The 57,439-nt window shown below is 70.8% G+C and carries 49 protein-coding genes and 1 pseudogene (1 of these 50 only partly in view); 31 read left to right on the top strand and 19 right to left on the bottom strand.

Annotated elements, in window-relative coordinates:
- A partial coding sequence (locus TN53_RS15800) for a HelD family protein (protein ID WP_046259109.1) occupies nt 1-2,047 on the bottom strand: 2,047 nt, incomplete at its 3' end.
- A 278-nt stretch (nt 2,048-2,325) separates the two neighbouring features.
- On the opposite strand from TN53_RS15800, the gene TN53_RS15795 reads away from it, so the two are divergent.
- The gene (locus TN53_RS15795; RefSeq protein WP_199924580.1) at nt 2,326-2,508 is read left to right on the top strand and encodes a hypothetical protein; all 183 of its coding nucleotides are present in this window, start codon (nt 2,326-2,328) and stop codon (nt 2,506-2,508) included.
- 26 nt (nt 2,509-2,534) lie between these two features.
- Here TN53_RS15795 and TN53_RS15790 read toward each other — a convergent pair whose 3' ends face one another.
- The gene (locus TN53_RS15790) at nt 2,535-4,193 is read right to left on the bottom strand and encodes a DNA repair helicase XPB (RefSeq protein ID WP_046259107.1); all 1,659 of its coding nucleotides are present in this window, start codon (nt 4,191-4,193) and stop codon (nt 2,535-2,537) included.
- A 148-nt stretch (nt 4,194-4,341) separates the two neighbouring features.
- Here TN53_RS15790 and TN53_RS15785 point away from each other — a divergent pair, with 148 nt between their 5' ends.
- The gene (locus TN53_RS15785) at nt 4,342-4,893 is read left to right on the top strand and encodes a hypothetical protein (RefSeq protein ID WP_199924579.1); all 552 of its coding nucleotides are present in this window, start codon (nt 4,342-4,344) and stop codon (nt 4,891-4,893) included.
- Nucleotides 4,894-4,989: 96 nt separating this feature from the next.
- Here the strand turns inward: TN53_RS15785 and TN53_RS15780 are convergent, their stop codons facing one another.
- A complete protein-coding gene (locus TN53_RS15780; RefSeq protein WP_046259106.1) occupies nt 4,990-7,509 on the bottom strand; it encodes a helicase C-terminal domain-containing protein in 2,520 nt (839 codons plus the stop codon).
- Between the two features lie 153 nt (nt 7,510-7,662).
- On the opposite strand from TN53_RS15780, the gene TN53_RS15775 reads away from it, so the two are divergent.
- Both TN53_RS15775 and TN53_RS15770 read left to right on the top strand, forming a co-directional pair.
- On the top strand, nt 7,663-8,679 hold the full coding sequence (locus TN53_RS15775) for a hypothetical protein (RefSeq protein WP_046259105.1): 1,017 nt from the start codon (nt 7,663-7,665) through the stop codon (nt 8,677-8,679).
- A gap of 23 nt (nt 8,680-8,702) precedes the next feature.
- Complete coding sequence (locus TN53_RS15770) at nt 8,703-9,344, top strand: HAD family hydrolase (protein ID WP_046259104.1); 642 nt, start codon at nt 8,703-8,705, stop codon at nt 9,342-9,344.
- On the opposite strand, the gene TN53_RS15765 is transcribed toward TN53_RS15770, so the two are convergent.
- The gene (locus TN53_RS15765) at nt 9,323-9,571 is read right to left on the bottom strand and encodes a hypothetical protein (protein ID WP_046259103.1); all 249 of its coding nucleotides are present in this window, start codon (nt 9,569-9,571) and stop codon (nt 9,323-9,325) included. The genes TN53_RS15770 and TN53_RS15765 overlap by 22 nt on opposite strands.
- Nucleotides 9,572-9,737: 166 nt before the next feature.
- Here TN53_RS15765 and TN53_RS15760 point away from each other — a divergent pair, with 166 nt between their 5' ends.
- Together TN53_RS15760 and TN53_RS49315 are read left to right on the top strand one after the other, a co-directional pair.
- The gene (locus TN53_RS15760; protein ID WP_234441604.1) at nt 9,738-10,079 is read left to right on the top strand and encodes a hypothetical protein; all 342 of its coding nucleotides are present in this window, start codon (nt 9,738-9,740) and stop codon (nt 10,077-10,079) included.
- A gap of 362 nt (nt 10,080-10,441) precedes the next feature.
- On the top strand, nt 10,442-10,825 hold the full coding sequence (locus TN53_RS49315) for a cold-shock protein (RefSeq protein WP_046259101.1): 384 nt from the start codon (nt 10,442-10,444) through the stop codon (nt 10,823-10,825).
- A gap of 13 nt (nt 10,826-10,838) precedes the next feature.
- Here the strand turns inward: TN53_RS49315 and TN53_RS15750 are convergent, their stop codons facing one another.
- Genes TN53_RS15750 through TN53_RS15735 form a run of 4 tightly spaced genes read right to left on the bottom strand, consistent with a single transcriptional unit; the run spans nt 10,839 to nt 14,417 of the window.
- A complete protein-coding gene (locus TN53_RS15750; protein WP_046259100.1) occupies nt 10,839-11,684 on the bottom strand; it encodes a 1,4-dihydroxy-6-naphthoate synthase in 846 nt (281 codons plus the stop codon).
- Nucleotides 11,674-12,381: a futalosine hydrolase gene (locus tag TN53_RS15745; RefSeq protein ID WP_046259099.1), complete on the bottom strand. Its 708-nt coding sequence runs from the start codon at nt 12,379-12,381 to the stop codon at nt 11,674-11,676. Before TN53_RS15745 ends, TN53_RS15750 begins: the two co-directional genes overlap by 11 nt.
- 14 nt (nt 12,382-12,395) lie before the next feature.
- Complete coding sequence (locus TN53_RS15740) at nt 12,396-12,923, bottom strand: hypothetical protein (protein WP_199924578.1); 528 nt, start codon at nt 12,921-12,923, stop codon at nt 12,396-12,398.
- A 60-nt stretch (nt 12,924-12,983) separates the two neighbouring features.
- A complete protein-coding gene (locus TN53_RS15735) occupies nt 12,984-14,417 on the bottom strand; it encodes an MFS transporter (RefSeq protein WP_095046512.1) in 1,434 nt (477 codons plus the stop codon).
- A gap of 303 nt (nt 14,418-14,720) precedes the next feature.
- Between TN53_RS15735 and TN53_RS15730 the strand changes: the two genes are divergently transcribed.
- The 5 genes from TN53_RS15730 to TN53_RS15710 all read left to right on the top strand — a co-directional run bounded on the left by TN53_RS15730 (nt 14,721) and on the right by TN53_RS15710 (nt 21,963).
- Nucleotides 14,721-15,647 carry a DUF3027 domain-containing protein gene (locus TN53_RS15730; RefSeq protein ID WP_046259096.1) on the top strand — a complete coding sequence of 309 codons (927 nt, stop codon included), beginning with the start codon at nt 14,721-14,723 and terminating at the stop codon, nt 15,645-15,647.
- Nucleotides 15,648-15,833: 186 nt separating this feature from the next.
- The gene (locus TN53_RS15725; RefSeq protein ID WP_046259095.1) at nt 15,834-18,974 is read left to right on the top strand and encodes a sacsin N-terminal ATP-binding-like domain-containing protein; all 3,141 of its coding nucleotides are present in this window, start codon (nt 15,834-15,836) and stop codon (nt 18,972-18,974) included.
- A gap of 179 nt (nt 18,975-19,153) precedes the next feature.
- A complete protein-coding gene (locus TN53_RS15720; protein ID WP_046259094.1) occupies nt 19,154-19,921 on the top strand; it encodes a hypothetical protein in 768 nt (255 codons plus the stop codon).
- Between the two features lie 85 nt (nt 19,922-20,006).
- Nucleotides 20,007-20,930, top strand: a complete 924-nt coding sequence (locus TN53_RS15715) for a hypothetical protein (RefSeq protein WP_046259093.1) — start codon at nt 20,007-20,009, stop codon at nt 20,928-20,930.
- Nucleotides 20,931-21,153: 223 nt separating this feature from the next.
- Complete coding sequence (locus TN53_RS15710; protein WP_046259092.1) at nt 21,154-21,963, top strand: hypothetical protein; 810 nt, start codon at nt 21,154-21,156, stop codon at nt 21,961-21,963.
- A gap of 100 nt (nt 21,964-22,063) precedes the next feature.
- On the opposite strand, the gene TN53_RS15705 is transcribed toward TN53_RS15710, so the two are convergent.
- Nucleotides 22,064-24,460 (bottom strand): cation-translocating P-type ATPase, encoded by a 2,397-nt coding sequence (locus tag TN53_RS15705; protein ID WP_046259091.1) that lies wholly within the window; start codon nt 24,458-24,460, stop codon nt 22,064-22,066.
- A 113-nt stretch (nt 24,461-24,573) separates the two neighbouring features.
- Nucleotides 24,574-24,852 carry a DUF2530 domain-containing protein gene (locus TN53_RS15700; RefSeq protein ID WP_046259090.1) on the bottom strand — a complete coding sequence of 93 codons (279 nt, stop codon included), beginning with the start codon at nt 24,850-24,852 and terminating at the stop codon, nt 24,574-24,576.
- A gap of 117 nt (nt 24,853-24,969) precedes the next feature.
- Between TN53_RS15700 and TN53_RS15695 the strand changes: the two genes are divergently transcribed.
- A complete protein-coding gene (locus TN53_RS15695) occupies nt 24,970-26,421 on the top strand; it encodes an NCS2 family permease (RefSeq protein WP_046259089.1) in 1,452 nt (483 codons plus the stop codon).
- Here TN53_RS15695 and TN53_RS15690 read toward each other — a convergent pair.
- Nucleotides 26,414-26,602: a hypothetical protein gene (locus TN53_RS15690; protein WP_046259088.1), complete on the bottom strand. Its 189-nt coding sequence runs from the start codon at nt 26,600-26,602 to the stop codon at nt 26,414-26,416. The two genes, TN53_RS15695 and TN53_RS15690, sit on opposite strands and share 8 nt — an antisense overlap.
- Nucleotides 26,603-26,747: 145 nt before the next feature.
- Between TN53_RS15690 and TN53_RS15685 the strand changes: the two genes are divergently transcribed.
- Genes TN53_RS15685 through thpR form a run of 3 tightly spaced genes read left to right on the top strand, consistent with a single transcriptional unit; the run spans nt 26,748 to nt 29,168 of the window.
- The gene (locus TN53_RS15685) at nt 26,748-27,185 is read left to right on the top strand and encodes a MarR family winged helix-turn-helix transcriptional regulator (protein ID WP_046259087.1); all 438 of its coding nucleotides are present in this window, start codon (nt 26,748-26,750) and stop codon (nt 27,183-27,185) included.
- 24 nt (nt 27,186-27,209) lie between these two features.
- Nucleotides 27,210-28,565 (top strand): MFS transporter, encoded by a 1,356-nt coding sequence (locus TN53_RS15680; RefSeq protein WP_095046511.1) that lies wholly within the window; start codon nt 27,210-27,212, stop codon nt 28,563-28,565.
- 30 nt (nt 28,566-28,595) lie between these two features.
- Nucleotides 28,596-29,168 (top strand): RNA 2',3'-cyclic phosphodiesterase, encoded by a 573-nt coding sequence (gene thpR / locus TN53_RS15675; RefSeq protein ID WP_046259085.1) that lies wholly within the window; start codon nt 28,596-28,598, stop codon nt 29,166-29,168.
- A 221-nt stretch (nt 29,169-29,389) separates the two neighbouring features.
- Here thpR and TN53_RS15670 read toward each other — a convergent pair whose 3' ends face one another.
- Nucleotides 29,390-30,382, bottom strand: coding sequence for an aldo/keto reductase (locus tag TN53_RS15670; protein WP_046259084.1), 993 nt, complete (start codon nt 30,380-30,382; stop codon nt 29,390-29,392).
- Nucleotides 30,383-30,539: 157 nt separating this feature from the next.
- On the opposite strand from TN53_RS15670, the gene TN53_RS15665 reads away from it, so the two are divergent.
- On the top strand, nt 30,540-31,475 hold the full coding sequence (locus TN53_RS15665; protein WP_234441603.1) for a nuclear transport factor 2 family protein: 936 nt from the start codon (nt 30,540-30,542) through the stop codon (nt 31,473-31,475).
- Here TN53_RS15665 and TN53_RS44430 read toward each other — a convergent pair.
- Both TN53_RS44430 and TN53_RS15660 read right to left on the bottom strand, forming a co-directional pair.
- The gene (locus tag TN53_RS44430) at nt 31,472-31,645 is read right to left on the bottom strand and encodes a DUF397 domain-containing protein (protein ID WP_063776250.1); all 174 of its coding nucleotides are present in this window, start codon (nt 31,643-31,645) and stop codon (nt 31,472-31,474) included. The two genes, TN53_RS15665 and TN53_RS44430, sit on opposite strands and share 4 nt — an antisense overlap.
- Complete coding sequence (locus TN53_RS15660) at nt 31,642-32,451, bottom strand: helix-turn-helix domain-containing protein (RefSeq protein ID WP_046259082.1); 810 nt, start codon at nt 32,449-32,451, stop codon at nt 31,642-31,644. The genes TN53_RS44430 and TN53_RS15660 overlap by 4 nt, the downstream gene beginning before the upstream one ends.
- Before the next feature lie 83 nt (nt 32,452-32,534).
- Between TN53_RS15660 and TN53_RS15655 the strand changes: the two genes are divergently transcribed.
- Nucleotides 32,535-32,960 carry a hypothetical protein gene (locus TN53_RS15655; RefSeq protein WP_046259081.1) on the top strand — a complete coding sequence of 142 codons (426 nt, stop codon included), beginning with the start codon at nt 32,535-32,537 and terminating at the stop codon, nt 32,958-32,960.
- On the opposite strand, the gene TN53_RS15650 is transcribed toward TN53_RS15655, so the two are convergent.
- On the bottom strand, nt 32,932-33,519 hold the full coding sequence (locus tag TN53_RS15650) for a Uma2 family endonuclease (protein ID WP_046259080.1): 588 nt from the start codon (nt 33,517-33,519) through the stop codon (nt 32,932-32,934). The two genes, TN53_RS15655 and TN53_RS15650, sit on opposite strands and share 29 nt — an antisense overlap.
- Nucleotides 33,520-33,607: 88 nt before the next feature.
- A complete protein-coding gene (locus tag TN53_RS15645) occupies nt 33,608-34,291 on the bottom strand; it encodes a GDSL-type esterase/lipase family protein (protein ID WP_046259079.1) in 684 nt (227 codons plus the stop codon).
- A 107-nt stretch (nt 34,292-34,398) separates the two neighbouring features.
- Here TN53_RS15645 and TN53_RS15640 point away from each other — a divergent pair, with 107 nt between their 5' ends.
- Nucleotides 34,399-35,379, top strand: a complete 981-nt coding sequence (locus TN53_RS15640) for a hypothetical protein (RefSeq protein ID WP_046259078.1) — start codon at nt 34,399-34,401, stop codon at nt 35,377-35,379.
- 31 nt (nt 35,380-35,410) lie between these two features.
- On the opposite strand, the gene TN53_RS15635 is transcribed toward TN53_RS15640, so the two are convergent.
- Nucleotides 35,411-36,172, bottom strand: a complete 762-nt coding sequence (locus TN53_RS15635; protein WP_046259077.1) for a TetR/AcrR family transcriptional regulator — start codon at nt 36,170-36,172, stop codon at nt 35,411-35,413.
- 89 nt (nt 36,173-36,261) lie between these two features.
- On the opposite strand from TN53_RS15635, the gene TN53_RS15630 reads away from it, so the two are divergent.
- The 3 genes and pseudogenes from TN53_RS15630 (at nt 36,262) to TN53_RS15620 (ending at nt 39,682) form a co-directional block, all read left to right on the top strand.
- Complete coding sequence (locus tag TN53_RS15630) at nt 36,262-37,227, top strand: daunorubicin resistance protein DrrA family ABC transporter ATP-binding protein (protein ID WP_046259076.1); 966 nt, start codon at nt 36,262-36,264, stop codon at nt 37,225-37,227.
- Entirely contained in the window at nt 37,224-38,045 is an 822-nt protein-coding gene (locus tag TN53_RS15625) for an ABC transporter permease (RefSeq protein WP_046259075.1), read from the top strand. Before TN53_RS15630 ends, TN53_RS15625 begins: the two co-directional genes overlap by 4 nt.
- 114 nt (nt 38,046-38,159) lie before the next feature.
- A pseudogene (locus TN53_RS15620) lies at nt 38,160-39,682 on the top strand (cellulase family glycosylhydrolase).
- 33 nt (nt 39,683-39,715) lie between these two features.
- Here TN53_RS15620 and TN53_RS15615 read toward each other — a convergent pair.
- Complete coding sequence (locus tag TN53_RS15615) at nt 39,716-40,132, bottom strand: winged helix-turn-helix transcriptional regulator (protein ID WP_046259074.1); 417 nt, start codon at nt 40,130-40,132, stop codon at nt 39,716-39,718.
- A gap of 66 nt (nt 40,133-40,198) precedes the next feature.
- Here TN53_RS15615 and TN53_RS15610 point away from each other — a divergent pair, with 66 nt between their 5' ends.
- Nucleotides 40,199-41,134: an NADP-dependent oxidoreductase gene (locus TN53_RS15610; protein WP_046259073.1), complete on the top strand. Its 936-nt coding sequence runs from the start codon at nt 40,199-40,201 to the stop codon at nt 41,132-41,134.
- A 65-nt stretch (nt 41,135-41,199) separates the two neighbouring features.
- Here TN53_RS15610 and serC read toward each other — a convergent pair whose 3' ends face one another.
- Nucleotides 41,200-42,318 carry a phosphoserine transaminase gene (gene serC, locus TN53_RS15605; RefSeq protein WP_046259072.1) on the bottom strand — a complete coding sequence of 373 codons (1,119 nt, stop codon included), beginning with the start codon at nt 42,316-42,318 and terminating at the stop codon, nt 41,200-41,202.
- 241 nt (nt 42,319-42,559) lie between these two features.
- Here serC and TN53_RS15600 point away from each other — a divergent pair, with 241 nt between their 5' ends.
- The 9 genes from TN53_RS15600 to TN53_RS15560 form a co-directional block, all read left to right on the top strand.
- The gene (locus TN53_RS15600) at nt 42,560-45,568 is read left to right on the top strand and encodes an FAD-binding and (Fe-S)-binding domain-containing protein (RefSeq protein WP_046259071.1); all 3,009 of its coding nucleotides are present in this window, start codon (nt 42,560-42,562) and stop codon (nt 45,566-45,568) included.
- Nucleotides 45,569-45,679: 111 nt separating this feature from the next.
- On the top strand, nt 45,680-46,615 hold the full coding sequence (locus TN53_RS15595) for an EamA family transporter (RefSeq protein WP_046259070.1): 936 nt from the start codon (nt 45,680-45,682) through the stop codon (nt 46,613-46,615).
- A gap of 95 nt (nt 46,616-46,710) precedes the next feature.
- Nucleotides 46,711-49,161 carry a hypothetical protein gene (locus tag TN53_RS15590; RefSeq protein ID WP_046259069.1) on the top strand — a complete coding sequence of 817 codons (2,451 nt, stop codon included), beginning with the start codon at nt 46,711-46,713 and terminating at the stop codon, nt 49,159-49,161.
- 269 nt (nt 49,162-49,430) lie between these two features.
- The gene (locus TN53_RS15585) at nt 49,431-50,225 is read left to right on the top strand and encodes a TIGR03084 family metal-binding protein (RefSeq protein WP_046259068.1); all 795 of its coding nucleotides are present in this window, start codon (nt 49,431-49,433) and stop codon (nt 50,223-50,225) included.
- Nucleotides 50,222-51,892: an acyclic terpene utilization AtuA family protein gene (locus tag TN53_RS15580; protein WP_046259067.1), complete on the top strand. Its 1,671-nt coding sequence runs from the start codon at nt 50,222-50,224 to the stop codon at nt 51,890-51,892. Before TN53_RS15585 ends, TN53_RS15580 begins: the two co-directional genes overlap by 4 nt.
- Nucleotides 51,889-53,487 (top strand): acyl-CoA carboxylase subunit beta, encoded by a 1,599-nt coding sequence (locus TN53_RS15575; RefSeq protein ID WP_046259066.1) that lies wholly within the window; start codon nt 51,889-51,891, stop codon nt 53,485-53,487. Before TN53_RS15580 ends, TN53_RS15575 begins: the two co-directional genes overlap by 4 nt.
- Nucleotides 53,488-53,583: 96 nt before the next feature.
- Nucleotides 53,584-55,434 (top strand): acetyl/propionyl/methylcrotonyl-CoA carboxylase subunit alpha, encoded by a 1,851-nt coding sequence (locus TN53_RS15570; protein WP_046259065.1) that lies wholly within the window; start codon nt 53,584-53,586, stop codon nt 55,432-55,434.
- Between the two features lie 57 nt (nt 55,435-55,491).
- Entirely contained in the window at nt 55,492-56,640 is a 1,149-nt protein-coding gene (locus tag TN53_RS15565; protein WP_046259064.1) for an acyl-CoA dehydrogenase family protein, read from the top strand.
- Between the two features lie 17 nt (nt 56,641-56,657).
- Nucleotides 56,658-57,439, top strand: the 5' portion of a protein-coding gene (locus tag TN53_RS15560) for a 4-coumarate--CoA ligase family protein (protein ID WP_046259063.1). 787 nt of this gene lie beyond the right edge of the window; only the first 782 of its 1,569 coding nucleotides appear in the window; the start codon lies at nt 56,658-56,660; its stop codon lies beyond the right edge, outside the window.

Raw genomic sequence — 57,439 nt, 5'->3', positions numbered from 1 at the left:
GCTCGCGCGGCAGCGGCGCCGCGTGCGTCACGATCAGCCCCGAGACCGCTCGGGTGAGAGCCACGTACAGGCGTCGCAGACCCGTGCGCTCGTCGGGCTCACCGTCGACCACCGCCTGCGGCTCGTCCAGGACGACGTAGTCGTACTCCAGCCCCTTGGCGAGAGAGGCCGGAACCAGGGTCAGGCGGGTCGCCTCGGTCGTCTCCTCACCGGGATCGAGATAGCCGATGCCCGCCGCCGTCAGCGCTTGCGCCAGCGCCGCGATCCGGGCGTCCGCCACGATCAGACCGGTCGAGCCCTCGTTGGCCAGCAACTCCTCGCACGCGGCGACCACTTCGGCCGTCCCGCTGATCGGCCGGAGATCGAAGAACCCCGGGTTCTCACGCACCGACGCCACCGGCGTCAGCCCCGGCGCGATGTGCGGGAGCAGCCGGGAGGCGTATGTGATGACGTCCGTCGGCACCCGGAAGCCGGCCGTCAGCTCCTCGATGACCCCGTCCGCCTTCCCCAGATGCGCGAGCGCCTCGTCCCAACTCCGGGTCGCCCAGGGCGTGGTGCCCTGCGCGAGGTCGCCGAGGACGGTCGCGGAGCCGGTGGTGCAGCGGCGGCCGACCGCCCGGTACTGCATGGGGGAGAGGTCCTGCGCCTCGTCCAGCACCACATGGCCGAGCGAGTGCGTGCGCTCGACGACGTCCGTCGCCTCGTCGATCAACACCGCGTCGGCGGCCGACCACTTGGCCGACTTCACGGACCGGGCGGCCCTTTTACCCGATCCAGGCAGTGCCGTGAGGATCGTCTTCTGCTCGTCCTCGTCGAGGACACCGTCCGCGTGTACGGCGAGGAAGTCCGCGTCCGTCAGCAGCCGCAGCACCAGCCTGGCCGGGTCGACGGGCGGCCAGATCTCCTTCACGGCCGCCTTCACCGCGCTGTTGCGGGCCACCGCGTCCTGCACCCGGTCGTCCGGCGCCTCCCCCGAACGCTCCATCTGCACCAGCACGGCGTGCGCGATGCGCTGCGGAAGGGCGTCGCGGGCGGCGCCGTAACGGATGTCGCGGCCCAGCAACTCACGGACGATGCCCTCGAGTTCGTACGCCGGCACCCGCCACCGCCGCGACCCGCGCACGACGACGACCGGCTCGGTGGGCAGCGTGACATGCGAGTAGACGGCGCGCCGGAGCACCTCCGCCATCCGGGCGTCGCCCTTGATGACCGCCGCGGCCGCCTCGTCGGTGCCCCGCACCTCGACCTTTCCGGCGACCAGGTCGTCGACGGTGGCCTGCTTGACCGCCAGCTCACCCAGCGCCGGCAGGACCTGCTCGATGTAGTGCAGGAAGGACCGGTTCGGCCCGATCACGAGGGTGCCGGTACGGGCGAGCCGCTCGCGATGGGCGTAGAGGAGATACGCGACCCGGTGCAGTCCGACGGCGGTCTTCCCGGTCCCCGGACCCCCCTGCACACACACGGTCCCACCGAGCCCGGACCGCACGATCTCGTCCTGCTCGGGCTGGATGGTGGCGACGATGTCACGCATCGGGCCGACGCGGGGCCGCTCGATCTCCTGCTGGAGGAGCTTGCTGGTGGTGGCGGCCTCAGCCGGGTCGGAGAGGTGCTCGTCCTCGTACGCGGTGATGTCGCCGCGGGTGTACCCGAAGCGGCGGCGGAGCGCGATGTCCATCGGGTCCTTCTTGGACGCCCGGTAGAACGGCTGCGACACCGGCGCACGCCAGTCGATGACCATAGGGTCGCCACCCTGGTCGTGCACATGGCGGCGCCCGATGTAGAAACGTTCGCCGTCCGCGCCCTCGGCCAGGTCGACACCGGGGGCGTGCAGATAGTCGAGGCGGCCGAAGAACAGGGGGGTGTCGCTGAGGTCGGCCAGCGCCTTGATGCGCTCCCCGATCTGGCGCTCCAGGATCTGGGCGTTGACCCAGTTCGCGGTCACGTCGCTGATGTCGAGGGACTCGGCGTCCTCACGCATGGCGCGCAGGGCGGCCCGGGACTCGGCGAGGTGGGAGCGTTCGCGGCCGAGGGGGTCGTCGACGGGCATGGACAAGGGGGTGCCTCCGAAGGTGCTGCGGGCTGAGGTGCTGCGGCATGCCGGCCGGTTTCCGTCCGGTCGGCGGCACTCCGGGTGGGAGGCGGGCAAGAGCGGGGATTCTAGAGGGACGACCGGTGCGAGGGCCAACCGTTTTACGCGCCGCCCCCTAGGGGATCGCCCCTCGTTCCGCTGGGGGAGACTCCACCCCCAGGGTGTACCCAGGTAGCACAGGAAGTGGGGCCTTGGGGCCGATGCCCTCCTTATGCCCCGGGAGCCACCATGGAGACATGAGTGCAGCGACCTTCACCCCAGCCCCCGGTCGCCCGTCCGGAGCGACCTCCCTTTCCGGCGGCCACGCCACCCACCGCCTCGGCAACGCCCTGCGCGCGATCCGCGTCTTCGCGGGCGCCGCCTTCGACGTGGTCATACTCGGCGAGTACGCCGAGGACGCGGGCGTCCGCCGCAAGTAGGACGGAAGTAGGACGCCCGACATCCGTCAGGCCTCGGTCCCCTTGTCCCCCGCCAGCAGCTCGTCCGCGTCCACGATCCGGTAGGCGTACCCCTGCTCAGCCAGGAACCGCTGCCGATGCGCCGCGAAGTCCTGGTCGATCGTGTCCCGGGCGACGACGGAGTAGAAGTGCGCCTGGTGGCCGTCCGCCTTAGGCCGCAGCACCCGGCCCAGACGCTGTGCCTCCTCCTGCCGGGACCCGAAGGTGCCCGACACCTGAATGGCGACCGTCGCCTCCGGCAGGTCGATCGAGAAGTTCGCGACCTTCGACACCACCAGCACACTGATCTCGCCCTGCCGGAAGGCGTCGAAGAGCTTCTCGCGCTGGGCATTGGACGTCTCGCCCTTGATGACGGGCGCGTTCAGATGCTCCCCGAGCTCGTCGAGCTGGTCGATGTACTGGCCGATCACCAGGGTCTGCTGCCCGGCGAAGCGCTTGACCAGCGCCTCCGTGACCTTCCGCTTCGTCGCGGTCGTCGCACAGAAGCGGTACTTCTCCTCCTGCTCGGCGGTGGCGTACGCGAGCCGCTCGGAGTCGGTGAGATTGACCCGGACCTCGACACAGTCGGCGGGCGCGATGTAGCCCTGCGCCTCGATCTCCTTCCAGGGCGCGTCGAAGCGCTTGGGCCCGATGAGCGAGAAGACATCCGACTCCCGCCCGTCCTCCCGCACCAGCGTCGCGGTCAGCCCGAGCCGCCGCCGCGCCTGCAGATCCGCCGTGAACTTGAAGACGGGAGCCGGCAGCAGATGTACCTCGTCGTAGAGGATCAGCCCCCAGTCCCGGGAGTCGAAGAGCTCCAGGTGCGGATAGACCCCCTTCCGCCGGGTGGTGAGCACCTGGTACGTGGCGATGGTGACGGGCCGGATCTCCTTGCGCGTCCCGCTGTACTCGCCGATCTCCTCCTCGGTCAGCGAGGTCCGCTTCACCAGCTCGTGCTTCCACTGCCGGGCCGAGACGGTGTTGGTGACGAGGATGAGGGTGGTGGACTTCGCCTGCGCCATGGCCCCGGCACCGACGAGGGTCTTGCCCGCGCCACAGGGCAGGACGACGACCCCGCTGCCGCCGTGCCAGAAGTTCTCCACGGCCTGCTTCTGATAGGGCCGCAGCGCCCATCCGTCCTCGGCCAGCTCGATCGGGTGCGCCTCGCCGTCGACATATCCCGCGAGGTCCTCGGCCGGCCAGCCCAGCTTCAGCAGGGTCTGCTTGATCTGCCCGCGCTCGGAGGCGTGCACGACGACGGTGTCGGGGTCGAGCCGGGCACCGACGAGCGGGGCGATCCGCTTCGACCGCAGGATCTCCTCCAGCACCGGCCGGTCGGTGGTCGTGAGCACCAGCCCGTGCGCGGGGTGCTTGCTGAGCGTCAGCCGCCCGTAGCGGTCCATGGTCTCGGCGATGTCGACCAGCAGCGCGTGCGGCACCGGATACCGGCTGTACTGCACGAGGGCGTCGACGACCTGCTCGGCGTCATGCCCGGCGGCCCGGGCGTTCCACAGCCCCAGCGGCGTCACCCGGTAGGTGTGGATGTGCTCCGGCGCCCGCTCCAGCTCCGCGAACGGCGCGATGGCCCGACGGCACTCGTCGGCCTGCTCGTGGTCGACCTCCAGGAGCAGAGTTTTGTCGGACTGGACGATCAGCGGTCCGTTCACCTACGCACTTCCCTTCCGCACGGGCCAAACCTCCAGTGTGCCGTACCGCGCGCCGATGCGGCGGGCCCGTCCTGGGCAACCCTGGACCACCGTCGACCGTCTGACCGGGAGAGCAGCGCACCGGGCGCGATGTGCGGAGGGTGGGGGCATGACGGGGTTGTCGGTGCGCGGCTGGGCGACCGGGGTGGGGGCCGTGCTGGTGCTGGTGGGCACGGGTACCTGGGCCATGGTCCGGCCGGCCGACGTGGACGGCCGCCTGTGGGGTCAGGTGCGACCGGTGATAGAGGCACGGCTCGCCGCGGACTCGAAGGGGAGCGGCTACGGGGAGACCGTTCCCGGGTTCGGGGCCCGCTGGTTCTGCCGGGCGGAGGCCCTGGAACTCGCGGAGTACGAGGGACAGGTCAGGGCGGGAGTCAACACCCTGTGCATGGAGTACGGCGTGCAGGACCAGGCCCTGGTGGGGTGCGCGGGCGGACGGTATCCGCAGGTGGTGCGGCTGGAGCGGGTGGCCGGTGGCGGCTACCGGGTCGTGTCGCGCCAGGAGCCGCCGGACGGCGCGGGGCACGCGGAGTGGACGGAGACGAACTTCGGCGTCTTCGCCGCGTACGAGGCCGAGGACTCCATGTCCTCCGACGGCTTGGAGGCAGAGGCCCGCACGTACTTCGGCCTACCGCCGGACGCCCCGGTCAGCGACTGCTGAAGGGCGGCGCAGCCGCTCCTTCAGGGGCGCGGGGAACTGCGCGACCAGTCACGACGGCGCGGCAGACGAAAATCGACCCACGGCTTCCCCGACGGGCTAGTCGTCCGCCAGCTCCGCCACCCCCGTGATCCGGTGCAACGGATACGTCCGGACCTCGTCCGCCGTGTGGTCGTACGCCGTCACGAAGCCGCCCTCGACGCGGATCGGGGCGATGACGCGCTGGCTGGCGGAGCCCTCGGCGTTGACGTAGCCGATCCACAGGGCCTCGTTGGTGAGGACGGCGGCCTGCATGGTGGCGAGGGTCTCGGCGGAGCTGGTGCGGGGGAGTTCGCCGGTGGTGCCGTGGTCGGGGCTTTCCTTGCGCGGGGTCGTGGAGGCCAGGTCGCCCGCGCGGATCGCGCGGATCGCCGCCGACAGGAGTGTGGTGTCCGGCACCGGCGGACCGTCCGGGACCGGCTCCGGCGCTGTGCGCGGCGGGGTGCGGTGGGCGTGGGCGCGGGCGATCAGGACGTCGCCCTCGGCGGACTCGGCGGCCGGCGCGAAGCCCATCTGGCGCAGCCCCTCCAGGAGCACGGCCGGATCGGCCTGGGCCGCCAGGACCGTGGGGGCCAGCCGGCGCAGGCCCAGGCCGGCGGCGCGCTTGTCGGCGAGGATCTCGTTCAGCAGGGCGTCGTCGTCGCAGCGGACATAGGCGGAGGCGGCGCCGACGCGCAGGTGGCCGTGTCGGCGGGCGACGTCGTCGATGAGATACGCCAGCGGCTGCGGGACCGGGGTGCGGGAGTGCGTGGTGAGGAACGCGTGCAGGTCGGAGGCGGCCTGTCCGGCGTCCAGCGCCCGGCGTACCGAGCCCGGCGTGAACCGGTACACCGTCGCCCCGCCCTTCGACTCCACGTCCGCCAGTACGTCGAGCACGTCCGCCAGCGGGCGCTGCAGCGGGCCCGGGGCCACGGCGGTGAGGTCGGCCTGGAGCAGGACATGGTCCAGAGGTTCGGGGAGGAGGGGGGCGAGGAGACGGGCGGCCGCGGCGGAGGCGACGGCCTGCTCGGGCGGGGAGAGGGGCTCCACCGGGGGCGCGGTGTGGTGGTGGACGGGCAGCTTGTCGCCGGGGCCCGACGGCTCCTTGCGAGGAGTCCTCGCCGGTGCGGCCCCCCACAGCGCCCGTCCCTGGGCCGACAGCGCTCCGCGTCCGGTGACGCCCAGCAGTTCCGCCTCGCTCAGCGTCCACTCGGTGAGCCGTGACCGCAGGTCGTCGTCCCGCTGGGGGCCTCGCAGCGGCCGTTCCCAGCGCAGCCGCGCCTGTACGGACTCCGCGGACGGCGAGGCGCCCTCCGGGAGACCGGCCAGGAGGGTCAGCACCCGGTGCCGTACCTCCGGGGCGGCGCTGCGGTCCAGGCCCGGGCCCAGGGCGGACAGGGTGCGGTCCTTCATGTCCCGGCCGCCGACCAGGCCGGCCGTCCGCGTCGCCGTCAGCCAGGCCTCCACGAGCCGCACCCAGCGCTCGGCCGAGGGCCGCTCCAGCCACTCGTCGTAGGCCGGGGTCGCCGCGTACCGCTCGTCGGCCTCCCCGTCGGAGGCGAGCAGACCGGCCGCGTAGGCGAGCTCGACCCAGAACGCGGCGATCGGCTCGGACACGTCAAGGGCGACGGCGGTCCGCTTGAGGTCGCGGACGCTCAGACCGCCGGCCCGCAGCACCACAGGGCCGCCCTCGTCCCAGTCCTTCAGCAGCTCCTCCACCGTCGCCAGCGCGGTGTACGCCTGTCCGGCCGCCGTCGTGTCCACAACCTGTGGACGGTGCGTGGCGACCGGCTCGACGGCCGGCGGCAGCGGTTCGGTGACCCGGTGCGCCAGCCCGCCGCGCAGATGCAGGGCCACCTCCCGCGGCAGTACGACCGTCCCGGGCGCCGTCGGCAGCAGCAGCCCGACGTCGAGGAGCCGGCGCAGCCGGACCGCGGGGTCCGCCGTGACCTGCCCGTACGGCGGCCCCCACACCAGCCGCCGCAGTACCTCAAGGGACTCCTCCGGGAGGCCGGCGAGCAGCGCCGCCATCCGCTCGCGGTCGGTGAACAGCCCGGTCAGCGCGGCGACGGCGGTCACCGAGTCGTGCGTCGACGGCAGCCCGGCCGCGGTCACGATCTCCTGGATCCGGCCCGGCGACATCCCTGCCGCGGCCTCCTGCACCGTCGGCCCGAGCCCCGTCGGCGACGGATGCTGCGGCGAGGGCGCCAGCAGCTCCCGCGCGGTACGCACCAGCCGCAGCCGCTCGTTCTCGCCCCACACCAGCGCCTGCTCCCGCAGGGTCCCGAGGGCACGCGGCAGCGCTCCGGCGACGGCCGGCTCCCCGGCGTCCCCCGCCAGCAGCCTCAGCAACTCCGCGTACGACGCCGGATCCCCCGCCACGGCCAGCGCCTCCGCGGTCTGCAACGCGAACCGGTCAAGGCGCTCCAGAGCGCGCACGACCGAGGCACGGGTGCCGGCCCTCGTGGCGAGCTGGGTGAGGTCGGTGGGGACGGGGGTGATGAGATCGGGACGGGCCCGCAGGAGCGCGCCCAGGGAGGCGTCGTCCCGGACGCGGAGAGCCTCTGCGAGGGAGCGGGGCGGTGTGGCCGAGGTGCTCATCCGACCCACGTTAGCGGGTGGGTGTGACGGTGAGGTGCGGGTCTGTGGGCCGGGAGCCGGCCGACGGCACGACCGCGCGTGGCTGCATCGGTCGCATCACGCGCGATACGGTCATCCCCGGGGATTCAACGCGCCGCCCCCCGGAGGGACTTCGTGGGTATCGAGAGCGACCAGGTCGTCTACGAGTATCTGAGCCGCGTCGGTGACGTGGCCCAGCAGCGGCAGTTGCCGTCCGGCACCCGGATGCGCCTGGTCTCGGAGCTGCGCAACGAGATCGACCGGCGTCGGGCGAAGGTCCCGGTGGACAGTCCCGCGGCCGTGCGCCGGATCATCGACCGTCTCGGCAGCCCCGACGACGTCGTCACCGCGGCCGGCGGCACCTCCTCCGGGGGAGGCGCGACCGGCACCGGCGTCGTACCGCAGGCCCGGGCCACCCCGGCCCCCACCGCCGTACCCGTGCAGCGGGACCGGGACACCGGCGCCCCCCGCCCCAAGGGGCTGCGCCGTATCGTCCCCGTCCCGAAGCCGCGTCCCGCCGAGACGGTGGACGAGGCACCCGCGCCGCCCCACCTCGCGAGCGAGGCCGAGATCGGGAACAGCGCGCTCCAGCCGGACTGGTGGCGCACGGACAGCACCCCGTTCGGGGTCGGGGAGAGCCTCCCGGCGGGGTTCGTCGGCGGTGTGGAGATCCCGGAGCTGCTCAAGCCCCCGCCGCCCAAGGAGAAGCCGAAGCCGGTCGTCGAGAAGGCGCCGGAGGCCGAGCCCGAAGCCGGGGTCGAGGTCGGTGAGGTCCCCGTCACGCGACGCCGCCGGCTGCTCTCCCTCCCCAAGGGCAAGTGGAGCAACCCCCTCCTGCTGATCGCCGCGGGTCTCCTCGTCGTGGGCGCGGTCCTCGGCAACCTCGTCGTCCTGCTCCTCGGCTGGCTCATCGCCTACGCCTCGCGGCGGCTGACCGAGGCGGAGACCAAGTGGGCGGTGATGTTCCTGCCCGGCCTGGCGCTCACCGCCGGGATCGTGTGGCTGTGGGGCCGCACCGAGGGCCGCTGGGGCGAGCCCATCGTCAAGGGGCACATGAACGACGCGATCGCCGACACCTGGCCGTGGGTGATCCGGGGCGCGGCCGTCGCGTCGGCCCTGTTCCTCGTCTGGCGATCCCAGAGGCAGCGGTAGGACCGTCGTACCGGCTGGGCACAATGGCCCATATGGCCACTGCACCCATCTCCGCCCCCACCGTCGGCTTCGACCTCGACATGACCCTCATAGACTCCCGCCCCGGCATCCGCGCCTGCTACCTGGAGCTGTCCGAGCGGACGGGGGCGTACATCGACGCCGACCTCGCGGTCACCCGGCTCGGGCCCCCGCTGGCGGAGGAGCTGGCCCACTGGTTCCCGGCGGACGAGATCCCGGCCATGGCCGGTCTCTACCGGTCGCTGTACCCGGCCATCGCGATCGCCGCGTCGCCCGCCATGGACGGCGCCCGTGAGGCGATCGCCGCCGTGCGGGCGGCCGGTGGGCGGGCGATCGTCGTGACGGCGAAGTACGAGCCCAGCGCCAAGCTGCACGTGGAGCACCTCGGCCTCGGCCCCGACGCGGTGATCGGCGACCTGTGGGCCGAGCAGAAGGCGCAGGCGCTGCGCGAACACGGCGCGAGCGTCTACGTCGGCGACCACCTCGGGGACGTGCGCGGCGCCCGGACCGCGGGGGCGCTCTCGGTCGCCGTGGCCACCGGCCCGTGCAGCGCGGCGGAGTTGACCGCGGCCGGCGCGGACGTGGTCCTCGCAGACCTCACGGAGTTCCCGGACTGGCTCGCCGGCTACCGTCCGGCCCGCGCCTGACGCCGCCCCGCCGCGATCGACCGGAGCACGCCCGCGCCGGCGAGCAGGAAGCCGGCGCCCATCAGCATGCTCAGTCCGAACATGTAGGTCGGAAAGGGCGTCGTTCCGAGGAACAGCGGGGCCACGGTGACGAGTGTGGCCACCGTACCGATGAAGAACACGATGGCTCCGGCACGGATCAGTCGGTCACCGGGCGCGGCGGAATTCGTTTGGGTTTTGTCACGCACCGGACCAGGGTAGTTCCCTGCCCGAAGGAACAACCGGGCGACGTCTTGTCACCGGCCTGGTACCGGCGGGTCCCGACGACCATTACCTTCGTTGTAGAGCCCGGTTTGAGCTCGTGGCCTTCGGGGCCGGTATGACTCGTTGCCCCTGTCCTTGATGATCCGGGGGGTGCTGTCGCCGGTCCTGGCGGCGCCGGCTGTTCTGCTGGCCGAGCACTGGAACACCACCGATGTGGGTGTGCTGGCCGGTGGTGAGGACGCCGGGGGCAGGAAACTGCCGTCGAACGCGTGGATGGCCCTGCGCCGCCTGGGCTGGACCGTCGGCCCGGCCGAGGGTGTCAAGGTCAACGATCGCATCGTGCGGATGGCGCAGGAGCAGGCCGGGCGCGTGCTGCGGTCGGCGAAGTGGCGCGCCGACGTGACGGCCGGTGTGCTCAGGACGTGGCCCGCCGATCCGGCGAAGCGGACCGGACCCGGCTGCCCCGCGCAACCCACCGGCACCAGGGCGTGACAACGATCAGCACACCCACCCACGGCCGACACCGGCCACGAGGAGCAGCACTGGGCGCAGGCTTCCACCTGCACGCCCACGCCACCCCTCCACGATGGGAAATCCCGCTGTCAGACACCATGTCTGACATGGGATCACTAAGCTGATTAGAGACGCTCTTGGAGTCTCCCGCGCCACTCTCCACCGGCACCTCGGGTAGCCCCTCACACTTCCTGCACCACTTTGAGCCTCTGTCGACACAGGCAGGGGCTCAGTGCTGTTTTAAGGCGTGTTCGGCTGGAGAGACCCCCGGTAAGGTGGCATGACGGCTTGTTCAACGGCGTCCGGGTGTCAGTCCGGGAGTGATCGAGGGAGTGTGTGCTTTGCCGACTGGCAAGGTCAAGTGGTTCAACAGCGAGAAGGGCTTCGGCTTTCTCTCCCGCGACGACGGCGGTGACGTCTTCGTCCATTCCTCGGTCCTCCCCGCCGGAGTCGAGGCCCTGAAGCCGGGCCAGCGAGTGGAGTTCGGGGTCGTCGCCGGGCAGCGCGGTGACCAGGCCCTTTCCGTAGTCGTCCTCGATCCGACCCCGTCGGTCGCGGCCGCGACCCGTAAGAAGCCGGACGAGTTGGCCTCGATCGTCCAGGATCTGACGACCCTTCTGGAGAACATCACGCCGATGCTCGAAAGGGGCCGTTACCCCGACAAGGCCGCCGGCGGGAAGATCGCGGGCCTGCTGCGGGCGGTCGCCGACCAGCTCGACGTATAGAACTGCTGGATTTCTAAGGGAAAGCCAGTGCATTCGGGCCGAGGGGAGGCAGCAGCCCCTCGGCCGCCGCACGTGTGAGGAGCCCGCGCACCGCCGCATAGCCGTCGACGCCGAGATCATGCGTGAACTCGTTGACGTACAGCCCGATGTGCTGGTCGGCGACGGCGGGGTCCATCTCCTGGGCGTGTTCCATGACGTACGGGCGGGAGGTCTCGGGGTCGTCCCAGGCGGCGCGCACCGACGTGCGGATGGAATCGGCCAGGTTCGTCAGCGCCCGCTCGCCCAGCGACCGCTTGGCGATGATCGCGCCCAGCGGGATCGGCAGCCCGGTGGTGTTCTCCCAGTGCTCGCCCATGTCCGCGAGCTTGTGCAGCCCGTAGTTCTGGTACGTGAAGCGGGCCTCGTGGATGACGAGACCCGCGTCGACCTTCCCGTCCCGCACGGCGGGCATGATCTCGTGGAACGGCATGACGATGATCTCGCCGACACCGCCGGGGATCGTGTCCGCGGCCCAGAGCCGGAAGAGGAGATACGCCGTCGACCGCTCGCTGGGCACCGCGACGGTACGACCCGTCAGATCCCCTGGCCCACGGGTCAGCACCAGCGGCCCGCAGCCCCGCCCCAGCGCGCCGCCGCACGGCAGCAGCGCGTACTCGTCGAGAACGTACGGCAGCACGGCGTAGGACACCTTCAGCGCGTCGAACTCACCGCGCTCGGCCATGCCGTTGGTGATGTCGATGTCCGCGAACGTCACGTCGAGCGCGGGCGCGCCGGGGACGCGGCCGTGGGCGAGGGCGTCGAAGACGAAGGTGTCGTTGGGGCAGGGGGAGTACGCGATCTGCATCGGGTCACCGGTCATGTCGGTTCCAACTCTCCAGTACGGGCGCGAGCTTCCCGAAACCGTCGGTCAGTGTGGCGAGGGCGTCCGGAATCCGCCAGGCGGCACGGTCACGGGGCCCGACCGGATTGGACACGGCCCGCATCTCCAGCACCGGCACCCCGTGCAGGGCGGCGGCCTCGGCGACCCCGAAACCCTCCATGGCCTCGGCGAGGGCGGTGGGGTGCCGCTCGCGGAGCGCGGCCGCGCGGGCGGCGGTGCCGGTCACGGTGGAGACGGTGAGGATCGTGCCCCTGCGGGCTCCGGTCGCGGTCGCGGCTTCTCGTACGAGGGATGGGGGCGGTACGTGGCTGACGGTGCCGAAGCCGAGCTCGGTGACCGGCAGAAAACCGTCCGCGGTCTCCGCGCCGAGATCGGCGGCGGTGATCGCGTCGGCGAGGACCAGGGAGCCGACCGGCGCCTCGGGAAGGAACCCGCCGGCGATACCGGCCGAGACGACGAGACGGTACGGGGTGCCCTCACGGGCGGCCGCGGTCAGCACGGCGGAGACGAACGCGGCCGCGAGGGCCGGGCCCACACCGGCGGCGAGAAGGTCGTACCCGCCGCCCGACCGCAGCAGCGTCACGCCGGGCAGCGGCACCTCTCGCGCCGCCCCCGGGAACGCCCGAGCCACCGCGTCCCGTTCGACCGGGACCGCGGTGGCCACGAGGATGCGCATCGACGTCGTACGGCTTACGCGTTGTCGTTGACGAGCTTGAAGTTCCAGACGCCCTTGAGCTCCTTGCTGGCGCCTGTGGACCCGGGCTTGTCCTGCTGGACGACGCTGATGTACAGCTGCTTCGGCGCGGCCTGGCCCTGCTGGCTGGCGAAGAGGTCGACGCCCTGGAAGGAGTAGTACGTCGTCTTGTAGACGTCCGTGACCTGCTGGCCGTTGATCCACAGCGCCCAGCCGGTGTCCGCGATCTCCGGGTCGACACCGATACGCAGGGTCTCGCTCTGCGGCACGTCGATCGAGTCGGACGCCTTCTTCAAGGCGCACTTGGTGGCCTTTTCCTGGCCCAGGTTGTCGCCGTCCTCCCAGCACTCGGCCTCGGCGCTCACCGAGTTCTTGCCGACCGTGACGGTGGCGCGCGGCGTCGGCTTGTCGCACGCCGACAGGACGAGCAGTCCGGCGGAAACGGCGCCGGCGGCGGCGACGGCGCGGCGGCGTCGCACAGCGGCGCGGACAGTAGCGGCTCCGCCGCGTGGCATGGAGGTCATGGCCGAAGGCTATCGGGCAGTGCCGACCGTGCTGTTACGCGGGGTGCGGCGTGCCGTGCGTTAGGCCACGCGCGTGCGGGGAGCGCCGCCGTGGCGGGCCGAGCTCAGCAGACCCCTGACCGTCGTCAGCCAGCCCACGGCGACGATCGCGGCGGCCACCGACAGGCCCAGGGAGCCGTTGAGGGGCATCACGATGCCGACGGCGCCGCCGAACACCCAGGACACCTGGAGCAGGGTCTCCGAGCGCGCGAAGGCCGAGGTACGGACCTGCTCGGGCACGTCCCGCTGGATCAGCGCGTCCAGGGACAGCTTGGACAGCGCCTGCGCGAACCCGGCGACCGCGGCGAGGACCGCGACCAGGAACGCCCCGAAGAAGATCGCGGCGGTGATCGCGATCCCCAGGACGAACGCGACGACCGTCACGATGATGATCTCCGGAGCCCGCTGGCGCAGCGCCGCCCCCACCGCCGTGCCGAGCGCGTTGCCCACGCCGGCCGAGACGACCACGATGCCGAGGGACACCGCGGCGCTCTCCCCGGACAGCGGGTGCTCGCGCAGCAGGAACGCCAGGAAGAAGGTCAGGAACCCGGAGAGGAAGCGCAGACCGGCGTTGGCGCCCAGGGCGTGGGTGACCGCGATGCCGACCGTGCGCAGCCCGGGACGCTTGACCGGCCGCAGGTGCGGCCCGTGCAGGTGGTCCTCGTCCGCGGCGAGCAGGGCGATGTCCTCGCCCTTGGCCGAGTCGACCTTCGGCGGCAGGGTGAAGGACAGGAACATCCCCGCGATGAAGATCACGAAGGCGCCGTAGAGCGGCCAGCGCGGGCCCAGCGACTGGAGCCCCGCGGCGATCGGCGCGGCGATCGCGGTGGCGAGGAGTCCACCGAGGGTGACCCGGGAATTGGCCTTCACCAGGGAGAAGCCGGGTGGCAGGAGGCGGGGCACGACGGCGCTTCTGACCACGCCGTACGCCTTGGAGGAGACCAGGACGCCCAGCGCCGCCGGGTACATCTCGATGCTGCCGGTGGCCACTGCCCCGGCCAGCACCAGCGCGAGCAGGGCCCGGGCGAGCATCGCGCCCGCCATCGCGGCGCGGCGGCCGTGCGGCAGACGGTCCAGGAGCGGGCCGATCACCGGCGCGAGGACGGTGAAGGGCGCCATGGTGATCGCGAGGTAGAGGGCGACACGCCCGCGGGCCTCGTCCGTGGGAACCGAGAAGAAGACCGTGGAGGCGAGCGCGACCGTGATCATCACATCGCCCGCGCCGTTCACACCGTGCAGCTCGATCAGCTTGCCCAGACCGGACTCCCCGGCCCCGTGGGCGTGCGTGGCCTTGCGGATGCCCCTGGCGGGCCCGGTGACCGGGAAGTGCAGGGCGCGGCCGACCGAGCGGAAGGAACCGCGCACCCGGCCCGTGCCGTTGCGTCGGCTGCTCCCCTTGATCCCTTTGGCCCCACCGATGCCGGTGGCTCCTTGGGGTGTCTTCGCGGCTGCCACGACGTCATAGTGCCCCGACTGAGGCGTTCGTAGTGCGGTTACCGCGCGTATGGCCGCGCATTTACGGACTTGCCGTGGCCATACCGAGACCGGTGCGGGGGTGCCAAACGTCCCGTCGGTGTAGGCCGAGCGCACGCGAGCAGGTAGCGTGCGTATCTCAGCCATCTTGCACAATGGATGGCACAGGTGCGCCCGAGCGTGAGCGGGCGCGGACGTTGACGCGGTCCCCGGGTCCGCTCCGTCCGCCACCCTCGCCCCCGGCGTACGCACCTACAGTGACGGCGTAGGAGAGAAGCGATACCTGTGAGCGCAGCGACCACGCGAAGCCGCACCCCCGACCGCCTGTGCGCCGAGGCCGTCGACCTCGCACGCACCGCAGCCGAGGAGGAGGCGGCGCCCGGCGTCGTCGGCGAGCACGCGGGGCTGGAGTCCGAGGGCGACCGTGTCGTCACGCACTTCTTCGAGTGCAAGGAGCTCGGCTACCGGGGTTGGCGCTGGGCCGTCACCGTGGCGCGGGCATCTCGCGCGAAGCTGGTGACGCTCGACGAGGTCGTGCTGTTGCCGGGCCCGGACGCCCTGCTGGCCCCCGAGTGGGTGCCGTGGAGCGAGCGCCTGCGCCCCGGTGACATGGGCCCCGGCGATCTGCTCCCCACCGACGCCGAGGACCTCCGCCTGGAACCCGGCTACTCCGGCGAGGACGAGCCGGTACCGAGCTCCGCCGTATCCGAGGAGATGGCCGAGCTGGTGGAGGCGGAGGACGCGGAGGTCACGGCCGGCACGCCGTCGAACCTTCCGCTGGCTCCGACCCGGGGTTCGATCGCCTCGGTCGCCGAGGAACTGGGCATGCGCCGGGCCCGGGTGCTGTCCCGCTACGGCCTGCACACCGCCGCGGACCGCTGGGACGAGTCGTACGGCGCCAAGACCCCGATGGCCCAGGCGGCCCCCGCGACCTGCGTCAGCTGCGGCTTCCTCCAGCCGATCGGCGGCTCCCTCGGCCAGGCCTTCGGTGTCTGCGCCAACGAGTTCGCCCCGGCGGACGGCCGCGTGGTCTCCCTGTCGTACGGCTGCGGCGGCCACTCCGAGGCAGCGATCATGCCGAAGCCCCCGCGCCCGGCGGCCCCGGTGATCGACGAGACAAGGGTCGACCCCTTCCCCCTCCGCCCGGCACCGGACTCGGGCTCGGTCCCGGAAACCCCGGACGAGGCAACGGCGGAGCTGGGCCACTCGTAGCCTTTCTCGCCCCCGCCGCCCCTACCCGTCCCTCCCTGGGGGCTGCGCCCCCAGACCCCCGCTGTCGGCCCTGAACGGGCCTCGTCCTCAAACGCCGGACGGGCTGAGTTACTCAGCCCTCCCCGATCTACGATCCCCTCTCCTCGCGGTACCTTCGACCCCACGCCGACGAGGAGAGTGTTGAACGTGAGCAAGTTCGTGCGGCCCGCAGCCGAGGGAGCCGACCCGTTCGGGACCGCCCGTCTCAGGCGGGGGGTGCTCGACGCCTGGGCGACAAGCCCCGCCCGCTTCCGTGAGGACGCCAACGCCGAGGAGGACCTCGCCCTCGGCGGCTACCGGGACCGACTGGTCGTCGAGCTCGCCCAGAACGCCGCCGACGCCGCCTCCAGAGCCGGCGTGCCCGGACGGCTCCGGCTCACCCTCCGCGACGGCGTCCTCGTCGCCGCCAACACCGGCGCGCCCCTGGACGCGACCGGGGTCGAGTCCCTCTCCACCCTGCGGGCCTCCGCGAAACGCGACACCGCCGCCATCGGCCGCTTCGGCGTCGGCTTCGCCGCCGTCCTCGCCGTCACCGACGAGCCCGCGGTCGTCGGCCGCCACGGAGGGGTCCGCTGGTCCCTCGCCGAGGGCCGGGAGCGGGCCGCCGACGCCGCCCGCCACAGCCCGGGGCTGGACGACGAGATCCGTCGGCGCGACGGTCACATCCCGCTCCTGCGTCTCCCGTTCGCCGCCGAGGGCACCGCCCCCGACCCGTACGACACGGCCGTCATCCTGCCCCTGCGCGACCCGGCCGCCACCGACCTCGCCGAGCGCCTTCTGAACGCCGTCGACGACGCCCTGCTCCTCGCCCTCCCCGGGCTGGAGGAGGTCGTGATCGAGACGGACACCACCCGGACCCTGCGCCGCCGCACCGAGGACGCCTTCACCGTCGTGGAGGACTCGCGGGAGGGCGCGACCCGGTGGCGGGTCGCCGCCTCGCACGGGCCGCTGACCGGGGACCTCCTCGCCGACCGTCCCGTCGAGGAGCGGCTGCGGCCGCACTGGTCGGTCACCTGGGCCGTCCCCGCCGACGCCGACGGCACCCCGGCCCGCCCCCGCACCAACCCCGTCGTGCACGCCCCCACGCCCAGCGACGAGCCGCTCGGTGTGCCCGCGCTGCTCATCGCCTCCTTCCCGCTGGACCCCACCCGCCGGCACGCGGCGCCCGGTCCGCTGACCGACTTCGTGGTGCAGCGCGCGGCGGACGCCTACGTCGAACTGCTCGCCGCGTGGCGGCCGGTGACCGCCGGCATCATCGACCTCGTGCCCGGCCCGCTCGGCAAGGGCGAGCTGGACGGGGCCCTGCGGCAGGCGATCCTGGAGCGGCTGCCCCGGACCGCCTTCCTGCCGCCGGCCCTGACCCCCGGCCAGGACGACGACGACCTGCCCGAGGCCCTGCGCCCCAGGGACGCGGAGGTGGTGGAGGGCGCCGGCGCCGACACCGTGCGCGTCCTCGCCGAAGTCCTCCCCACACTCCTCCCCGCCGGACTCGAACGCCGTGTCGAATTGCGCACCCTCGGCGTCGCCCGCCTCCCGCTCACCGACGCCGTCGACCGGCTGGCCGGGCTGGAGAAGGAGCCGGGCTGGTGGCGCAGCCTGTACGACAGCCTCGCGGGGGTGGACCCGGACCGGCTGTCCGGCCTCCCCGTCCCGCTCGCTGGGGGCACCTCCCAGGCTTTCGGCTCTGGGGGAGGCCGGACGACCATCGGCCCCCGGCAGGTCCTCCTGCCCACCGCCGACAGCGCCGTCATCGACCCGGAGGTGCTCGCCCGGCTCGGCCTCAAGGTCGCCCACCCGGACGCCGCGCACCCCCTGCTGGAGAAGCTCGGCGCGCTCCCCGCCTCCCCGCGCGCGGTGCTGACCACCCCACAGGTGCGGGCCGCGGTCGCCGCGTCGCTGGACGACGACGGCGGGGCGTGGGAGGAGGACACCCTGGACGCGGAGGAGCTGGCCGACACGGTCCTCGCCCTCGTCCGCGACGCGGGCCTGGAGCCCGGCGACGAGCCCTGGCTCGGTGCGCTCGCCCTGCCCGACGAGGACGGCGAACCGGCGCCCGCCGGTGAACTCGTCCTCCCCGGCAGCCCGTTCGCGCAGATCATGCGCGAGGGGGAACTCGCCACCGTGGACGCCGAGCTGGCCGAGCGCTGGGGCGAACAGCCGCTGGCCGCCTGTGGCGTGCTCGCCACCTTCGCGCTGGTCCGCGCCACCGACGTGGTCCTGGACCCGGACGAACTGGAGCCGCGCGACGGGGACTTCGCCGAACCGGACGACGCGGGCCTGCTGGACGCCGTGGACGTGTGGAGCGAGGACATCCTCGACCGCTTCCCCGACTCGCCGGTCCCGCCGGTCGCCACGGAACTGATCGCCGTACGCGATCTGGACCTGGTGGACGAGGAGTGCTGGCCGCAGGCGCTCGCCCTGCTCGCCCGGCCGCCGCTGCGGGACGCGCTCACCCAGCCGGTGCGGATCCTGCTGCCGGACGGCACCCATGACGTCGTACGGCCCTACACCGCATGGTGGTTGCGGGGTCACCCGGTGCTCGACGGCCGACGCCCGGCCGGTCTGCTCGCGGCCGGCGGGGACCCGCTGCTGCGGGGCCTGTACGACGAGGCGGACGCGGCCGGATTCGACGACGAGCAGGTGCTGCGGGCGCTCGGCGTGCGGACGTCGGTGGCCGCGCTGCTGGACGAGCCGGGTGGGGCGGCGGAGCTGCTCGACCGCCTCGCCGATCCTTCGCGTGAGGTGACGGGGGCCCAGCTGCACGCCCTCTACGGCGCGTTGGCCGAGCTGGATCCCGAGCAGGTGACCCTGCCCGACGAGCTGCGGGCCGTCGTCGACGGGCGGGTCGAGGTGGTGGACGCGGCCGACGCCGTGGTCGTCGACTCACCCGACCTGCTGCCCTTCACCGGGGGCATGCCGCTGCTGCCGGTGCGGCCGGCGCGCGCCGCCGAGCTGGCGGAACTGTTCCAGGTGCGGCGGCTGAGCGAGTCGGTCACCGGGTCGGTGGACTCCGAGGGCGCCGAGCACGACGTACCGGAGTCGGTGCGGGTGCTGCTCGGGTCGCGGACGCCGACGACGTACGTCGAGCACGAGGAACTCGTCGTGGACGGAGTGGAGTTGGACTGGCGGCTGACCAACGACGGTGTCCTGCACGCCTCGACGCTCGAAGGTGTCGCCGCCGGACTCGCCTGGGCGGCCGGTCAGTGGCCGCGTCGTTTCGAGGTCGCGGCACTGATGGAAGACCCCTCACGGACGGCGGAGTTGGCCCGCGACCGGTGGTTCGACTGACTGTGCAGGTGATCTTTGAAAAGCTCGCACAAATTTCTCACCACCCGTACAACCATTCACTCGCGTCACGAATCTGATCACGTGAGTCAACAGACTCCTTGATCACTTGGGCCCCGACGTGTAGGCGATCGCCGTGGGGGACGACGACCGTCGGGGCCCTTTCTCCATACGGGGATCGCATGCGTATTCGAGCCATCGGGGCTGCCGTCACCGGCGCCCTGGCCCTTTCCGCCTTCGCTGTGCCTGCCGCGCAGGCGGACGGCAGCCAGGGTGACATCGAGATCACCAAGGTTGTCGTCGACGGTGACAACAAGGTGTCCATCGGCACCTCGGCCGCGAAGACCATCAAGGTCAGCGTCACGGCCACGGACGACTCCGGTATCGCAGGCGCCGATGGGTTCGACCTGATCGGCCCCGGCACCGGCTACCTGTCGACCGGAAAGCCGACCTGCACGGCCGCCAGCGCCACCACGTCGACCTGCACCGCGTCGGTGTTGGTGGACCCGCAGACGGACTACCTGAGCAACGCCAGCGCCGGCACGTGGTACGTCAACGCGTGGATCGACGCCAACGACGACGACTACGTATGGCAGGAGAAGGCCGGGTCCTTCAAGTTCCAGCGTGCCGCCAAGCTCACGGCGAACGCCTCGCCGGAGCCGGTGAAGAAGGGCAAGACCATCACGGTCACCGGCAAACTGACCCGCGCCGACTGGGAGGCCTACCCGCTTCCCAAGTACGTCAACTACGCCGGCCAGTCCGTGAAGCTGCAGTTCCGCAAGAAGAGCTCCAGCACGTACACCACGGTCAAGACCATCAAGTCGAACGCGTCGGGCAACCTGAGCACCACGGTCAAGGCGTCGGTCGACGGCTACTACCGCTACTCCTTCGCGGGCACCACGACCACCGTGGCGGTCAACGCCACCGGTGACCTCATCGACGTGAAGTAGGCGACAGCGGTCCCTGCACCACCTCACCAGGCCCCGGCGTGTCCGGGGCCCAGTACCTCCCACATTCTCTTCCTTGAGGAAACACATGCGTATTCGCGCCACCGTGGCCGCCGTCTCCGGCGCCCTGGCCCTGTCCGCCCTCGCCGTACCGGCCGCGCAGGCCGACACGTCGCGGACCCCCGACACCTCCGACGTCCACGCCGCCGCCCAGGCCGCCTCCGGCAAGGCCGCGTTCGCCACCGCCGTGGACGGCACCCCCTACGCCCTCGACGCCTCGTTCTCCAACGTGAAGGTCAACAAGGGCAAGAACATCGTGGTCGGCACCACCAGCGTGGTGAAGGTCCCGGTCTCCTTCACGCTGACCCACGGCGCGGACGTCGACATCCACGCCGTCGACTTCTTCGCCGGCGTCGAGCTGTACAAGGGCACGGACTTCTACACCTCCGAGTTCTGGTACGACAGCTCCAACGCGACCTGCACGGATGCGTCCGCGACCGTCGCCTCCTGCACGGCCACCATTGCCGTCGACCCGGCTCCGGGCGACGACGAGTGGGGCCTGCTGAACTCGGACGCGGGCTCCTGGAAGGCGGCCGGCTTCGCGGTCGCATTCAACAACGAGGACCCGGAGAACCCGAACCTGGACAACGTCGGTGTCGCCGTGACCGACAAGGCCGCCGCCCCCAAGGTGCAGCGCCTGTCCAAGCTCACGGTCAACGCCTCGCCGGAGCCGGTGAAGAAGGGCAAGACCATCACGGTCACCGGCAAGCTGTCCCGCGCGAACTGGGACACCGACAAGTACGCGGGCTACGCGACCCAGTCGGTGAAGCTGCAGTTCCGCAAGAAGAGCTCCAGCACCTACACCACCGTCAAGACCATCAAGTCGAACTCGACGGGCAACCTGAGCACCACCGTCAAGGCGTCGGTCGACGGCTACTTCCGCTACTCCTTCGCGGGCACCACGACCACCCCGGCGGTCAGCGCCACGGGTGACTTCGTCGACGTGAAGTAAGCAGAGCCCCTACGACACGCCGGTCCCGGAAGCCGTCCGGGGCCGGCGTTCGTGCTTGGTCATGCGGAGCCCAACGGATTCCCTCGGAATCTCTCCAAGATTCAAGCATTGTGCAGGCTAGGACAAAATCCGGACCCACCCGTACAACCCCTCCCAGGCGTCACGAATCTGATCGCGTGAGTCAACAGACTCCTAGATCACTTCTCCCCCTGGGGAAACGCACATGCGCAACAGAACCGCCCTTGCCGCCGTCTCCGCCGTGACCGGCGCCCTGGCCCTCACCGCCCTCGCCGTCCCGGCCGCACAGGCCGCCACCACGGCCGGGCCCGCCGTCACCTTCTCCGCGCTCAAGGTGAACAGCGGCAAGAACATCGTGGTCGGCACCACGACCACGGTCACCGTCACCGCGACGTACACCGTGACCAAGCCCGCGAGCCTGGCCGCGAGCTCCTTCCAGACCGGCCCCGTCCTCTACCGTGGCGACACTCTCGGAATGAACTCCGACGACCTCCTCCTCGGCGACAACCCCGGTACCTGCACGGCATCCTCCTCGACCGTCCTGAACTGCACGGCGAAGGTCCAGTTCCGCCCGGAGTCCTCCTCCGAGGACACCCTCACCAACTCCCAGGCGGGCACCTGGAAGCTGGGCGCGCTCGCGGCCGACGACAAGGGCGGGCTCACCTGGCAGGCGGGCTTCGGCACCACCAAGCTCCAGCGCAAGTCCACCCTCACCGCCAACGCCTCCCCCGAGCCGGTGAAGAAGGGCAAGACCATCACGGTCACCGGCAAGCTGTCCCGCGCGAACTGGGAGACCAACAAGTACGCGGGCTACGCGACCCAGCCCGTGAAGCTCCAGTTCCGCAAGAAGGGCTCGACCACCTACACCACGGTCAAGACCATCAAGTCGAACTCGACAGGCAACCTCAGCACGACGGTGACGGCCTCGACCGACGGCTACTACCGCTACAGCTTCGCCGGCACGACAACGACCCCGGCAGTGAGCGCAACGGGCGACTACATAGACGTCCAGTAAACCCACCTAAGGGGCGCGGGGAACTGCGCGACCAGCCCCAACGGTGCCGCACCCGGCACCCGACAGGACCCCTCACCCACCCCCCGGCTCCAGCCAAGCGCTAAGCGGGCACGCGGCGGTCGATCCACTTCCACGTCAGTTCCAGGACGGCCGCCGCCACCACCGAGATGCCCACCGCGATCCACGGCATCGTCACCCCCACCAGCTTCAGCGCGAAGAAGTCCTGGAGCCACGGCACCACCAGCACCAGCAGGAACCCCGCGCCCATCGACGCCACCAGCGCCACCCGCCACCAGGTGTAGGGCCGGGCGATGATGGCGAGCACCCACATCGAGATCAGGAACAGGGTCAGCGTGGCGACGCTGGTCTCCGCGTCCAACGCGCCCTCGCCCGTGTAGTGGTGACGGGCGATGAGATAGGTCACGAAGGTCGCGATCCCGGCCAGCAGCCCGCCGGGGATGGCGTACCGCATGACCCGCCGCACGAAGTGGGGCCTGGCCCGCTCCTTGTTGGGAGCGAGGGCGAGGAAGAAGGCCGGGACGCCGATCGTCAGGGTGGACAGCAGCGTCAGATGCCTCGGCAGGAAGGGGTACTCCACCTGCCAGCACACCACCAGCACCGCCAGCAGCACCGAGTACACCGTCTTCACCAGGAACAGCGTCGCCACCCGCGTGATGTTCCCGATGACCCGGCGCCCCTCCGCGACCACCGAGGGCAGCGTCGCGAAGCTGTTGTTGAGCAGCACGATCTGCGCCACCGCCCGGGTCGCCTCGGAGCCGGAGCCCATCGACACCCCGATGTCGGCGTCCTTCAACGCCAGGACGTCATTGACCCCGTCGCCCGTCATCGCGACCGTGTGCCCGTGGGACTGCAGCGCGCCCACCATGTCCCGCTTCTGCTGCGGGGTGACCCGCCCGAAGACCGTGCCCTCGTCGAGGGCCTTCGCCATGCCCTCCTTGTCGGTGGGCAGGGCGCGCGCGTCGACCGTCGCCCCGGTCAGCCCGAGCTTCCCGGCCACCGCGCCCACCGACACCGCGTTGTCGCCGGAGATGACCTTGGCCCGCACGTTCTGCTCGGCGAAGTACCGCAGGGTGTCGGCCGCGTCGGGCCGCAGCCGCTGCTCCAGGACGACGAGGGCGGTGGCCCGCGAGCCCTGGGCCACCTCCGGCTCGTCCAGGTCCCGCACGGTCCGCGTCAGCAGCAGCACCCGCAGGCCCTGCTCGTTGAGCCGCTCGGTCTCGGCGAGGGCGGGGTCGTCCGCCGCGAGCAGCACGTCGGGCGCCCCCAGCAGCCAGGTACTGGACTCCCCGTTGCCCTCGCTGAGGGTCGCCCCGCTGTACTTGCGGGCGGAGGAAAAGGGCAGCGACTCGGTGCAGCGCCAGTCCTCGGCGTCCGGGTAGGCGTCGATGATCGCCTTCAGGGACGCGTTCGGCCGCGGATCCGACTCGCCCAGGGCGCCCAGCACCTTGCGGACGTACGACTCGTCGCTGCCGTTCAGCGGCCGCAGCTCCGTGACGTCCATGCCGCCCTCGGTCAGCGTGCCCGTCTTGTCGAGGCAGACCGTGTCGACGCGGGCGAGACCCTCGATGGCCGGCAGCTCCTGGACGAGGCACTGTTTTCGGCCAAGTCGGATGACCCCTATCGCGAAGGCGACCGACGTCAGCAGGACGAGCCCCTCGGGCACCATCGGGACGATGCCGCCGACCGTGCGGGCGATGGAGTCCTTGAGATCGTTGCTCTTGACGACGAGTTGGGTGATGACCAGGCCGGTCGCGGCCGGGACCATCATCCAGGTCACGTACTTGAGGATCGTGGAGATACCGGAGCGCAGCTCGGAGTGGACGAGCGTGAACCGGGAGGCCTCCTCGGCCAGTTGGGCGGCGTACGCCTCACGCCCCACCTTGGTCGCCCGGAACGCCCCGCCGCCCGCGACGACGAAGCTGCCGGACATGACCTCGTCCCCGGGCTGCTTGACCACGGGGTCGGCCTCGCCGGTGAGCAGCGACTCGTCGATCTCGAGACCGTCGGCCTCGACGCACACCCCGTCCACGACGGCCTTGTCGCCGGGCCCGATCTCGATGAGGTCGTCCAGCACGATGTCGGACGTGCTGACCTCCAGGGCCACCCCGTCCCGCCGTACCGTCGGCCTGGCCTCGCCGATCACCGCGAGGGAGTCGAGGGTCTTCTTCGCCCGCCACTCCTGGATGATGCCGATACCGGTGTTGGCGATGATCACGTACCCGAACAGGCTGTCCTGGAACGGCGCGACGAACAGCATGATCAGCCAGAGCACACCGATGATCGCGTTGAACCGGGTGAAGACATTGGCGCGGACGATGTCGGCCATCGACCGGCTGCTGCGCACCGGGACGTCGTTGACCTGACCGTTAGCGATCCGTTCGGCCACCTCGGCCGCGGAGAGCCCGGTCGCCGCCGTGGCGGGGGCGGGAACGGGATGCACAGGATCGAGTTCGGCGCCCGCGTCGATGTGCGTCATGCGTTCGACGGTACGTGCGGATTTACGGCTTCACACGCCGAGTGGGCGGAAGATCCGACCTGGGGAGGACGGACCGGCGGGGGGAGTGGTGCCGTGGTTGTACGGGATACCCCTCACTCCGCGGCAGGAGCCTCGGTGTCCTCGGCCGCCGCCGCCGCCCGCTTGATGGCGGTGTCGCGCTTCTTGACGAAGTAGACGCCGTACAGCCCCAGCCCGGTGCCGGCCAGGCAGGTCCACACCCACCAGGCGTGTCCGCGGTCGTCGAACCAGCCGTAGAAGGGGAGCTGGACGAGGAAGAGGACGAACCAGAGGATCGTGCCGCCGATGATGGTCGGCACGATGGGCCCCTCCAGGGGCTCCGGTGCCTCGTGCTTGGGGGTCCACTTCGCCATGGGGCACAGCTTACGAGGCGATCAGTTCTACGCGCGGAGATGGTGGAGTGCCGCCTTATATGTTCATACTGAAACGGTTTGCCTCTGACCACTTCTCATCGTAGGAAACACCAAAACATGTCCACCTCGGCCCCCGCCAAGGTCCCCGCGCCCGATCAGCCGGGTGGTGCGCCCGCATACGGCGCCCTCGACCGTTACTTCAAGATCTCCGAGCGGGGCAGCACGCTCCCCCGCGAGGTCCGCGGCGGTTTCGCCACCTTCTTCGCGATGGCCTACATCATCGTGCTGAACCCGATCATCCTGGGCAGCGCGAAGGACATGTACGGCAACCAGCTCGACAACGGTCAGCTGGTGACGGCCACCTGTGTGACGGCGGCGTTCACCACGCTCCTCATGGGCGTCATCGGCAACGTCCCGATCGCGCTGGCCGCCGGCCTCGGTGTGAACTCGGTCGTCGCGCTCCAGCTCGCGCCCCGCATGTCCTGGCCGGACGCCATGGGCATGGTGGTGCTCGCCGGCTTCATCGTGATGCTGCTGGTCGCCACGGGTCTGCGCGAGCGCGTCATGAACGCGGTCCCCTTCGGTCTGCGCAAGGCCATCAGCATCGGTATCGGCCTGTTCATCATGCTGATCGGCCTCGTCGACTCCGGCTTCGTCTCCCGCATCCCGGACGTCGCCCAGACCACCGTCCCGCTCCAGCTCGGCGGTAACGGCCACCTCGACGGCTGGCCGGTCCTGGTCTTCATCCTGGGCGCCCTGCTCACCCTGGCGCTCATCGTCCGCAAGGTCTCCGGCGCGATCCTCATCTCGATCGTCGCCATGACCGTCGTAGCGATGATCATCGAGGCCGTCGCCAAGGTCCCGTCCTGGGGTCTGACGACGCCGAAGTGGCCCGGCAACCCGGTCGCGAGTCCCGATTTCGGTCTGATCGGCGACTTCAGCCTCTTCGGCGGCTTCGAGAAGGTCGGCGTGCTGACCGGCGTCCTCTTCGTCTTCACGGTCCTGCTGTCGTGCTTCTTCGACGCGATGGGCACGATCATGGGCGTCAGCGACGAGGCCAAGCTGACCGACGCCCAGGGCCAGATGCCGGGCATCAACAAGGTCCTCTTCGTGGACGGCCTGGCCGTCGCGGCGGGCGGTGCCAGCTCCTCGTCGGCCACCACCGCCTTCGTGGAGTCCACGGCGGGTGTCGGCGAGGGCGCGCGCACCGGTTTCGCGAACGTCATCACCGGCGGCCTCTTCGCCGTGGCGCTGTTCCTGACCCCCGTGGCCACGATGGTCCCGTCCCAGGCGGCGACCCCGGCGCTGCTCGCGGTGGGCTTCCTGATCCTGTCCAACTCGGTCAGGGAGATCGACTGGGCGGACTACACGATCGCCATCCCGGCGTTCGTGACCATGGTGATGATGCCGTTCACGTACTCGATCACCAACGGCATCGGCATGGGCTTCGTCACCTTCGTGGTGCTGCGGCTGGCGGCCGGGCGAGGCAAGGACGTCCCCGCCGCGATGTACGTGGTCGCCGCCGTCTTCGGCTTCTACTACCTGATGCCGGCGCTCGGTCTCACGTAACGCCGTAGAACTTCTCCGTCTCCTCGACGGCGGTCTGGAACCGCTCGTCGAAGTCGTCTCGAATGAGCGTCCGGACCACGTAGTCCTGGACGCTCATTCCCCTTTTCGCCGCATGGTCCCGGAGCCGTTCGAGCAGCTCCCCGTCTATCCGCAGGCTGAGCACGCTGGTCCCCATGAACACGAGGGTCGCGGGCGTCGACGGGCGGCGTTCACATTCCGCTGCCCTCTCACTCGTACGGGTGATGATCCTGTTTTAGTGGCCCGCCTCACGGGAATCCTCGCGCGCGCCAGCTTGTTTAGCGAGAGTAATGAGTTACTCTAAAGAGATGCCGGACCTTACGCATGGCGACGACGCTGCCGCCGTGAACTCCCTACGCTCCGCCGTGATGCGACTGTCCCGTCGGCTCAAGCACCAGCGGGTCGACGAGTCGCTGAGCCCCACCGAGATGTCGGTCCTGGGCACCCTCTCCATCTGCGGCAAGGCCACCCCGGGCGAGCTCGCCCGCAAGGAACATGTGCAGCCGCCCTCGATGACCCGCATCGTGGCGTTGCTCGAGGGCAAGGGACTGGTCCGTCTCGAGCCGCATCCCGAGGACCGACGCCAGAAGGTCGTCACGAAGACGGAACAGGCCGAGGCGATGCTCGCCGAGAGCCGCGCCAAGCGCAACGCCTTCCTGGCCACCCTGGTCGACGGACTGGACGAGGACGAGTGGGCCAAACTGCGCGCCGCCGCCCCCGTGCTGGAGAAGCTCGCACACCTGTAATCCGTCTTGAGGAGGCGAACCCTTTTGAGTACGGGATCCGGAGCAGACTCCGCCCCCGCACCGTCCACCTCTACCCCCGAGGATCCCGCCAGGTCCTCGAAGTCCTCGATGTTCAGCTCCCTGAAGAGCCGGAACTACCGGCTCTTCTTCGCCGGCCAGGTCGTCTCCAACACCGGCACCTGGATGCAGCGCATCGCCCAGGACTGGCTGGTCCTGAGCCTCACCGGCTCCTCGACCGCCGTCGGCGTCACGACCGCGCTCCAGTTCCTGCCGATGCTGCTCTTCGGGCTCTACGGCGGCGTACTCGTCGACCGTCTCCCCAAGCGCCCCACACTCCTGGTCACCCAGTCCGCGATGGCCGTCACCGGTCTCGCGCTCGCCTTCCTGACCCTGTCCGGGCATGTGGAGGTCTGGCACGTCTATCTGGCGGCCTTCGCCGTCGGACTCGCGACCGTCGTCGACAACCCGGCCCGTCAGACCTTCGTCTCCGAGATGGTCGGCCCCGACCAGCTGCAGAACGCGGTCAGCCTGAACTCCGCGAACTTCCAGTCCGCCCGTCTGATCGGCCCCGCCGTCGCGGGCCTCATGATCACCGGCGTCGGCACCGGCTGGGCGTTCCTCGCCAACGGGCTGTCGTTCGTCGCGCCCATCACGGGCCTGCTGCTGATGCGCGCCCGCGACCTGCATGTCGTCGAGCGGGCCCCGCGCGGCAAGGGCCAGCTGCGGGAGGGACTCCAGTACGTCGCGGGCCGCCCGGACCTGATCTGGACCATCGTCCTGGTCGGGTTCGTCAGCACCTTCGGCTTCAACTTCCCGGTGTACTTGTCGGCCTTCGCCGACGACGTCTTCCACGCCGGAGCCGGCTCCTACAGCCTCTTCAACACCCTGATGGCGGTCGGCTCCCTCGCCGGCGCCCTGCTCGCCGCCCGGCGCGGCACCGCCCGGATGCGGGTGCTGGTCGCGGGCGCGGTAGCCTTCGGCACGCTGGAGATCGTGGCCGCGCTCGCCCCGTCCCTGTGGCTCTTCGCCCTGCTCATGGTCCCGATCGGCATGTTCGGCATGACGGTCAACGTCACCGCCAACACCAGCGTCCAGCTGAGCACCGACCCGGCGATGCGGGGCCGGGTGATGTCCCTCTACATGATGGTGTTCATGGGCGGCGCCCCCCTGGGCGCCCCGATCGCCGGCTGGATCACCGACGCGTACGGCGTCCGGGCGGGCCTCGCGGTCGGCGGTGTGATCGCCGCCTCGGCAGCCGTGACGATCGGCCTGTTCCTGGCCCGCGTCGGCAACCTGCGCCTGTCGGTGGGCTGGCACCACGGGCATCCGCGGGTGGGCCTGGTCCCGCGCGAGCGGGAACGGCTGGCCACGGCCGCGTGACGCCGCCCGGCGGGCTGGCAGGCTGGGCGCATGAGACTCTTCGCCGCCGTACTGCCACCCGAGGGCGTCGCTCATGAACTCGCCACCGAAGTGGACCGGCTGAAGAAGCTCCCCGGCGCGGACGCTCTGCGCTGGACCGGCCGCCCGGGGTGGCACTTCACGCTGGCGTTCTACGGCGAGGTCGACGACGACGTCATACCGGAACTGTCGGCCCGGCTGGAGCGGGCGGCCGGACGCAGCGCCCCCTTTGCGCTGGCGGTGCGCGGCGGCGGGCAGTTCGGGCACGGGCGGGCCCTGTGGGCCGGGGCCGCCGGGGACGTGCCGGCGCTGCGGCTGCTCGCCGACCGTGCGGAGGCGGCGGCGCGGAAGGCGGGGGTGCCGATGGGGGAGCACCGGCGGTACAAGGCCCACCTGACGGTGGCGCGCAGCCGGTCGGACGTGGACGTACGGCCGTACGTCAGTGCGCTTGAGGAGTTCACGAGCCGTACGTGGACCGTGGGCGAGCTGGCGCTGGTGCGCAGCGACCTGCCGAGGTCGGGGGTGCCGGGGGAGCAGCCGCGGTACGAGGTGGTCGCCCGGTGGGCGCTCGGCGGGGCCGGTTAGGCTCGGGGGGTGGACCCGAAGACGCGGAACCGGATCATGGCCGTTGTGCTGGTGCTGATGTTCGTCGTGGTGGCGTTGGCGTCAGTGCTCGGCAGGTAGGGCCGGGGAACTGCGGTCGGCCGTCTGTTGGCCGCGGGCCGTGTGTGGCTGGTCGCGCCCCGGGGCGGAGCCCCATATCGACTCCGCCCCGCGCCCCTGAGGGGGCGCCTCGCTTCGGGGCGCTACCAGGCGAAGGCCTCCGGGGAAGGGCCCGGGCCCGGGAAGATCTCGTCCAGGGACGTCAGAAGCTCCTCGCTCAGTTCCAGCTCCACGGCCCGGATCGCCGACTCCAACTGCTCGGCCGTGCGCGGGCCGACGATCGGGCCGGTGACGCCGGGGCGGGTCAGGAGCCAGGCCAGGGCGGCCTCGCCGGGGGCGATCCCGTGCTTGTCGAGCAGATCCTCGTACGACTGGAGCCTGGCGCGTGCGGCCGGGTCGGCAAGCGTCTCAGCGGCCCGTCCGGAGGCCCGTCGGCCACCCTCGACCTCCTTCTTGACGATCCCGCCCAGCAGACCGCCGTGCAGCGGCGACCACGGGATGACGCCGAGCCCGTACTCCTCGGCGGCCGGGATGACCTCCATCTCGGCGCGCCGCTCGTAGAGGTTGTAGAGGCACTGCTCGCTGACCAGCCCGATGGTGCCGCCACGCCGGGCGGCGATCTCGTTGGCCTGGGCGATCTTGTACCCGGGGAAGTTGGAGGACCCGACGTAGAGGATCTTGCCCTGCTGGACGAGGACGTCGATGGCCTGCCAGATCTCCTCGAAGGGGGTGGCGCGGTCGACGTGGTGGAACTGGTAGACGTCGATGTAGTCCGTCTGGAGCCGCTTCAGGCTGGCGTCCACCGCCCGCCGGATGTTGAGGGCGGACAGCTTGTCGTGGTTGGGCCAGGCGGGCCCGTCCGCGCCCATGTTGCCGTAGACCTTGGTGGCGAGGACGGTCCTGTCGCGGTGCGCGGGGCTCTTCGCGAACCAGGTGCCGATGATCTCCTCGGTACGGCCCTTGTTCTCGCCCCAGCCATACACGTTGGCGGTATCGAAGTAGTTGATGCCCGCGTCGAGTGCCGAGTCCATGATCGCGTGGGAGTCGGCTTCGTCGGTCTGCGGGCCGAAGTTCATGGTGCCGAGGACGAGTCGGCTGACCTTGAGTCCGGTGCGTCCGAGCTGCGTGTACTTCATGACTCCTTAGCCAACGTCGTGGAGTGCGCTCTAGGCAAGGGAGTTCAGTCGATCCCGTGATCTTGCCCTTGACGCTATCTGCAAGTTAGTGCTTTCCTTCGGTGAGTGTCAGCTTGAACTTTCAATATCTATTGTGATGTCTCGGAGAGGAAGCCTCGTGACCCCCACCACGCCTGCCCGCAGGGCCTTCATCGCCCTCGCGGCCTCCACGGTTTTGCTGGGCGCGGCCGTCGTCCCGGCCGTCGCGTCACCGAGCGTCGCGTCCGCCGGCGCCGGGTACGCCGGCTACGGCGATGCCGCCCGCCTCGGCTACCAGAAGGCCGTCGCCTCGCGCGTCCTCAAGGGCGTCTTCGAGCGCGGTGACACGCGGGTCGTGGACCGTTTCGTACGACCGGACTACATCCAGCACAACCCGTTCGCGCCGGACGGGGCGGAGACGCTGAAGGGGCTGGCCGTCTCGGTCCACCAGCAGTTCCCGGACGCCAAGTACGACATCCAGCGGGTCATCTCCGAGGGCGACCTCGTCCTCGTCCACTCCAACGTCGTGACGACGCCGGGGACGCGCGGCTCCGCCGTGTTCGACATCTTCCGGTTCCAGGACGGGAAGATCGCCGAGCACTGGGATGTGGGACAGGCGGTGCCGGAGTCCTCCGTCAACGGCAACGACATGTTCTCCACGGTGAGTTGGCCGCAGACCTCGCAGCCGGGACCCGGGTTCCTCACCGCGTACAACAAGAAGCTGGTGACCGCCGCCTTCGACCAACTGCTCGTGAAGAAGGACCTGTCGGCGATCGACCGTTACTGGGGTACCGAGTACCACCAGCACAACCCCGGGATCGAGGACGGCGTGGCGGGCGTCAAGTCAGGCCTGGGCGCGTACTTCTCCGCTTTCCCCCAGCTGAAGGTGGAGCCCAAGCGGGTCATCGCCGAGGGGGACCTGGTCGCCGTCCACAGTCACTACATTCCGGCGCCGGGGGAACGGGGGCAGGCCATCGTGGACCTGTTCCGGGTGCGGGGCGGGAAGATCGTGGAGCACTGGGATGTGGTCCAGGACGTTCCGGAGAGCTCGGCGAATGAGAACGGGATGTTCTAGGGGAGGGTGTTGAGGAAGGCCGTCCAGGTGGTGGGGGTTACTTGGACGGTCGGGGTGGTGGGGGATTTGGAGTCACGGATGTGGATGGTGGTGGGGGTGAGGGCGATCTCCAGGCACTCGCCCTCACCGTCGCTGTAGCTGCTCTTGCTCCAGTGAAGGTCCGTGCTCATAGGTCCCGCGCCACCTCTTCGATCAACTTCGCGGACTCCTCGGGTGAGAGAGCCTGCGCTCGCAGAATGCCATATTTGCCGAACAGGTCTCCCACGTCGGGCTGTTCGCTCACGAAGTAGCCGCCTCGATGGCCCTCGACGTAAGCGAGCTGATGACGTTCGGCGGTCTCCAGGAGGCTCATGCGACCGGCGAGCCCGGCGTGGGTTTCCCGGCCATGTGGCATCACCTGAATCTCGACGTGGCGCAGTTCGCCGATGGCGAGGATGTGGTGCAACTGCTCCTTGAGCGTCGCCGCGCCGCCCAACGGGCGTGTCAGTACGGTCTCTTCGAGTACATAACTGACGGTCGGCGCGGGCTTGCGAGTGAAGAGCTGCTGGCGTTCCAGCCGGGCCGTGACTCGCTTGTCGATCTCCTCCTCGTCGAGGGTCGGGCATCGGTTGGAGGTGAACACCGCGCGAGCGTAGGCCTCGGTCTGGATCGAACCGGGGACCAGATGCGTCTGGTACACGTGCAGCGCGGCGGCCTTCTTCTCCTCCGCCAGGTAGTCCTCGGTCCACGGGCGCAGCCCGTTCCGCCCGAACTCCTTCTCCGCCAGGAGCACCAGTGCACCTTGTGCACCGAGCGTCTCGTCCGCGACCTCCACCAGCCGCCCCTTGGGCGAACGCTCCCCCCGCTCCACCATCGCCACCTGCGACTTGGAGTACCCGACATGCTTGCCCAGAGTTTCCTGCGTCATCCCGGCCCGCTCGCGGAAGAACCTCAACAGCGCCCCGAACGACTCCGACCCGCGATCACCGGAGTGCACAACCGCCTCCCCAAGTACACAACCCCGCACGGACGTTGCTTCACCCTGGTCACAGTATGTGAGGGTCCGCAACGCTTTGCGGCATGAACGAGAGAATCGCCGCCCCCTGGATCCCGAGCTGGATCCCCGCCTCCGGCCACGCCCTGCGTCACGCCGGTATCCACTTCGACGCCGTACGCATGAAGGAACCGCTGGCCGAACGCGTCGCCTCGGAGCTGATGCGTTGTACGGACTTCGAGGCCGGCCCGATCGTGGCCGAAGCGACGGGCGACCGGAACATGTACTTCCTGTTGCCCCCGCAAACCGCCGCGTCCTTCCAGTGGCCGTCCGGAGTGCGTGCGCTGACGCGGAGTGACCGGGGGCTGGCGTACGTGGGCGTACCCGCGCTGACCGGGATGACGTGGCCGCTGGGGTGGCGTTCGGTGCCGTCGGCGGGGACGCCGTTCGTGGCGGGGGAGTTGCTGTGGGAGGTGGTGGAGCTCAGTCGCGGGGGAACTCGTCGGTCTTGAGGGTGAGGTCGACGACGGTGCCGGTCAGGTCCAGGTCCTTGCCGAAGGGGACCCTGGTCTCGATCTCGTACTCGCTTCCCTTGGGCTCGGTGTAGATGTGGCAGCGTCCCTGGTAGGGGTCGGCGATGACGTAGACGGGCACCTCGGCGACCGCGTACGCGGCCTTCTTCGGGCCGTAGTCGTTCGCGGCCGTGCCCGCCGAGATGACCTCGGCGACGAACTCGACGTCCTGGTAGCGCCAGCGGCCTTCGGCGTCCTTGGTCGCCGAGTCGCTGATCAGGGCGATGTCCGGACAGAAGCCGTTCTCGTGTCCGGGGAAGTCGATGCGGACATCCGAGAACGCCTTGACGTCCATCCCGAACTTGTCCTCCAGCGCCCGCACGATTCGGCGGATGATTTCCCAGTGAGTGTCCAGCTGCGGCGTCATGTGAACGTTGCCCCCGACGATCTCGACCCTGAATCCTTCGGGGACGGGCATCCGCTCAAGGCGTTCGAACCAGTCGTCCAGACGCTCGGTGTTCGCGTCGGCCATCGCGATCCTGTCTTCAAGGACGGTCATCGTGGCGTTCCTCCCCGGCTGCCCCATGGACGAGCGCAGCCGCGCAGTACAACGATACGCACGGTGACCATGACACGCCGTGATTCGTTCAGGCTGTTCCGGCCGGGTACGGCTCGCCCACATCCCACCCCTGGTACATCGCCTCCGCGAAAGCCGCCGCGATCCTGTGCTCGCCGCTCGCGTTGGGATGCGTGCCGTCGTAGGTGTCGTGGTTGATGTCGTACGACACCGGCGGCGACGCCAGCAGCAGCGGCGAGCGCGGCTCGTCGAGGTCGGCCACCGCCTTCGCGAGGAGTTCGTTGAAGAGGGTGACCTGCGCGCCGAAGGGCGGGTCGTCCTGGGCGCGGACGTTGGGGATGACCGGGAGGACGACCATGCGGACGTGGGGATGCGCCGAGCGGGCCTCCGTGACGAAGGACCGTACGTTCTGCGCCGTCTGTTCCGCGTTCGTGTAGAAGCCCAGGTCGATCAGGCCGAGGGAGACCAGGAGGACGTCGGCGCGGCAGGTGCGGATCGCCTCGCCGATGAGCGGGGTCATGTGCAGCCAGCCCTCGCCCCAGCCGGCGAGGTGGGCGCGGGGGAAGTCCGGGTCGGCGTAGTCGTACGACGTGGGTGTGTCGGTCGCCTTGTCGTGGAGGGTCTCGCGTGGGCCGACGAGGGTGAATGGACTGCCGTAGGTGTCGCGCAGGTGCTGCCACATCCGGTAACGCCAAGTGTGTTCGCCCGTGCTTCCGATCGTCATGGAGTCGCCGACGGGCATGAACCTGAGCATCCGCTCATGATGAACGATCACCGGGAGTGGTGGGGTGTGAGGCTGGCCACGTGTGTGGCCGTCCGGTGCCCGGCCTGTGTGCCTTCCGGGATGGCAAGCTTGAGGCCATGCGTGCGCTACTCGGTGTCGTCGGAGTCACTGCCCTGCTCGTTCTCACGGGCGCGAGCCCCGCGGCCGCCGCCGACGGGGACGGTGACCAGGGGTTCACCATCGAGGACCCGCGCATCACCGAGTCCAGCGGGCTCGCCGCGTCCCGTCAGCACCCGGGCATCTACTGGACCCACAACGACCAGGACACCGGCACCTACCTCTACGCCGTCGACAGCTCCACCGGGAAGACCGTCGCGCGGATCACCCTGAAAGGGGTCGGCACACAGCGGGACGTCGAGGCGATCGCCATGGGGCCCGACAACCAGATCTATGTCGGGGACATCGGCGACAATGATGGTGTGACCTGGCCTTATGTCTGGATCTATCAGCTGCCCGAGCCCAAGGAGCTCAAGGACCAGACCATCCGGGCCAAGCAGTACGTCGTGAAGTACTCCGACGGCTCCCGTGACGCCGAGTCGATGATCGTCCACCCGAAGACCGGGCGCGTCTACATCATCGACAAGCAGGAGGACGGCGGGCATCTGTACGAGGGGCCCGCCAAGCTCTCCACCTCCGGCGCCAATGTCTTCAAGCCCACCAAGGCCGTCGACCTCTGGGCCACGGATGCCGCCTTCTCGCCCGACGGCCAACAGCTCGCCGTACGCGGCTACTTCGGTGGCATCTGGTACGACTGGAACGGCGGCGACCTCAAGCGCGGCGGCCGGATCAGCGTGCCCATCGGGCAGGGGGAGTCCGTCAGTTACTCCACCGACGGTACGAAGCTGATGCTCGGCAGCGAGGGTGCCGGCAGCGGGGTGGTGGCGGAGGACGCGCCCGGCGACCAGGGGTCCGACTCGCCGTCCGGAAGCGGGGGTTCGAGCCAGGCCGACGGCGGTGACGGCGGCTCCGACGACAAGAACGTCAAGGTCGGCGCCCTCGCCGTGGCTGCCGTCGCCGCCGTCGTGTTCGGGTTCCGGCGGGTGCTGCGCCGGAGGTGAGCCACCGGAGGTGAGGCGCCGGGCTGGGGGCTCAGTTGCCCGTCCGGCGCCGTGACACGGTCACTTCCAGGCCGTCCAGGATCCGCTGCAGGCCGAACTCGAAGTGGTCGAAGTCGGTGCCGAACGCGTCGTCCGAGAGGGCGGCGAGCACCGGGTAGCGGCCCGTCGCCATGGCCTTCTCCAGCGTCGGCACCTGTGCCTGCCAGAACTCCGCGTCCGTCAGGCCCGTGCGGCGCTCCACCTCCTGGGCGTAGAGCTGGGTGCGGGCGGCGCCGACGACGTAACCGTCGATCATGATGATCGCCGAGACCAGCTCGGGGTCGGTCAGGCCCATCGGCTTGATGAGGGTGAGGACCTTCTCCATGCCGTCCAGGGCGCTCGGGCCGAGGATCGGGCGGGACTGGTTGACCTGGAGCAGCCAGGGGTGACGGCGGTAGAGGGCGAGGGTCGCGCGGCCCAGGGCCTCCAGGGCCGAGCGCCAGTCCCCGGCGCCGAGGTCGGCCGGGTTCTCGGACGGTTTCTGCACCCGGTCCAGCATCAGGTCGAGCAGCTCGCCCTTGCCGGGGACGTACCGGTACAGCGACATCGCGCCGGTGCCGAGCTCGGCGGCGACGCGGCGCATCGACACCGCTTCCAGACCGTCGGCGTCCGCCACCTGGACGGCCGCTTCCACGATCCGGTCCAGGGTCAGTGCCGGCTTGGGCCCACGGCTGGGGCGTCGGCCCGTGTCCCACAGCAGCTCAAGGGTGCGGACGATGTCGCCGCTGCCGCTGGTCTCCGAACTGCTCGTCATGGGTGCAGCTTAGTTCCCCGGAAATTAATTGGGTACGGCGTACGCGTAATCGGGTACGGTGTACTCAGTTACCGAGTCAAGGGGGACCCATGACCGACGGATACGCCGTTCGCGCCGAAGCGCTGGAGAAGCGGTACGGCGAGAAGCGCGCCCTCGACGGCTTCGACCTGGCCGTCCGCGAGGGCACCGTGCACGGACTGCTCGGGCCGAACGGCGCCGGCAAGACCACGGCCGTCCGCATCCTGGCCACGCTGCTGCGGCTGGACGGCGGACATGCGACGGTGGCGGGTCTGGACGTGGCCCGGCAGGCGCGCGCGGTGCGTGCCCGCATCGGGCTGACCGGGCAGTACGCGGCCGTGGACGAGGTGCTCACCGGCCGGCAGAACCTGGAGATGTTCGGCCGGCTCTTCCACCTCGGCGGTCGGCGGGCCAGGGCGCGCGCCACCGAACTGCTGGAGCAGTTCGACCTCACCGACGCCGCGGACAAGGGCGTCGGCAAGTACAGCGGCGGCATGCGGCGCCGCCTCGACCTCGCCGCCTCGATGATCCTCGCCCCGGCCGTCCTCTTCCTGGACGAGCCGACCACGGGACTCGACCCCCGCAGCCGGGGCGAAGTCTGGGAGTCCGTGCGGGCGTTGGTGGCGAGCGGCACCACCGTGCTGCTGACCACGCAGTATCTGGAGGAGGCCGACAAGCTGGCCTCCCGCATCACCGTCATCGACCAGGGGCGCTCCATCGCCGACGACACCCCGGACGGGCTGAAGAGCCGGGTCGGCGGCGACCGTATCGAGGTCGTGGTCGCCGAGCGGTCCGACATCCCGCAGGTGGTGAAGGTCGTCGCCCGGGTCTCCGACGGCGAACCCGAGGCGGAGGAAGGTGAGTTGCGTGTCCACGCCCCGGTCCTCGACCGCGTCTCGGCGCTCACCGAGGTGGCCCGCACCCTCCAGGACGAGGGTGTCCGCGTCGAGGACATCGGGCTGCGCAGGCCCAGCCTCGACGACGTGTTCCTGCGCCTGACCGGACACCGCACGGAGAAGGAGGAGACAGCCGCATGAGCGCCGTAGACCTGACCGGCCCCGCCACCCACGGCCGTACGTACTGGATCCTCGCCGACGTCTGGAACATCGTCCGCCGCGGCCTCACCCACTACCAGCGCCAACCCATCAACATCGCCTGGCAGTTGGGCTTCCCGATCCTCTCCGTCCTGCTCTACGGCTATGTCTTCGGCAGCGCCATGCAGGTGCCGGGCGGCGGGGACTACAAGGACTTCCTGATGCCCGGGATGTTCGTGATGACGATGGCCTTCGGGTTCATCAACACCGCGACGCTCGTGGTGTACGACGCCACGAAGGGCGTGATCGACCGGTTCCGCTCGATGCCGATGGCGTCCTCGGCGGTCGTGGCCGGGCGCGGGGTCACCGATCTGCTGGTCGCCTGCGCCGAGTTGGCCATCATGATGCTGACCGCGATGACCATGGGCTGGCGGCCGGACGGGGGCCTGGGGTTCCTCGCCGCGTTCGGGCTGCTGCTGTGGCTGCGGTTCGCGCTGATCTGGATCGGTGTGTGGCTGGGGCTGATCGTGCCCAACCCGGAGGCGGCGGGCGGTCTGTTCGCGGTGGCCTTCCCCCTCACGATGATCTCCAGCATCTTCGTCGCACCCCAGCTGATGCCCGACTGGCTCGGCGCCGTGGCCGCCTGGAACCCGATCTCCTCCACCTCCGCCGCCACCCGCGAGCTCTTCGGCACCCCGGTCGGCGCCGGGGACTCCTGGATCGAGGAACACGCCCTGCTCATGGCATACGTGTGGCCCCTGATCCTGACGGCGATCTTCCTGCCGCTCGCGGTACGCAGGTTCCAGAAGCTGAGCCGGTAGCGTCCAGTGTCTTGACGTGTTCATGTGACCTGACTTCCATGGGGGGAGCGGGTGTGGGAGCGCTCCCACCCTTGTTCCGGACCCGCGCCCCCTCCCCCGAGAGGAAGCAGCTACATGTTCCGCAGCTTGCGAAGAGCGCTGTGCGCGGTGGCCGCGGCCCTGCTCCTGCCGCTGGGCGCACAGACGGCCCAGACCGCCCAGGCCGCCGAGGCCGCGGCCGGCGCCGGTTACTGGCACACCAGCGGCCGCCAGATCCTGGACGAGGCCGGGCAGTCGGTCCGTGTCGCCGGCATCAACTGGTTCGGCTTCGAGACCGGCAACTATGTCGTCCACGGCCTCTGGTCACGCGACTACAAGTCCATGATCGACCAGATGAAGTCGCTGGGCTACAACACGATCCGCATCCCGTTCAGCGACGACATCTTCAAGTCGGGGACCGTCCCCAACAGCATCGACTTCTCCAGCGGCAAGAACGCCGACCTGCAAGGACTCAACTCCCTCCAGATCCTGGACAAGATCGTCTCGTACGCCGGTCAGGACGGCCTCAAGGTCATCCTCGACCGGCACCGCCCGGACGCCGGCGGCCAGTCGGCGCTCTGGTACACCTCGGCGGTCCCGGAATCGACCTGGATCGCCAACCTCCGCGCACTGGCGACCCGTTACCTCGGCAAGAACACCGTCGTGGGCATCGACATCCACAACGAGCCCCACGATCCCGCCTGTTGGGGCTGCGGTGACACGACGAGGGACTGGCGCCTGGCCGCCCAACGGGCCGGCAACGCGATCCTCGCCGTCAACCCCGAGCTGCTGATCTTCGTCGAGGGAGTCCAGACGTACAACGGCGTCTCCGGCTGGTGGGGCGGCAACCTGATGGGCGTGGCCGACTACCCGGTCCAGCTGAACGTGGCGAACCGGGTCGTCTACTCGGCGCACGACTACGCCACGTCCGTGGCCCAGCAGAGCTGGTTCAGCGATCCCAGCTTCCCCGCCAACATGCCCGGCATCTGGGACAAGTACTGGGGCTACATCTTCAAGCAGAACATCGCGCCCGTGTGGGTGGGCGAGTTCGGTACGACCCTCCAGGCGAGCGTGGACCAGCGGTGGCTGGCCGCGCTGGTGGACTATCTGCGGCCGACGTCGACGTACGGCTCGGACTCCTTCCACTGGACCTTCTGGTCCTGGAACCCCAACTCCGGTGACACCGGCGGGATCCTCAAGGACGACTGGCAGACCGTGGACACCGTGAAGGACGGCTACCTGGCGAGCGTGAAGGCGCCGGGCTTCCCGGCCGGCGGCGGCAGCGACCCCGGTGATCCCGGCGACCCCGGTGGCGGCACGGCGGCCTGCACCGCCGCCTACACCGTCAGCAGCGACTGGGGCGGCGGCTTCAACGCCGAGGTGAAGGTGACCAACACCGGCACGACCGCGATCAGTTCGTGGAAGGTGACCTGGACCTTCAGCGGGTCGCAGAAGGTGACAAGCATGTGGAACGCGTCGTACACGCAGAGCGGGTCGACGTGACGGCGACCAACGCCGCGCACAACGGCTCGATCGCGGCGGGCGGTTCGGCGAGTCTCGGGTTCGGGGGCGCGCCCGGGGGCGGAGGTGTGCCGAGTGTGAGCTGTACGGCGGCATGAGCGCGGGGCGCCCGGTGCTCGTGCCGGGCGCTCTCATCGTCGTACGGGATCGCTCTCGCTCGCGGCCCGGTCCTCGAAGTCCCGGCGGGCGGACCGGATGGCCGTGATGTTCGTCTGCGACCAGTCGGTGATGGTCTGCAGAAGGCCGCCCAACTCCAGACCGAGGGCGGTCAGTCGGTACTCCACGCGCGGTGGCACCGTCGGATACACGCTGCGGGTGAGCAGGCCCTCGCGTTCCAGGGCGCGCAGTGTCTGGGTCAGGACCTTCTGGGTGACTCCGTCGAGGCGGCGGCGGAGCTCGCCGAAGCGCATGGGGCGGCCGTCCTCCAGCGCCACCAGCACCAGCATGGTCCACTTGCTCGCGATCAGTTCCAGCACGGCACGGGTGGGGCAGTCGCGCAGGAAGACATCCACGCCGCCGTGTTCTCTGAGGTCGAAGCCGGTATCCATGAGGAACCTCGATATCAGATAAGTGCCTTCTTCCGCCCGGGTATCGGCGGCCGGAGGATGGAGCGCATGAGTCGTATGCGAGCCGTTGTCCAGTCGGCGTTCGGTGGTCCCGAGGTACTCGCCCACGTCGAGACCGACGTGCCGGAGCCCGGCCCCGGGGAGGTGCTGGTGCGGGTCGGCGGGGCCGGGGTGAATCCGGGGGACACGGTGTTGCGGGCCGGGCGGGTGCCGGAGCTGGTCGAGCTGCCCTGGACGCCGGGCAACGACGTGGCCGGCGTCGTGGAGCGGGTCGGGGCGGGGGTGACAGGGTTCGTGGCCGGGGACGAGGTGTACGGGCTGCTGCCGGTGTCCCGACGTGGTGCGTACGCCGAGTACACCGCCGTACCCGCCGCTGTGCTGGCGCCGAAGCCCAAGAACCTCGACCTGCCGCATGCCGCCGCCGTTCCGCTGGTCGCGGTCACCGCCTGGACGGCGCTGGCCGTGTCGGCCCGGGTCCGGCCCGGCGACCGGGTGCTGATCCACGCGGCGGCAGGCGGGGTCGGGCATGTCGCGGTGCAGCTGGCAAAGGAGCTGGGCGCGTTTGTCATCGGCACCGCGCGGGAGGCCAAGCACGAGTGGCTGCGGGGGCTGGGCGCCGACGAGGTGGTCGACTACACGGCCGTGGACTTCCGGGACGCCGTGGCACCGGTGGACGTGGTGCTGGATCTGGTCGGGGGCTCCTATGGAGCGCGGTCCCTCGATGTACTGCGACCGGGCGGGCTGTTGGTCGGTGCGGCCATCGATCCGGGGGTGGACGAGCGGCAGGCCGCCGAGCGGGGGCTGCGCTATGTGTGGGTGACGGCCGAGCCCTCGGGTGAGCTGATGTCGGCGATCACCGAGCGGATCGAGGCGGGGCGGCTGCGGGTCGCCGTCGAGCGGACCTATCCGCTGGCCGAGGCTGCCGCGGCCCATCGGGCGATCGAGGAGAAGCGGACGACCGGAAAGCTCGTGCTGGTGCCGTGACCGTTCCTACGACAAAGGGCGCCCGGCTCTTCGCCGGGCGCCCTTTGTCGTCGTATCCCGTACGACTACAGCTTCTCGATCACGTAGTCGATGCACTTCGTCAGCGCCTCGACGTCCGCCGGGTCGATCGCCGGGAACATCGCGACGCGGAGCTGGTTGCGGCCCAGCTTGCGGTAGGGCTCGGTGTCGACGATGCCGTTGGCGCGCAGGACCTTGGCGATCGCGGCGGCGTCGATCTCGTCGGAGAAGTCGATCGTGCCGATGACCTGGGAGCGCTTGGCGGCGTCGGTGACGAACGGGGTCGCGTGCTTCGACTCCTCCGCCCAGCTGTACAGACGCGTCGAGGAGTCCTTGGTGCGGGCCGTGGACCAGGCGAGACCGCCCTGGCCGTTGAACCACTCCAGCTGCTCCTTGAGCAGGAAGAGGGTGGCGAGGGCCGGGGTGTTGTACGTCTGGTTCTTGCGGGAGTTGTCGATCGCTGTGGGGAGCGAGAAGAACTCCGGCACGTGGCGGCCGCTCGCGTGGATGCGTTCGGCGCGCTCGATCGCGGCGGGGGAGAAGACGGCGATCCACAGGCCGCCGTCGGAGGCGAAGGATTTCTGCGGTGCGAAGTAGTAGACGTCCGTCTCGGCGATGTCGACGGGCAGACCGCCGGCGCCGCTCGTCGCGTCCACGAGGACCAGGGCGCCCTCGTCGGCACCGGCCACGCGCTTGACGGGGGCGGCGACACCGGTGGAGGTCTCGTTGTGCGTGAGGGCGTACACGTCGACGCCCGCCTCGGCCTGCGGCTCCGGGTGGGTGCCGGGGTCGGAGGCGATGACGGTCGGGTCGGCCAGCCAGGGAGCCAGCTTGGCGGCCTTGGCGAACTTCGAGCTGAACTCACCGAAGTTCAGGTGCTGCGACTTGTTCTCGATCAGGCCGTGGGTCGCGACGTCCCAGAACGCGGTGGAGCCGCCGTTGCCGAGGACGACCTCGTACCCCTCGGGCAGGGAGAACAGCTCACTGATGCCCTCGCGCACCTGGCCGACCAGGTTCTTGACCGGGGCCTGGCGGTGGGAGGTGCCGAGGAGGGAGGTACCGGTTGCGGCCAGCGCGTCCAGCGCTTCCGTCCGCACCTTGGAGGGGCCCGCGCCGAATCGACCGTCGGCGGGCTTGATGTCAGCGGGAATCTGGATCTCAGCCACGCAGTGAGGTTAGCCGGTGCGGGAAACCTGGTCGAAACGCAGTCCGTCGGCTGAGACGGGCCGGGGTCTCGGGTCGGGGCAGGGAGGGAGTGGCGGATCTGTACCACTGGATGCGTTGGGCACCTGGGGTTTTGCTGATCAGAGGTGGGACGGATCTGCCAATCGGCCAGACTTGCTCCGGCCGGCGGCCCTGGATGCCGCCCGCCACTTCAGTGTCAGTGGGCGCGTGCATTCTGGAGGCATGACGGATCTAGAGGCCGATCTGCGCAGGGGCGTGCGAGGTGACGTCCGCTTCGACGTCACCTCCCGCGCGCTGACCACCATGGACGCGTCCAACTACCGGCGGGTCCCGCTCGGTGTCGTGGCCCCACGCGACGCCGATGACGTCGCCGCCGTCCTCGCCGTGTGCCGGGAACACTCGGTACCGGTCGTCGCGCGGGGCGGCGGTACCTCCATCGCCGGGCAGGCGACCGGCGCCGGAGTGGTGCTGGACTTCACCCGGCACATGAACCGGCTGCTCTCCCTCGACCCTTCGTCGCGCACCGCCGTGGTCCAGCCCGGGCTCGTCCTCGACCGCCTCCAGGACGCCGCCGCCCCGCACGGGCTCCGCTTCGGGCCCGACCCCTCCACCCACAGCCGCTGCACGCTCGGCGGGATGATCGGCAACAACTCGTGCGGGTCGCACTCGGTGGCGTGGGGGACGACCGCGGACAGCGTGGCCGAACTGGACGTCGTCACCGCGCGTGGGGAGCGGCCGCGGCTCGGGCAGGGGTGGACCGGGGCGCCCGAGGGACTGCGGGCGTTGGTGGAGGGGGACCTGGCGCGGCTGCGGACCGGTTTCCCGGAGCTGCCCCGCCGGATCTCCGGGTACGCGCTGGACGCGCTGCTGCCGGAGCGGGGTGCGGATGTCGCCCGTTCCTTCTGCGGGAGCGAGGGCACTCTGGGGATCCTCACCGAAGCCGTCGTACGACTCGTCGAGTCACCACGCGCGCGTGCCCTCGCGGTGCTGGGATACCCGGACGAAGGCGCGGCCGCCGAGGCCGCGGCCGGACTGCTGCCGTACGGCCCGCTGACGGTGGAGGGCATGGCGGCCGACCTGGTGCCCGCGGCGGTCGCGCTGCCCCGTGGCGGGGCGTGGCTGTTCGTGGAGACGGGCGGCGACACACCGGCCGAGGCACGCGCGCGTGCGGAGACGATCGTGCGGGCCGCCGATGTCATGGACGCGGTGGTCGTGACGGACCCGGCCGGTCAGCGCGTCCTGTGGCGCATCCGCGAGGACGCCAGCGGTACGGCGACCCGGATGCCGGACGGCTCCGAGGCCTGGCCCGGCTGGGAGGACTGCGCGGTGCCGCCGGCCCGGCTGGGCGCGTATCTGCGGGACTTCAGGGGGCTGCTGGGCGAGCACGGGCTGCGCGGGACGCCGTACGGCCATTTCGGGGACGGCTGCATCCACGTCCGTATCGACTTCGATCTGCTGACGGACGCGGGGGTCGGCCGCTTCCGGCGCTTCTCGGAGGAGCTCGCCGACCTGGTCGCGGCGCACGGCGGCTCGCTGTCCGGCGAGCACGGGGACGGGCAGGCGCGGGCGGAGCTGCTGCCCCGGATGTACGGCGCGGAGCTGGTGGGCCTCTTCGAGCGGGCGAAGGGTGTCTGGGACCCGGACGACCTGCTGAACCCCGGGATGCTGGTGCGCCCGGCGCCGCTGGACTCGAACCTCCGCTTCTCCGTCCTGCCCCGTGAGCCGGTCGACGTGGCCTTCGGCTACCCCGCCGACGGCGGCGACTTCTCGGCGGCGGTACGCAGGTGCGTGGGCGTGGCGAAATGCCGTACGACGTCCGCGCCCTGGTCCTCCGTCATGTGCCCGTCCTTCCGCGCGACCGGCGAGGAGGAGCACTCCACGCGCGGGCGGGCCCGGCTGCTGCACGAGATGCTCGCCGGGGAACTGGTGACCGACGGGTGGCGCTCGGAGGAGGTGCGGGACGCGCTGGATCTGTGCCTGTCCTGCAAGGGGTGCCGGTCCGACTGCCCGGTCGGGGTCGACATGGCCACGTACAAGGCGGAGTTCCTGCACCACCACTACGAGGGGCGGCGCCGTCCGGCCGCGCACTACGCGATGGGGTGGCTGCCGGTGTGGCTGCGGGCGGTGGCCCGTACGCGCGCGGCGCGGATGGTCAACGCGCTCGCTGCGGTGCGGCCGCTGGCGGCGGTCGCGAAGAGGCTCGGGGGAGTCGCTCCCGAGCGCGCGATCCCGCGGGTGGCGGTGGAGACGTTCAGCCGGTGGTGGGGGCGGCGGTCGGCGGGCGTCGAGGGCGCGCACGGGGCGGTGGGCGGCGGGTCGCGCGGGCCGGGCGGCAAAGGGTCGCGCGGGGCGGCGGGTGGTGGGCTGCGTGGGGCGGGTTCCGAGGGATCGCGCGGGATGGCGGGTGGCGGGGCGCGCGGGAGGGTTCGCGGCGGGGCCGGTTGGACGGCCGGCGATGGGCCGCGCGGGAAGGTCGTGCTGTGGCCGGACACCTTCACCGAGCATCTGTCGCCCGAGGTCGGGCAGGCGGCGGTACGGGTCCTGGAGGCGGCGGGGATCGGGACCGTGCTGCCGCCGACCCTGCGCACGGCGCCCGAGGGCTTCCATCCGCTCGCGGCGCGCCGCGGCCGGGTCTGCTGCGGTCTGACGTACGTCTCCACGGGCCAGCTCGACCGGGCCCGTACGGTCCTGCGCCGCACCCTCGACCTGATGGCACCGGTACTGGAGACGGACCTCCTGGTGGTGGTCCTGGAACCGAGCTGCGCGGCGGCGCTCCGCACGGACCTGCCGGAACTGCTTCACGACGACGAGCGGGCCGCGCGTCTCGCCTCGCGGGTGGTGACCTTCGCGGAGGCGCTGGAGCGCCTGGCGCCGGATTGGCGGCCGCCTCGCGTGGACCGTCCGGCGGTCGGCCAGACCCACTGCCACCAGCACGCGGTCCTCGGCGACGCGGCCGAGCGGCGGCTGCGGGAAGCCGCGGGCCTGACCGGTGATCTGGCGGGTGGCTGCTGCGGGCTCGCGGGCAACTTCGGCTTCGAGAAGGGCCACTTCGAGGTGTCGCGTGCCTGCGCCGAGGAGCAACTCCTGCCGGCGGTGCGGGGGGCGACCGACGGGACGGTGGTCCTGGCGGACGGTTTCTCCTGCCGGACGCAGTTGGGGCAGCTGGCGGGGGTGCGCGGGCGGCATCTGGCGGAGGTGCTGGCGGAGGGGCTGGACCGGGGCGTGAGCTGAGTCATCCAGAACAGTGGCAAAAGGGGTTCACGTGCCTGACGTAGTCCATTACTGTGGACTCGTAAGTCCATCAAGATGAACGAACTCGCTCCAAGTCCTCTGGAAGGCCCCGTGACCACGCCGACCCCGGTTTCCGAGACCCCTGTCACCCAGGCCGCCCCGGCCGGAGTCCCGCACCGCTGGGGTTCCCTCGGTTCCATCGGGCTGGTGCTGTCCGCGGGTATCTCGGTGCAGTTCGGCGGCGCCCTCGCGGCGAGCCTGATGCCGCGGGCCGGGGCGTCCGGTGTGGTGACCCTGCGGCTGGTGGCGGCCGCGCTGGTCCTGCTCGTGGTCTGCCGGCCGAGGCTGCGCGGGTACACGCGTGCGGACTGGGGCACGGTCGTCGTCTTCGGCATCACGATGGCCGGGATGAACGGGCTCTTCTACCAGTCCATCGACCGCATCCCGCTGGGCCCGGCGGTCGCCCTGGAGGTGCTCGGTCCCCTGGCGCTCTCCGTCGTCGCCTCCCGACGGGCGGTCAACCTCGTCTGGGCGGCTCTCGCCCTCGCAGGCGTCTTCCTCCTCAGCGGCGGTGGCTTCGGCGGCCTCGACCCCGTCGGCGTCCTGTTCGCCCTGGGCGCCGGTGCCATGTGGGCGGCGTACATCGTCTTCAGCGCCCGTACGGGCCGCCGCTTCCCGCAGGCCGACGGGCTCGCCCTCGCCATGGTGGTCGCGGCGCTGGTGTTCCTCCCGCTCGGCATCGCCGAATCCGGCTCGAAGCTCCTCGACCCCACGACGATCGCCCTCGGCTCGGCCGTGGCGGTCCTCTCCTCGGTCCTGCCCTACACCCTCGAACTCGTCGCCCTGCGCCGCCTCCCCGCCTCCACCTTCGCGATCATGATGAGCCTGGAACCGGCCATCGCCGCGACCGCCGGCTTCCTCATCCTGAACCAGGCCCTTTCCGTGACCGAGGCCGCCGCGATCGCCCTGGTCATCGCGGCGAGCATGGGGGCGGTGCGGACTCAGGTGGGGCGGGGGAAGGCCAAGGTTCAGGACGACGCTTCCTGAGGGTCGCGGGAAGCCCGGGCCGCCTCCCGGACAGTCGACTTCTCGTACATTCTGCGCATTGTCAGCAGCCGTCGGCAGCCTCACCCTGAGCTCTCATGGACAACGGAACACCGGGCGCGCTCGTCGGCGAACCATCCCCGCCGGGGCCGATCGAACTGGTCGAACTGGTCATACCCGGCACCGGCGTCGTGGACCGCGAGGAGGTTCTCCGGCCGCCCGGTGTACGCCAGGTGAGCGGGGACGACAGCGCGGGCTGGTACCGGCCCGCGGAGGAGGACACGGACGGGCCGCGCACTCTGCGGGAGGTGTACGACTGGCCCCGGCTGCTGATCGGCGGGGCCGGCCGGGCCGCCTGGCTCTTCCTCCTGCCGTTTCTCGTGATCAACCTGGTGACGTGGATGCAGCCACGCTTACCTGAGCGCTCATGGCAGGGCTCCCTGTACAGCTTCGGAGCGCGGCTGCTCGGACTCTCCCTGACGGTGATGCTGGTCGGTGTCTTCGGACAGGCGGCCATGGACCAGGTCGTCTGGCAGTGCGGAGCCGAGACCGCCGAGTGCGTCTCGGGCAACTTCGCGGTGACCGCGGCCCGCAAGCCGGACACCGGGGCGGGCCTGGCCCTCGCGTCCCTCGCGCCGCTGATCGTCGGCACCCTGATGGCGTTCAGCGCCCGGGACGCCAAACGTGAGTACCGCCCGGTGCTCAGGACCGCTTCGCGTGAGAACTACGAGCGGGCCGAGGAGGAGGACCGGCACCGGCGCAACGGACACCGCACCCGGCGGCCCCTGGAGGTCCGCGGCTTCTGGGAGCACAACACCCGGGCGAAGGGCCTCACCACACGGCACCTGTGCGCGGGACTACTCACGGTGGCCATGCTGCTCATCGTGCCGCCGCTCCAGTACGACCTGCGTGAGAGCGACGCCGGCCTGGCCCTGACCCTGTTCGTGCTGACCTTGGTGATGGCCCTCCTCGTGGTGATCGACGGCCCGTACTTCCGCGCCACCTACGTCCAGCGCGACGGAACCATGGGCCGTCCACGGCGCAGGCTCCGATGGCCCCTGCGGTACGCGAAGTCCGCTGTCGGCGCCTGCTCACTCGTGACGATCGCCGCCATGCTGTGCTGCGCGCTTCCGTCCCGGGACTGGGACGCCGCCCGCGCGCGCTCCACGATGCTGCCCGGCATGGGCGCGGAGGCGAACTACGTGGTGATCGCCCAGGGCATCGGCCTCGCGCTCATGGTCATCGCCTGTCTCGCCATGGTCCGCTCAGAGACCGGTTCGGCGTCGAGGACGACCCTGTACGGGCTGCTGGGACCCGTGGTGGGCGTGCTGGCCTGCTTCGTGGGCTGGCTGTACACCGCCGCGTTCTCCCTGTGGCTCCAGGGCTGGCTCACCCCCGACGGTGACCCGTACGCGGCCCTCATCCCGCGGGCCGTCCAGGTGGTCGCGGCGGCCTTCCCGCTGGTCGTGCTGATCGGCGTGGCGGTGGGCGCGATCGCCGCCGCCTGCACGGCCCTGCGCCACCCCTGGCGACGCGACCTCACGCCCCCCGGCCCCGAACCCGGCACGGACCGCGACGACCACCTCGACAACCAACGCCAGTGGAGAAGGCTGCGGTTCGCGGAGCACGCCGGAGGCCGCGCCCTGGTCTGGTACGACCGTGGCCTGGCCACCCTCGCGGTCCTGGTCGTCCTCCTGACCTGCGCCATGTACGGGGCTTACTGGGTCGGCGACGGTTCCTGGCTGGCGGGCGTACGGGACGTCATGGTCGACGTACTCCAGCAGTTGACGACACTCGGGGCCGTCATCCTCGTGGGTCTCGTCGCGGTGGCCGTGTTCGCCGTACGAGCCATCGTGCTGCGGCCGGAGATGCGCCGGAACGCGGGGCTGGCCTGGGCGTTCGGCGCGTTCTGGCCGCGTGCGGCGCACCCGTTCACCCCGGCGGCCTGGGCGGTGCGCACCGTCCCCGAACTCGTGCACCGGATCGAGTACCTGCTGGACGAGAACGACCGCCGCCGCCTGCTGATCCAGGCGCACTCCATGGGATCCGTCATCGCCGTGGCGGCCCTGTGGCAGGTACGGCCCGAACTGCGCCGGCGCATCGCCCTGCTGACCACGGGCAGTCCGGTCGGTGTGGTGTTCCGGCGCCACTACCCCGGCTACGCGCCCGCCGACTCGATCCACGCCCTGGAGACCCTGCACGCCTGGATCAACATCCACCGCACGACCGACGTACTGGCGGGACCCGTCGTCGGGGACGCGGTGGAGAACGGCGGAGTCGAGGACATCGAGTGGAAGGACGGGGTGGACCCGGCAACCGAGCCCGCCACGGCGGAACCAGGACGCACCGAGGGTCAACCCGTCTTCTGGCCACTGGAACGCCACCTCAACTACCGCCGCGCGCCGCGCCTCCGCCCGATCCGCCAACGCCTCCTCGACGGCCTCGCCGAGACGCAGCCACCACCACCTCCGGCCGTCCCCCCGTCACGCCTCAGCGGAGGCCACCGCCACCGGCTGCCGTCACGAAGCGAGCGAAGGCTCCCGGAGTGACGGAGAGGACCCCGGCGGCGAACCAGCCGTGGAACCCACAGCGCCGGGCCCCCTGCCCCGGATCGCGTCCCCCAGCAGCGCCCCGCGCCGCGATTGGCAGATCTGTCCCACCTCCGAAGAGCAAAACCGCAGGTGGCAGAGGCCCGACGGGGGACACATCGGGGACAGATCTGCCAATCCCCGATCTTCTGCCTGATGGCTGAGAGGGGCGGTGGGGTTTTCATGCAAGCATGCTTGCTTGTTTCTGGGGGCGCTGACATCCTCGCCTCATGGCCGATCCCACGCCCGTCATCGATGATCTGTGTGCCGAGAGCGAGGAACTCGATCTGCTCGTGGCCGAGTTGAGCCCCGAGCAGTGGCAGCTCGCGACGCCCGCCCCCGGCTGGAGCATCGCCCACCAGATCGCCCACCTCGCCTGGACCGACCACTCCTCCCTGCTGGCGGTGACCGATCAGGACGCCTTCTCCCGCGAGATCGAGAAGGCGCTCGCCGCGCCCGGGGACTTCGTGGACAACGGTGCCGAGGAGGGGGCCGGGAAGCCTCCGGCGCGGCTGCTCGCGTACTGGCGTGCGGGACGTGAGGACCTGGCCGACGCGCTGCGGGCCGCCCCCGACGGCGCCCGCTTCCCCTGGTACGGCCCGCCCATGTCCACCGCCTCCATGGCCACCGCCCGTCTCATGGAGACCTGGGCCCACGGCCTGGACGTGGCGGACGCGCTGGGCGTGACCCGTACCCCCACCGACCGGCTGAGCCACATCGCCCGCCTCGGCGTCCGCACCCGCGACTACTCCTTCGGCGTGCACGGACTGACCCCGCCGTTCGAGGAGTTCCGCGTCGAACTCACCGCCCCTTCAGGCAAGTTGTGGGTGTACGGCCCCGAGAACGCCACCGACCGCGTCACCGGCCCCGCCCTCGACTTCTGCCTCCTCGTCACCCAGCGCACCCACCGCACCGACCTCGCCCTGCGCGCCGAAGGCTCCGACGCCGACCGCTGGCTCGACATCGCCCAGGCCTTCGCGGGGCCGCCGGGGGACGGGCGGGAGCCGAAGGGGGAGGCCAGGTGAACATCCTCCGGATCGGGAACGCCTCCGGTTTCTACGGCGACCGGTTCGACGCCCTGCGCGAGATGCTCACCGGCGGCGAACTCGACGTCCTCACCGGCGACTACCTCGCCGAACTGACCATGCTGATCCTCGGCCGCGACCGCCTGAAGGACCCCGGCGCCGGTTACGCCCGCACCTTCCTGCGGCAGCTGGAGGAGTGCCTGGGCCTGGCGCACGAGCGGGGTGTGCGCCTCGTGACCAACGCCGGCGGCCTCAACCCCGCCGGACTCGCCGACCGGGTGCGGGAGTTGGCCGACCGGCTCGGCATCCCCGTCCGCGTCGCCCACGTCGAGGGCGACGACCTCACCGCACAGCACCCCGGCAGCCTCGCCGCCCACGCCTATCTCGGCGGCTTCGGCATCGCCGCCTGTCTGCGCGAGGGCGCCGAGATCGTGGTCACCGGGCGCGTGACGGACGCGGCCCTGGTCACCGGGCCCGCCGCCGCGCACTTCGGGTGGGGGCCCGGGGAGTACGACCGGCTGGCGGGGGCCGTCGTCGCCGGGCATGTGCTGGAGTGCGGGACGCAGGCGAGCGGCGGGAACTACTCGTTCTTCCAGGAGGGGGACGTCCGACGCCCCGGCTTCCCCCTCGCCGAGCTCCACGAGGACGGCACGGCGGTCATCACCAAACACCCCGGCACCGGCGGCTTCGTCGACGTCGGCACGGTGACCGCGCAGCTCCTGTACGAGACGGGCGGTGCCCGGTACGCGGGCCCCGACGTCACCGCCCGCCTCGACACGGTCCGCCTCACCCAGGACGGCCCCGACCGCGTCCGCATCGACGGCGTCCACGGCGAACCCCCGCCCCCCACCCTCAAGGTCGGCCTCAACCGGCTCGGCGGCTTCCGCAACGAGGTCGCCTTCGTGCTGACCGGGCTCGACATCGAGGCCAAGGCGGCCCTGGTGCGGCAGCAGATGGATCCCGTACTCGCCAAGGCCGCCGACGTCCGCTGGGATCTGGCCCGCACCGACCGCCCCGACGCCGGCACCGAGGAGACCGCGAGCGCGCTGCTGCGGCTCGTCGTACGGGACCCGGACCAGGAGGCCGTGGGGCGGGCGCTCAGCGGGGCCGCCATCGAGCTCGCGCTCGCGAGCTACCCCGGCTTCCATGTGCTGGCGCCACCTGGAAAGGGCGCGCCTTATGGGGTCTTCGAGGATGTGTACGTCCCCCATGACACCGTCTCCCATGTGGCCGTCCTCCACGACGGACGGCGGCTGGCCGTGGCGCCGGCCCAGGACACCCTCGTACTCGACGACGTGCCGGAACCGTCCCTGCCCGAGCCGCTCCCGTCGGGGCCCACGCGACGGGCCCCTCTCGGGCTCGTCGTCGGCGCCCGCAGCGGCGACAAGGGCGGGAACGCCAATGTGGGTGTCTGGGCCCGGACCGACGAGGCCTGGAGCTGGCTCGCCCACGCGCTGACCGTCGACCGGCTGCGCGAACTCCTCCCGGAGACCGCAGACCTGCCCGTCACCCGCCGCACCCTTCCGGGCCTGCGCGCCCTCAACTTCGTCGTCGAGGGCATCCTCGGCGCCGGCGTCGCCGCCCAGCACCGCTTCGACCCGCAGGCCAAGGCCCTCGGCGAATGGCTGCGCTCCCGCCACCTGGACATCCCGGAGGAGCTGCTGTGACCGTCCTGTCGTCGGCGCTGGACACCAACGGCCCCGATTACCGCGCCCACCGCGAGACCATGCTCGCCAAGCTCACCGCACTGGATGCCGAGCACGCCAAGGCCCTCGCGGGCGGCGGCGAGAAGTACGTTCAACGGCATTGGAAACGCGGCAAGTTGCTCGCCCGTGAGCGCATCGAACTGCTCCTCGACCCCGACACGCCCTTCCTGGAACTGTCCCCGCTCGCCGCCTGGGGCAGCGACTACACCGTCGGCGCCTCCCTGGTCACCGGAATCGGGGTCGTCGAGGGCGTGGAGTGCCTGATCACCGCGAACGACCCGACCGTGCGCGGGGGCGCCAGCAACCCCTGGTCGCTGAAGAAGGCGTTGCGCGCCAACGACATCGCGCTCGCCAACCGGCTGCCCTGCATCAGCCTGGTGGAGTCCGGGGGCGCCGACCTGCCGTCCCAGAAGGAGATCTTCATTCCCGGCGGGGCCATCTTCCGGGATCTGACCCGCCTCTCCGCCGCCGGGATTCCGACGGTCGCCGTCGTCTTCGGGAACTCCACCGCCGGGGGCGCGTACATCCCGGGCATGTCCGACCACGTGATCATGGTCAAGGAGCGCGCGAAGGTGTTCCTGGGCGGTCCGCCGCTGGTGAAAATGGCCACGGGGGAGGAGAGCGACGACGAGTCCCTCGGCGGTGCCGAGATGCACGCACGCGTGTCGGGACTCGCCGACTACTTCGCCGTCGACGAGCAGGACGCGCTACGGCAGGCACGCCGGGTCGTGGCACGTCTCAACCACCGCAAGGCGTACGGCGATCCGGACCCGGCCGAGCCGCCCAAGTACGACGCGGAGGAGCTGCTGGGGATCGTCCCCGGCGATCTGAAGGTGCCCTTCGACCCCCGCGAGGTCATCGCCCGGATCGTCGACGCCTCCGACTTCGACGAGTTCAAGCCGCTGTACGGGACCAGCCTGACGACGGGGTGGGCCTCGCTGCACGGCTATCCGGTCGGCGTGCTGGCGAACGCACAGGGGGTCCTGTTCAGCGAGGAGTCCCAGAAGGCGGCCCAGTTCATCCAGTTGGCGAACCAGCGCGACATCCCGCTCCTCTTCCTGCACAACACCACCGGCTACATGGTCGGCAAGGAGTACGAGCAGGGCGGCATCATCAAGCACGGCGCGATGATGATCAACGCGGTGTCCAACTCCCGCGTCCCACACCTGTCCGTACTGATGGGAGCCTCGTACGGCGCCGGGCACTACGGCATGTGCGGGCGCGCCTACGACCCCCGCTTCCTCTTCGCCTGGCCCAGCGCCAAGTCGGCCGTCATGGGCCCGCAGCAACTCGCCGGCGTCCTGTCGATCGTGGCCCGCCAGTCGGCGGCGGCGAAGGGGCAGCCGTACGACGAGGAGGGGGACGCGGCGCTGCGGGCCATGGTGGAGCGGCAGATCGAGTCCGAGTCGCTGCCGATGTTCCTGTCCGGGCGGCTCTACGACGACGGCGTCATCGACCCCCGCGACACCCGCACCGTCCTCGGCCTGTGCCTGTCGGCCATCCACACGGCGCCGTACGAGGGCGCGCGCGGTGGCTTCGGCATCTTTCGCCCCTAGTGCGCCTAAACCGGCGCCGCTCTCGCGGACCTGGTTGCTCGCCGTCGTGGTTCCTCAATTGATGGTTGCGGTGATCTAGTGGAAAGAGAATCTTTCGTGATCGGAACCGTTCTGGTCGCCAACCGGGGCGAGATCGCCTGCCGCGTCTTCCGCACCTGCCGTGAGTCGGGAATCCGGACGGTCGCCGTGCACTCGGACGCCGACGCGAACGCCCTCCACGCGCGCGTGGCCGACACGGCGGTACGGCTGCCGGGGGCGACCCCGGCGGAGACGTATCTGCGCGGCGACCTGATCGTGAAGGCGGCGGTCGCGGCCGGCGCGGACGCCGTGCACCCCGGCTACGGCTTCCTCTCCGAGAACGCGGACTTCGCACGCGCCGTCCTGGACGCGGGGCTGGTGTGGATCGGCCCGAATCCGTCGTCGATCGAGGCGATGGCGTCCAAGACGCGCGCGAAGGAGCTGATGGGCCTCGCGCCGCTGGGCGAGCCCACGGAGGCCGATCTGCCCCTGCTGGTGAAGGCGGCCGCGGGCGGCGGGGGGCGCGGGATGCGGATCGTGCGCCGCATGGAGGAGCTGGGCGCCGCACTGGAGGGAGCGCGCGCCGAGGCCGCGAGTGCCTTCGGGGACGGCGAGGTCTTCCTGGAGCCGTACATCGAGAACGGCCGCCACGTCGAGGTCCAGATCCTCGCCGACACGCACGGCACGGTCTGGGCGCTCGGCACCCGCGACTGCTCCCTCCAGCGCCGCCACCAGAAGGTCATCGAGGAGTCCCCGGCACCCGGACTCTCCGAGGGGCTCGTGGCCGAGCTGCACGCGCTGTCCGTACGGGCCGCCCGCGCGGTCGACTACGTGGGCGCCGGTACGGTCGAGTTCCTGGTCGCCGACGGCAAGGCGCAGTTCCTGGAGATGAACACCCGCCTCCAGGTCGAACATCCGGTGACGGAGGCGGTGTTCGACGTGGACCTGGTGGCTCTCCAGATCGCGGTGGCGGAAGGCCGCGCGCTGGACGCGGGCGAACCTCCACGCGCGCGTGGCCACGCCATCGAGGCCCGCCTCTACGCCGAGGACCCGTCGACCGACTGGACCCCCCAGACGGGCACTCTCCACCGCCTGACCGTCCCGGGCTCCGTCCGCCTCGACACCGGCTACGACGACGGCACCGAGATCGGCGTCCACTACGACCCCCTGCTCGCCAAGGTCATCGCCCACGCCCCCACGCGCGCGGAGGCGCTCCGCAAACTGGCGGGCGCGCTGGAACGGGCCACGATCCACGGCCCGAGGACCAACAGGGACCTGCTGGTACGGAGCCTGCGGCACGAGGAGTTCACGTCGGCGGCGATGACGACGGCGTTCTACGACCGCCACCTGACCGCGTTGACGTCCCCGTCCCCGGACCCGTACGCCCCCTTGGCCGCCGCCCTGTCCGACGCCCACAGCCGCCGCTCCCGCTTCGGCGGAGGCTGGCGCAACGTCCCCTCCCAGCCCCAGACCAGGCGCTACGAACTGGCAGGAGAGGAGCACGAGGTCCGCTACCGCCACACACGCGACGGCCTGGACGCGGACGGCGTGCGGGTCGTGCACGCGGACGCTGCTCTGGCCGTACTCGAAGTGGAGGGGGTGCAGCGCAAGTTCGACGTGACGAGGTACGGCGACGAGGTCTACGTCAACGCGACCCGGCTCAGGGCACTGCCCCGCTTCTCGGACCCCACGGCCCAGCTGGCCCCGGGTTCCTTGGTGGCCCCGATGCCGGGAACGGTGGTCAGGATCGCGGAAGGCCTCGCCGAGGGGGCCGAGGTCGAGGCCGGTGAACCGATCGTCTGGCTCGAAGCGATGAAGATGCAACACCGCATTTCGGCCCCGGCAGCAGGAACGCTGACGGCGCTCCACGTGACCTTGGGCCAGCAGGTCACAGTCGGCTCTCTATTGGCGGTAGTCGAACCCACCTAAAGGGGCGCGGGGAACTGCGCGACCAGCCACGGACCACCCGCACCCGGAAGGAGTCCCATGCCACCCACGATCGAATCCGAAGAACACACGGCCCTCCGCAAAGCCGTAGCCGCCCTCGGCAAACGCCACGGCCGCACCTACAACCGAGAAGACCTCTGGTCCGAAGCAGCCAAGCTCGGCTATCTCGGCGTCAACCTGCCGGAGGCATACGGCGGTGGGGGCGGCGGCATCTCCGAACTCTCCATAGTCCTGGAGGAGTTGGGCGCCGCAGGATGCCCCCTCCTCATGATGGTCGTCTCCCCGGCCATCTGCGGCACAGTCATCGCCCGCTTCGGAACCGACGCCCAGAAGAGCGAGTGGCTCCCCGCCCTCGCGGACGGCACCCGCACCATGGCCTTCGGCATCACCGAACCCGACGCCGGCTCCAACAGCCACCGCATCACCACCACGGCCCGCAAAGACGGCACCGACTGGCTCCTCACCGGCCGCAAGGTCTTCATCTCCGGCGTCGACATAGCCGACGCCACCCTCATAGTCGGCCGCGCCGAAACCGTGTCCCATAGAGAGGGCCGCACCGGCAGCCTCAAGCCCTGCCTCTTCATCGTCCCCCGGGACGCGGAAGGCTTCACCCGCCACCAGATCGACATGGAACTCCACGCCGTGGAGAAGCAGTTCGAGCTGACCCTCGACGACGTACGCCTCCCCGCCGACGCACTCGTCGGAGACGAGGACGCGGGCCTGCTCCAGCTCTTCGCCGGCCTGAACCCCGAACGCATCATGACGGCCGCCTTCGCGATCGGCATGGGCCGGTACGCGCTCGCCAAAGCCATCGAGTACGCCCGCGACCGCACCGTCTGGAACGCCCCCATCGGCGCCCATCAGGCCATCGCGCACCCCTTGGCGCAGGCGCACATCGACCTCGAACTGGCCCGCCTGATGATGCAGAAGGCGGCCCGTCTCTACGACACCGGCGACGACGTCGGCGCGGGCGAGGCCGCCAACATGGCGAAGTACGCGGCGGGGGAGGCCTGCGTGAAGGCGGTCGACCAGGCCGTGCACACCCTCGGCGGAAACGGCCTCACCCGGGAATTCGGGCTCGCCTCGTTGATAACGGCCTCGCGCGTGGCTCGTATTGCCCCGGTGAGCCGGGAGATGATTCTCAACTACGTCTCCCACCAGACCCTGGGCCTGCCCAAGTCGTACTAGGCCGTCTTGGAGGAACCGTGTTCCGCAGCGAGTACGCAGACGTCCCGCCGGTCGAACTCCCCATCCACGAGGCCGTCCTGGGCCGGGCGGCCGAGTTCGGGGAGAACCCCGCACTGATCGACGGCACGGACGGCACCACCCTCACGTACGCCCAACTGGACGCGTTCCACCGACGCGTAGCCGCCGGTCTCGCCGAGGCCGGGGTCGCCAAGGGGGACGTGCTCGCGCTGCACAGCCCCAACACGATCGCGTACCCCACCGCGTTCTACGCCGCCACGCGCGCGGGAGCGACCGTCACCACCGTGCACCCGCTGGCCACACCCGAGGAGTTCGCCAAGCAGCTGCGGGACTCCGCGTCCCGCTGGATCGTCACCGTCTCCCCACTGCTGGAGACGGCCCGCCGGGCGGCCGAACTCGCGGGCGGCGTCGAGGAGATCTTCGTCTGCGACAGCGCCCCCGGACACCGCTCGCTCATCGACATGCTGGGCTCGACGGCCCCGGAACCGGTCATCGACATCGACCCCGTGGAGGACGTGGCGGCACTGCCGTACTCCTCGGGCACGACCGGCCTTCCCAAGGGCGTCATGCTCACCCACCGCCAGCTGGCCACCAACCTCGCGCAGCTCTCACCCGCCCTCGCGGTAGGCCCCGGCGACCGCATCCTCGCCGTGCTGCCCTTCTTCCACATCTACGGTCTGACAGCCCTCATGAACGGGCCCCTGCGCAACGGTGCCACCGTCGTCGTCCTGCCCCGCTTCGACCTGGAGACCTTCCTCGCGGCCATCCAGAACCACCGCAT

Origin of the sequence: Streptomyces sp. WM6386 (genome assembly GCF_000972385.1) — a bacterium.
Taxonomy (GTDB): Bacteria; Actinomycetota; Actinomycetes; order Streptomycetales; family Streptomycetaceae; genus Streptomyces.
Note: the sequence above shows the minus strand (reverse complement) of the source record. Positions and strands in the feature narration are given on the sequence as shown.

Coding starts and splice junctions, on each gene's coding strand:
- TN53_RS15795 (WP_199924580.1), top strand. CDS start 2,326: ATGAGTGCAGCGACCTTCACCCCAGCCCCCGGTCGCCCGTCCGGAGCG.
- TN53_RS15785 (WP_199924579.1), top strand. CDS start 4,342: ATGACGGGGTTGTCGGTGCGCGGCTGGGCGACCGGGGTGGGGGCCGTG.
- TN53_RS15780 (WP_046259106.1), bottom strand. CDS start 7,509: ATGAGCACCTCGGCCACACCGCCCCGCTCCCTCGCAGAGGCTCTCCGC.
- TN53_RS15770 (WP_046259104.1), top strand. CDS start 8,703: ATGGCCCATATGGCCACTGCACCCATCTCCGCCCCCACCGTCGGCTTC.
- TN53_RS15750 (WP_046259100.1), bottom strand. CDS start 11,684: ATGACCGGTGACCCGATGCAGATCGCGTACTCCCCCTGCCCCAACGAC.
- TN53_RS15745 (WP_046259099.1), bottom strand. CDS start 12,381: ATGCGCATCCTCGTGGCCACCGCGGTCCCGGTCGAACGGGACGCGGTG.
- TN53_RS15740 (WP_199924578.1), bottom strand. CDS start 12,923: ATGACCTCCATGCCACGCGGCGGAGCCGCTACTGTCCGCGCCGCTGTG.
- TN53_RS15720 (WP_046259094.1), top strand. CDS start 19,154: ATGCGTATTCGAGCCATCGGGGCTGCCGTCACCGGCGCCCTGGCCCTT.
- TN53_RS15715 (WP_046259093.1), top strand. CDS start 20,007: ATGCGTATTCGCGCCACCGTGGCCGCCGTCTCCGGCGCCCTGGCCCTG.
- TN53_RS15710 (WP_046259092.1), top strand. CDS start 21,154: ATGCGCAACAGAACCGCCCTTGCCGCCGTCTCCGCCGTGACCGGCGCC.
- TN53_RS15705 (WP_046259091.1), bottom strand. CDS start 24,460: ATGACGCACATCGACGCGGGCGCCGAACTCGATCCTGTGCATCCCGTT.
- TN53_RS15700 (WP_046259090.1), bottom strand. CDS start 24,852: ATGGCGAAGTGGACCCCCAAGCACGAGGCACCGGAGCCCCTGGAGGGG.
- TN53_RS15695 (WP_046259089.1), top strand. CDS start 24,970: ATGTCCACCTCGGCCCCCGCCAAGGTCCCCGCGCCCGATCAGCCGGGT.
- TN53_RS15685 (WP_046259087.1), top strand. CDS start 26,748: ATGCCGGACCTTACGCATGGCGACGACGCTGCCGCCGTGAACTCCCTA.
- thpR (WP_046259085.1), top strand. CDS start 28,596: ATGAGACTCTTCGCCGCCGTACTGCCACCCGAGGGCGTCGCTCATGAA.
- TN53_RS15670 (WP_046259084.1), bottom strand. CDS start 30,382: ATGAAGTACACGCAGCTCGGACGCACCGGACTCAAGGTCAGCCGACTC.
- TN53_RS44430 (WP_063776250.1), bottom strand. CDS start 31,645: ATGAGCACGGACCTTCACTGGAGCAAGAGCAGCTACAGCGACGGTGAG.
- TN53_RS15655 (WP_046259081.1), top strand. CDS start 32,535: ATGAACGAGAGAATCGCCGCCCCCTGGATCCCGAGCTGGATCCCCGCC.
- TN53_RS15650 (WP_046259080.1), bottom strand. CDS start 33,519: ATGACCGTCCTTGAAGACAGGATCGCGATGGCCGACGCGAACACCGAG.
- TN53_RS15645 (WP_046259079.1), bottom strand. CDS start 34,291: ATGCTCAGGTTCATGCCCGTCGGCGACTCCATGACGATCGGAAGCACG.
- TN53_RS15640 (WP_046259078.1), top strand. CDS start 34,399: ATGCGTGCGCTACTCGGTGTCGTCGGAGTCACTGCCCTGCTCGTTCTC.
- TN53_RS15635 (WP_046259077.1), bottom strand. CDS start 36,172: ATGACGAGCAGTTCGGAGACCAGCGGCAGCGGCGACATCGTCCGCACC.
- TN53_RS15630 (WP_046259076.1), top strand. CDS start 36,262: ATGACCGACGGATACGCCGTTCGCGCCGAAGCGCTGGAGAAGCGGTAC.
- TN53_RS15625 (WP_046259075.1), top strand. CDS start 37,224: ATGAGCGCCGTAGACCTGACCGGCCCCGCCACCCACGGCCGTACGTAC.
- TN53_RS15615 (WP_046259074.1), bottom strand. CDS start 40,132: ATGGATACCGGCTTCGACCTCAGAGAACACGGCGGCGTGGATGTCTTC.
- TN53_RS15610 (WP_046259073.1), top strand. CDS start 40,199: ATGAGTCGTATGCGAGCCGTTGTCCAGTCGGCGTTCGGTGGTCCCGAG.
- TN53_RS15600 (WP_046259071.1), top strand. CDS start 42,560: ATGACGGATCTAGAGGCCGATCTGCGCAGGGGCGTGCGAGGTGACGTC.
- TN53_RS15590 (WP_046259069.1), top strand. CDS start 46,711: ATGGACAACGGAACACCGGGCGCGCTCGTCGGCGAACCATCCCCGCCG.
- TN53_RS15585 (WP_046259068.1), top strand. CDS start 49,431: ATGGCCGATCCCACGCCCGTCATCGATGATCTGTGTGCCGAGAGCGAG.
- TN53_RS15565 (WP_046259064.1), top strand. CDS start 55,492: ATGCCACCCACGATCGAATCCGAAGAACACACGGCCCTCCGCAAAGCC.